The following is a 56,019-nucleotide window of genomic DNA, read 5'->3' as shown; positions in this document are numbered from 1 at the left end:
GACCAGGATCATCTCGAGGACTATCGGCCGCCGCGCCTCGAGCTGGCGCTGGCGCGCGACCTCATCGGCCAGGAATTCCTCACCCTCACGGGCTACGAGCCCGACTTCGCCTGGGATGCGTTCGTGGACGACGTTTTGGCGCTTGCGGCGGAGCTGCAGGTGGCCTCGGTCACCTGGGTGCACGCGATCGCGATGCCCGTGCCGCACACACGCCCGATCGGAACGACCGTCAGCGGCAATCGCGCGGAGCTCATCGAGGCTCATTCGGTCTGGCGGCCCCGCACCGAGGTGCCGGCCACGGTCGGTCACCTGCTCGAGATGAGGTTCGTGGAGCGCGGGACGCCCACGGCGAGCTTCGTGCTGCTCGTGCCGCACTACCTCGCCGACGCCGAGTATCCCGCCGCGGCCATCCGAGCGCTCGAGAGCATCACGATCGCGAGCGGTATCGCGCTGCCGAGCGAGACCCTGCGTGAGCAGAACCTGGGGTTCCTCGCGAAGGTGGAGGAGCAGATCGCCGCGAACGACGAGCTCGGCACCATGCTCGAAAACCTGGAGACGCGCTACGACCAGTACGTGCAGGGCTCATCGCTGCGGGCGACCTCCGATGACATCGACGAGTTCGATCTGCCGAGCGCCGACGAGCTCGCCGCGGAGCTGGAGCGCTACCTCGCCACGCGACCCGGAGACGACGACAAGCGGCCCGGTCGGGGCTGACGGGAATCCTCACGGGGCGGGCGACGTTGACAAGAGGTGTGTCGGTCCCGCCGACGCAGTGTGTCATAATGGATGATCCGACCCGTTGTCAACCACGAATGCCTTGTGCAGGACTTGACAAGGGTCTTACCTGTGTCCGAAAACCAACCAATCGCGCCACCGGGGTGACCCCCGAAGCGCGACGGTGAAAGGCTAACCGTGACCCCTTCCCGGACGACCACCAAGGAAGCCGTCGAAGAGACCGACGAGGCGACCACGCCCGTGCCCGCCGTGACGAAGCCCAAGGCGGCCGCCAAGAAGCCCGCCGCCAAGAAGGCCGCGCCGGCCAAGAAGACGGCGCCGAAGGATTCCGAGGAGGACGTCGAGGACGACGTCGACGGCGAAGAGATCTCGGTCGAGGAGTCGGCGGACGACTCCGACGACTCGCCCGCGACGCCGGCCGCCGACTCGGCCGACTCGGACGACGACGAAGAAGAGGACGCCGCGCCCAAGAAGGAGGCGACCGAGTCGCTGCCGACGGGCGCCATTGTCATCTCCTCGAGCGACGAGGACGACGTCCCCGTGTACTCGACCACGATCACCGGCGCGACCGCCGACCCCGTCAAGGACTACCTGAAGCAAATCGGCAAGGTCCCGCTGCTGAACGCGGCGGAAGAGGTTGAGCTCGCGATGCGCATCGAGGCGGGCCTGTTCGCCGAGGAGAAGCTGTCTCAGCTGAGCGACGCCGAGAAGCGCACCCAGCTGGGCCGCGACCTCACGTGGGTCGCGAAGGACGGCCAGCGAGCCAAGTCGCACCTGCTGGGGGCGAACCTGCGCCTCGTCGTCTCTCTCGCCAAGCGCTACACCGGGCGCGGCATGCAGTTCCTGGATCTGATCCAGGAGGGCAACCTCGGTCTCATCCGAGCGGTCGAGAAGTTCGACTACACGAAGGGCTTCAAGTTCTCCACGTACGCCACGTGGTGGATCCGTCAGGCGATCACGCGCGCCATGGCCGACCAGGCCCGCACGATCCGCATCCCCGTCCACATGGTCGAGGTGATCAACAAGCTCGCGCGCGTGCAGCGCCAGATGCTGCAGGATCTGGGCCGCGAGCCCACGCCCGAAGAGCTCAGCCGCGAGCTGGACATGACGCCCGAGAAGGTCATCGAGGTGCAGAAGTACGGCCGTGAGCCGATTTCGCTGCACACGCCCCTCGGCGAGGACGGCGACAGCGAGTTCGGCGACCTCATCGAGGACACCGAGGCGGTCGTGCCGGCGGATGCCGTGGGCTTCACGATGCTGCAGCGCCAGCTCGAGTCGCTCCTGGACTCGCTCAGCGAGCGCGAGGCGGGCGTCATCCGCATGCGCTTCGGCCTCGGCGACGGTCAGCCGAAGACGCTCGACCAGATCGGCGACACGTTCGGCGTGACGCGCGAGCGCATCCGCCAGATCGAGTCGAAGACGATGGCCAAGCTGCGGCACCCGTCGCGCTCCCAGTCGCTGCGCGACTACCTGGAGTAAGCGGTGCTCGACGCCATCGGCGTGGCCGCGGGCCGCGCCGTGCAAGCGGTGCTGCGCGCGCGGGGCGGCAAGGGCAGCGGCGGTCCGGGGCTGGTGACGAACCGGATCGCCCCCGGCCTGCTGCCGCGCGTGCTGGCCTCGTTCCCGGGCGGCCTCGTCGTCGTCAGCGGGACGGCGGGAAAGTCGACCACGACCAAGATGGTCACAGCCGTCCTGCGCGCGCACGGGTTGCGGGTCTTCACGAATTCGTCCACCGCCAACCTCCCGCAGGGAATCACGTCGGCCGTGCTCGACGAAGGCGACTGGCGCGGGCGCGTCGACGCCGACATCGCCGTGCTCGAGATGGACGAGGCGTTCGGTGCGAAGATCGCGGCCATGTACCGGGCCCGGGTCGTGACGCTCACGAACATCAACCTCGACGACATCGCGCGCTTCGAATCGTACGAGCGCGTCATCCGCCTGCTCACCACGATCGCGCAGCGCGCGGACGGGGCCGTCGTCCTCAACGCGGACGATGCGTCGCTGAGCAGGGTGGCCGTGAGCGTGCGCGATACGGGGCGGACGGTACGACGGTTCGGCGTGAGCAGCCAGGTGATGTCGGACCAGCCGTACGGGCTCGGGTACGTTCGCACCGAGCCGGGGCGGATGGCCCCGGCTGACGGCACCGTCGTCGAGAGCATCGATGGCCGCTCGGCGGTCCTGGCGGATGCCGCGGGGTCGTTCCCGCTCACGCTTCCCGCGCGCGGAGCACACTTCGCCGTCGACGCCGCCGCGGCGGTCGAGACGGCACGAGAGGTGCTCGGCGCCCGGTTCGACCGCGATCTGGCCGCCCGCACGCTCAGTGAGCTGAAGCCGGTGTTCGGGCGCGGCGAGACGGTGGAGATTCAGGGCCAGCGGATCGAGTGCGTGCTCGTGCAGAACACGGCGAGCTTTCAGCTCAACATCGACGCGCTCGGCAGCGCGAGGGAGCGGCTCTTCGTCGGCATCGGCGATGAGGAGGAGGACACCTCCTGGCTCTGGACGGTGCACACCGGTTCGCTCGGCCGCGTGGACATCGTGGGCGGCCCGAAGGCGGATGCGATGGCCAACCGGCTGGCGTACGACGGCGTCGTCTTCGACGCCGTCGACACCGACCTCATCCGCGCCTTCGAGGCGTTCCTCGCGCTTCCGGCCCCGGCGCACGGCGACAAGACGGTCGTCTTCACCTCGCGCAGCATGCGGAAGATCCGCGGACACTACGGACTGACGACGCAGGAAGTGAGGTCGGGGTCCCGATGAGCCCATTGACCGTCGTCTCGCTGTTCCCCGAGCGGCTGAACATCCACGGCGACGCCGAGAACGCTGCCGTCCTGGTGCGGCGCGCATCTTGGCGAGGCCTCGACGCATGGCTCAGGGTCATCGCCGACCCTTCGGACGCTGCGGATCTCGACGCCGACCTCGTGACGATCGGCGCGGGGTTCGATGCCGACGCGCCCGAGATCCTCGACGGGCTGCGCGGCATGGGTCCCGTGCTGCGGCGGTGGCGCGATGCCGGAGTGCCGCTTCTCGCCGTCGGGCTCGGGTGGGACATGCTCTCCACCTCCGTGGAACTGGAATCCGGCGCGGCACCCGGGATCGGGCTCTTCCCGGGGCGGTCGGTCGCCTCGGCGCGACGGGTGGGAACCATCGCGGTCGACAGCGACCTCGGCCCCCTGACCGGCTACGAATACCACCTCCGCGACTACATCCTCGCGGGCGACGAGCGTCCGCTCGGAACCGTCCGCCGAGGCACGGGCAACCTCGCGGGCGCGGGTGAGAACGGTGCGGAGGGCAGCACGATCGGCTCGCTCGTGGGCACGGGTCTGCGCGGCCCCGTCCTCGCCCGCAATCCCCGGCTCGCGGACGACCTGCTCGACAAGGCCCTCGTCCGCCGAGGCGAGTCCGTGGCCGAGGCAGGCGCTGCCGTGGATGCCGCGCAGGCCCTGGCGGATCTCCACGCGCTCCGAGCGAACGAGATCGTCCGGCGCAACCTCGGCCTGTAGGGCCGACGCGGTCAGGCGTCGATCCGCTCGACCTCCAGCCGCGCGGACGAGTCCACGATGAACTCCCGCCGCGGGGCGACCTCGTTGCCCATGAGCAGCTCGAAGACGCGGCCTGCCGCCTCGGCGTCCTCCAACCGCACGCGGCGCAGCATGCGGCCGCTGCGGTCCATCGTCGTCGTCGCCAGCTGATCGGCATCCATCTCGCCCAGGCCCTTGTACCGCTGGATCGGCTCGTGCCAGCTGCGCCCGGCCTTCGTCAGCCGCGACAGTAGCCCCTGGAGCTCCTTCTCGCTGTACGTGTAGATCGTGTCGTTCGGCTTCGATCCCCGGTTGGGGGCGATGACCCGGTGCAGCGGGGGCACCGCGGCGAAGACGCGGCCGTCCTCGATGAGGGGACGCATGTAGCGGAAGAAGAGCGTCAGCAGGAGTGTGCGGATGTGCGCGCCGTCGACATCGGCGTCGCTCATCAGGATGACCTTGCCGTAGCGAGCCTGGGTCAGGTCGAAGCTGCGGCCCGAGCCGGCGCCGATCACCTGGATGATCGACGCGCATTCGGCGTTGTTCAGCATGTCGCTGATGGATGCCTTCTGGACGTTGAGGATCTTCCCGCGGATCGGAAGCAGCGCCTGGTACTCGCTGTTGCGGGCGAGCTTCGCGGTCCCGAGGGCGGAATCTCCCTCGACGATGAAGAGCTCGGACTCCGCGACGTCGCTGGATCGGCAGTCCACCAGCTTGGCGGGCAGCGACGAGGACTCGAGGGCGTTCTTGCGACGCTGGGTCTCCTTGTGCGCGCGCGCCGAGAGGCGCGCCTTCATCTCGGCGACGACCTTCTCGAGCAGCTGAGACGTCTGGTTCTTGTCGTCCCGCTTGGTGGACGCGAAGCGCGCCGCGAGTTCCTTGCGCACGACCTGGGCCACGATCTGCCGCACGGCGGGCGTTCCCAGGACCTCCTTCGTCTGGCCCTCGAACTGCGGCTCCGGCACGCTGACGGTGAGGACGGCCGTGAGACCCGCCAGCACGTCGTCCTTCTCCAGCTTGTCGTTGCCGGCCTTCAGCCTCCGGGCGTTCTGCTCCACCTGGCCGCGCAGGAACCGCAGCAGCTCCTGCTCGAAGCCCTGCAGGTGGGTGCCGCCCTTGGGAGTGGCGATGATGTTGACGAACGACCGGGTGATCGTCTCGTAACCGGTGCCCCAGCGGACGGCGACATCCACCGTGCACTCGCGCTCCACCTCGGTCGCGGCCATCGACCCGTCGGGCTGGAGCACCGGCACGGTCTCGGTGAAGGTGCCCGCGCCCTGCAGGCGCCACGTGTCGGTGAGGGGGGCGTCCGCCGCGAGGTACTCGACGAACTCGGAGATGCCGCCGTCGTACCGGTAGGACGTCTCGACGGGTTCGTCCGCGCGCTCATCGCGCACGACGATCTCGAGTCCGGGGACGAGGAAAGCCGTCTGACGGGCGCGCGCTTCGAGCTCGGACAGTTGGAAGGCGGCATCCTTGGTGAAGATCTGCCGGTCGGCCCAGTAGCGCACCCGCGAACCGGTGACACCGCGGGGCGCCTTGCCGACGACGCGCAGTTCGCTCTGCTCCTCGAACGGGCGGAAAGCGGCGGAGGGCGACGCCTCACCGCGATCGTCGAAGATGCCCGGCTCACCGCGGTGGAACGACATGGCCCACGTCTTGCCACCACGGTCGACCTCGACGTCGAGACGCTCGGAGAGCGCGTTCACGACGGACGCGCCGACGCCGTGAAGCCCGCCGGATGCCGCGTAGGAGCCGCCCCCGAACTTTCCGCCCGCGTGCAGCTTCGTGAAGACGACCTCGACGCCGGACAGTCCCGTGCGAGGCTCGACGTCGACGGGGATGCCGCGGCCGCGGTCGCGGACCTCGACGCTGCCGTCGGCGTGCAGCACGACATCGATCCTCGAGCCGTTGCCCGCGAGGGCCTCGTCGACGGAGTTGTCGATGATCTCCCAGAGGCAGTGCATGAGGCCGGGGGAGCCGTTCGAGCCGATGTACATGCCCGGACGCTTGCGAACGGCCTCGAGGCCCTCGAGGACCTGCAGATGATGGGCGGAGTACTCGGAGGTCACAATCTCCCAGAGTACGCGCCGCCGGGGACACCGCCTGGGAGAAACGCACGGACCACCGCGAGAGCGTACGCGCTCAGCGAAATGTCAGGGGATCGCGGCATTCCTGGGCCATCCGCGTGGTTGTATGAGACGAATACCCCGCAGGAAACCACCCGAGGAGGCACTGAGATGACCACGCTTTCGACGCCGACCGATGTAGCCGTCGTCTACCGCCTGACGGCGATGGACCGTTGCGATTCCTGCGGCGCGCAGGCCTATATCGCCGCGGAGATCAACGGCAGCGAGCTGCTGTTCTGCGCGCACCACGGCCGCAAGTACGAAGAGAAGCTCCGCTCGATCGCCACGTCGTGGCACGACGAGACGGCCCGTCTGATCGACGCGGTGTAACCCCGGACCACACACACGACGAAGCCGCCCCGGATCATCCGGGGCGGCTTCGTCGTGCGATAGCGGTGGGTGGCTCGTCAGCCGATGGAGGCGCCCAGCGCGCCCACCACGGCGTCGAGCGGCACACCCGAGGCATCCCGCTTCGCACCCGGGTCGGGGAGCGGGCGGGCGGCGCCGTCGGGGCCGAGGGCCCGGGCGGGCCCCGCGCCCACCCACGCGAGCCTCAGCGAGTCCTCGCCGCGCAGCAGGCGCTGGGCGCGGACGCCGCCCGTCGCGCGTCCCTTGGCGGGGAACTCGGCGAGGGCGGTGACCTTCGCCGAACCCGTGTCGGCTCCCGCGATCGCCTCGCTGCTGCCCGCGATGGTGACGACGACCGCGTCGTCGCCGGTGTCCGTGACGACGCCGAAGTGGATGACCGCGGCGCCGGGGGACAGTCGGATGCCGGCCATGCCGCCGGCCGCGCGGCCCTGCGGCCGCACCGCGATGGCGTCGAAACGCAGCAGCTGCGCGTCGGAGGTGACGAAGACGAGCTGCGCGTCGTCGGGAGCGGGGGCGGCGCCCACGACGGCGTCGCCGGGCTTGAGCGAGATGAGCTCGACGTCGTGCTTGTTGCCGAGCTCCGTCGTGCTGACCCGCTTCACGATGCCCGAGCGCGTCCCGAGCGCGAGCATCGGGGTCTCCACGAGCGGCGCGATCGCCACGACGTGCTCGTCCGCCGCCATCTGCAGGTACTGGTCCGCCCGGGTCCCCGCGCCCAGCTGAACGGAGTTCGCGGGAACGCTCGGCAGATCGACGGGGGAGAAGCGCACACCCCGGCCCGCCGAGGTGATCGCGACGAGATCGCCGCGCACCGTCGTGTCGACGACGGAGCGCACGGCGTCGTGCTTGGCGCGGCGCGAGGGGGCCACGACCCCGCCCGCGGGGTCGTTCTCGACCGTCTCGACCCGCACCATGCGGCCCGAGGCGCTGAGGATGACCCGGCACGCGGCATCGGCGATCTCCAGCGCGGGAGCGTTGCGGGCGGTTCGGGCCGCGGACGGCGCGGCGTTGGTGAGCAGCGTGCGGCGGGGCGTGCCCAGCTCGTCCGCGACGGCCTCGAGCTCGGTCGCCACCTGCCGGCGCAGCAGCGCCGGCGATCCCAGCAGCTCCTCGAGCCGGGCGATCTCGGCGCGCAGCTCGTCCCGCTCCGCTTCGAGCTCGATGCGCGAGAACTTCGTCAGCCGGCGCAGGCGCAGCTCGAGGATGTACTCGGCCTGCACCTGGGTCAGCTCGAAGACGTCCATGAGGCGTGCGCGGGCCTGCTCGCCGTCGGCGGAGGAGCGGATGACCTGGATCACCTCGTCGATGTCGAGGATCGCGATCAGGAGACCGTCGACGAGGTGCAGGCGCTCCTTCCGGCGGGCCAGCCGGTAGCGGCTGCGGCGGGTGACCACCTCGAGGCGATGGCCGACGTACACCTGCAGGAGGTCGCGCAGCCCGAGCGTGCGGGGCTGGCCGTCGACGAGCGTGACGTTATTGATGCTGAACGAGTCCTCGAGCGGGGTCAGCCGGTAGAGCTGCTCCAGCACCGCCTTCGGGTCGAAGCCGGTCTTCACGCCGATCACGAGGCGCGTGCCCTTCGTGCGGTCGGTCAGGTCGGCCACGTCGCTGATGCCCTGCAGCTTCTTCGACTGCACGGCATCCTTGATCTTCTCGATCACGCGCTCGGGCCCGACCAGATACGGCAGCTCGGTCACGACGATGCCCGTCTTGCGCGGGCCCAGGCTCTCGATGCCCGCCTTCGCACGGGTCTTGAACGAGCCGCGGCCGTTCGCGTACGCGTCACGGACGCCGTCGAGCCCCACGATCACGCCGCCGGAGGGGAGGTCGGGGCCCGGTACGAACGCCATCAGGTCCTCGAGCGTCGCGTCCGGGTTCTCCAGGAGGTGGATGGCGGCCCCCACGACCTCGACGAGATTGTGGGGAGCCATGTTGGTGGCCATCCCGACGGCGATGCCGGAGGCGCCGTTAACGAGGAGGTTGGGGTAGGCAGCCGGGAGGACGGCGGGCTGCTGGAACTGATTGTCGTAGTTCGGGATGAAGTCGACGACGTCCTCGTCGAGGTCGGCCGCCATCGCCATCGCCGCGCGGGCGAGCCGCGCCTCGGTGTAGCGCGCCGCCGCAGGGCCGTCGTCGAGGGAGCCGAAGTTGCCGTGGCCGTCGACGAGGGGCACCCGCTGGGAGAACGGCTGCGCGAGCCGCACCAGCGCGTCGTAGATCGGGGCGTCGCCGTGCGGGTGCAGCTTCCCCATCACCTCCCCGACCACGCGGGCGCTCTTGACGTGCCCCCGGTCGGGACGCAGACCCATCTCAGCCATCTGATACACGATGCGCCGCTGCACCGGCTTGAGGCCGTCGCGGGCATCGGGGAGGGCACGAGAGTAGATCACCGAGTACGCGTACTCGAGGAACGAGCCTTGCATCTCGCTCGAGACGTCGACGTCTTCAATGCGCTCGGGAGGGGTCTCGGCGGGGGCGTGCGGCATGGGTTCCTTCGGGCGGAGCTGATCCGGATGCGAAACGGGGGCCGTCCGCACGCTGTGCGAGACTGACCCCGATGACCCTCATGCTACCGGCGGAGCCCGGCCACGCCCGGAGCCTCACCGCGCTGCTGCCGGGTCTCCGCGACGCCGTGACGCGCCCCGCGGGTCACGGCTGGCTCCCCGCCGCCCGCTCCGCCGTCATCGTGCTCGTCGACGGTCTCGGCAAGGCGACGCTCTCGTCGCGCGCGGGCCACGCGCGGTTCCTCACCTCGGCGATGTCCTCGAAGGACGTCGCGCGCTCGGTCTTCCCCACGACGACGGCGACGGCGCTGACGAGCCTCATGACCGGCGTGGACGCCGGCGCGCATGGCATCGTGGGATACCGCGTGCGGGTGCCGGGCACGCCTCACGCGGCCAACCAGCTCAGCGGGTGGGAGAGGGATGGGCTCGATCCCGAGAGCTGGCAGCGCGCGCGCACCCTCTTCGAGGACGCCGATGCGTCGGCGTTCATCGTCAGCCGTGAGGAGTACCGGGGCAGCGGCTTCACCCGGGCGTCCTTCCGCGGGGCGACGTTCCTCTCGGCGGCGGATGTCGCCGAACGGCTTCTGCTCGCGGCCGACACCGCCGCACGGCACGACGGTGCGATCGTGTACGCTTACGCGCCTGAGCTCGACGTGCTCGGGCATCGTCACGGCATCGAGTCGGGCGAGTGGACGGACGGCCTCGAGACGGTGGATGCCGCGGTGCGCGCGTTCGCCGCGGCGCTGCCGGAGGATGTCGGCGCGCTCGTCACGGCCGATCACGGCATGATCGACGTCCCGCGTCGGGGTCACGTCCTGCTCGAGCAAGGGAACCCCCTGCTCGACGGCGTCGAGGTCGTCGCGGGCGAGCCGCGGATGCTCCATTTGCACGCGCACCCGGGGGATGCCGATCGTCTGCTGTCCGCGTGGCGGACCGCGGAGTCCGCCCGGGCGTGGGTGATGAGCCGGAGCGAGGCGATCGATGCGGGATTGTTCGGCGACGTGACCCCGGACGTCGCGCCCCGCATCGGCGATGTTCTCGTGGCCGCCCGCGCCCGTGTCGCGTATTACGACGACCGGACGCGCGACAAGGCGGGGCAGTCCATGGTCGGGCAGCACGGCTCCCTGACCTCCGACGAGAGACTCGTCCCGCTCATCAGGCTCGGAGCCTTCTCGCGGCGGTGACCACGTGTGACCGTGTCACCGGCCCGAGGAGTGCCTCAGTCCGCGTCACCCCGCGCGCCGAAGACGATCTCGTCCCACGACGGCAGCGAGGAGCGGGCGCCGCGCCGGCGGGTGGCCGGCTCCGCCGCGGTGTCGTCGCCGCTCGCTTCCTCCGGGGCCGAGCCGTAGCCGGGCTCGAGGGCGTCGAACAGCGCGACGGGGGCGTGCGCGACGGGGGGAGCGGTCGTCTCCGGCGGGCTCTCGGGGGCCGGCTCGCGCTGGCCGCGTCGCCGCCGGAGCGCCTCCAGGAGATCCGCGGTCTCAGCGCTCGTGGCGACCGGCTCGGTCGCGCGCTTGACGGCGGCATCCGACGCCCCGGCCGGACGGCCCGGATCGGTGGGGCCGATGTCTTTCCGCGGTCCGAAGGCGCCGCTGTCGAATCGCGTCTCGTCCTTGATGCCGGGGGCGGCGTCGAGGGCGCGAAGGCGGGGGATGAGGCCGTCGGGAAGCGAACCCTGACGGGAGAGCTGCGTGGCGTCGGAGTTCTGCGGCGACAGGGCGCCGCGGCGGTGGTCGAAGCTCCAGCGGGCGTCGTGATCGATGTCCGCGACGCGGAACTCGAGCTTGATGACCCAGCCGCCGGCGTCCTTCCAGCTGGTCCACCGCTCGCCGGTCGCCCCGACCTCCTCGAGCTTCGCGCGGATGGCGGCGCCGAAGGTGGGTTGCGCATCGGCGTCGTCGACGGCGCCGAGCAGGACCGGGACCGCCAGCGCCAGGCCGACGATGTGCTCGCGCTCGGCGAGGACGGGCGCCTCGTAGCGCTCGACATCCTCGAGGCTGGCCCCCAGGAGCTGGGCGACCTCGCGGGCCGAGAGACCCGAGCGGATGTGGGCCTGGACCTCCCGGGGGCTCGGCCGGGCCGCCCGCGGGTCGTCGCCCGCGTCGGCCGCGCTCCGCGCTCGACGAACCTCGGCGCGCAGCACCTCGTCGATCACGAGGGCGAACGTCTGTCCCGCCTCGGTCGCGACGATCAGCCGATCGTCCTCCGTGCGGATCACCTTGAGCTCTTGCATCGAACACGTCCTCTTCCACTGGTTCCGTGTGGAGTCATGGTGTCACGCTCGCCTCGCACCGCCGGGAATATCGCGGGCGCGCCGCCGGTTTGAGCCCATCGCGACACGGCGACAACGACGCATTTGCTTATTGACCGCCTCTCGTGCAAACTAGCGCCGCCCATTTCGGCGCGCACCACCTGCATCAGACGGAAGAAGTGACTCTCACCCCATGGCAACGGACTACGACGCCCCCCGCAAGACCGAGGACGACAGCGAGTCGATCGAGGCCCTGAAGGAGCGCGTGCCCGACAAGCTCTCGGGCTCTGTCGACGTCGAGGACTCCGACAACCCCACGAGCTTCGACCTGCCCGGCGCCGACCTCTCCGACCTCGAGCTCGACGTCGTCGTGCTGCCCCCGCAGGAGGACGAGTTCACCTGCGTCAGCTGCTTCCTCGTGAAGCACCGTTCGCAGGTCGATCACGAGGACTCGATCGGCTTCGTCTGCAAGGACTGCGCCGCGTAACGCGCGCGTTCGATCGCGGCGGCCAGCCGATCGGGGGTCCGGGACGAGACGACCCACGCGCTGACAGGGTCGTCGGTATCCTCGACCGGGACGATGACGAGCCCGTCGATCCCGCCGCGGATGAGGTTCCAGGCCCGGGCATCCTGGCCCGGTCCCCGCGCGTGGCGGGCATCGTCACCGGACAGGGGGCTGGGCGTCCCGAGCCAGCTGGCGTCGATGTGCGCTCGCCCGGCGCGCAGGGTCGTTCCGCGTACCTCGATGCGCGGGGCGAGCCAGATCGCCCCGCACACCGCCGCGACGCCGACGATCACACCGCCCGCCAGCGACAGGGTGGGATCGAGCGGCACCAGGACGAGTGAGGCCATCGGCGCGAGCACCGCTGCGGAGACGAGCAACCACAGCGACGGGGCCAGGCGCTCGCGATAGGTCGGCTGTAGCTTCTGCATTACCCTCGATGAGTGACCGATTCCGTGGACGTATTCATTATCGCGCCCGAGACTCCGTCCTACGCCCACCCCGGTGACGCGGGCGCGGATCTGGTCGCTTCGGAAGCGGTGCGCCTCGAGCCCGGTCGCCGCGCGCTCGTCGGCACAGGCGTGCGGATCGCGCTCCCCGAGGGGTACGCCGCGTTCGTGGTCCCTCGCAGCGGCCTCGCCGCCAAGCACGGCATCACGGTCGTGAACTCCCCGGGCACCGTCGATGCGGGCTACCGCGGCGAGATCAAGGTCTCGCTCCTGAACACGGACGCCGAGCAGCCCTACGACATCGCCGTCGGGGACCGCATCGCGCAGTTGATCGTCATGCCCGTGGTGCGGGCGACCTTCGTCCCCGTCCAAGAGCTCCCCGAGAGCCTTCGCGGGGCAGGCGGATTCGGGTCGACGGGGTACCGTGCGGCCGATGAACGAGAGGACCTTCCGGCATGAGCGATGAGCAGACGACCGATCCTGGGAACGAGCAGGCCCCGAAGTCGGCGCCGGCCGATCGTGCGACCGCCGGGCCGTTCGACGAGGCCGAGGCCAATCCCGTGCGCCCCTACATCGACCTCGGCGGCATCAAGGTGCTTCCGCGGGAGGGGCTGAACCTCCGGCTCGAGATCGAGGAGCAGTCCAAGCGGATCGTCGCGGTCGGCCTCGACTACGCCGATTCCACGCTGCAGGTGCAGCCGTTCGCGGCTCCCCGCTCGGCGGGGCTCTGGCACGAGACACGCGCCCAGATCCGGGAGCAGGTGCGCACGCAGGGCGGCCGTGTGGAGGAGCGGGAAGGTCCGCTCGGTCCCGAGCTGCTGGCCGAGGTCCCCGTGATGGCGGGGGCCGAGGCGGCGTCGGGCAAGCGCCTCGCCCGCTTCGTGGGGGTGGACGGCCCTCGATGGTTCCTGCGCGGTGTCATCGGCGGTGCCGCCGCCTCAGACCTCGAGGCCGCCGCGAAGGTCGAGGACCTGTTCCGGTCGATCGTCGTCGTCCGCGGCGGATCGCCTATGCCGCCGCGCGAGTTCATCCCGCTGAAGATGCCCTCCACCCCCGGGGCGTCGTGAGCGCCGAGCCCGATCCTCCCCGCGATCCGCTGATCCCGCCCGAGCCGGCGCCGCAGGACGTGATTGGCGGAGCCCTCGCCGACGCGGCCCGTCGGGCAGGCCTCGATCCGGCGGATGCGACCACCACCAGGGACGTCGTCTGGCGCGGCATGGGCGGCTGGCGCGGCATCCTCGAGTCGGTCCTGCCGAGCCTCGTCTTCCTGCTCGTCTACACCGTGTGGCAGGACCTTCCGTGGGCCCTGGGTCTCTCGGTCGGTCTCGCCGTCGTGTTCACGGCGGCTCGTCTGATCGCACGCTCGCCGGTGCAGGCCGCGATCGGCGGGCTGGTCGCAACGGGTGCCGCGGCGGCGCTCGCGCTGTGGACGGGGCGCGCCGAGGACAACTTCGTCCCGGGCTTCATCACGAACGGGCTCTACGGATCGGCGCTGCTGATCTCCGCCCTCGTGGGCTGGTCTCTCATCGGGCTCGCCGCCGGCGCCCTCATGGGGGAGGGCACCGCGTGGCGCGCCGATCGCCGCAAGCGCCGGGTCTTCTTCTGGCTCACGATCGCGTGGGCCGCGCTGTTCGCCGCCCGGCTGGCCGTGCAGCTGCCTCTCTACTTCGCGGGTGACGTCACGGCGCTCGGCACGCTGAAGCTCGTCATGGGCCTTCCGCTGTTCGCGCCCATGCTCGCGGTGACGTGGCTCGCCGTCCGCGCTCTCTACCCCGCACCGCGCACCTGATACATTTATCTCGACATCGAGATAAATCTGCGCTCGCTACCGCCCCGGGGCAGGCGCCCGACCGGTAAGGCTCGCCTTGCTAGCCGCGGCGCAGGGCCCCGACGAAGATGGTCAGCGGCGAGTGGTCGCAGCGACTGGAGGAGACGGCATCGTGGCATCGGTCAACAGCTTCGGAGCACAGGACACACTGAGGGTCGGGGACACCGACTACGAGATCTTCCGGGTGGACACGGTCCCGGGCTACGACAAGCTCCCGTTCAGCCTCAAGGTCCTCCTCGAGAACCTCCTCCGCACGGAGGACGGCGCCAACGTCACCAAGGCGCAGATCGAGGCACTCGGGTCGTGGGATCCTGACGCGGAGCCCGACACCGAGATCCAGTTCACGCCCGCGCGCGTCGTGATGCAGGACTTCACCGGCGTGCCCTGCATCGTCGACCTGGCCACGATGCGCGAGGCCGTCACGAAGCTCGGCGGCGACCCCGACAAGATCAACCCGCTCTCGCCCGCCGAGATGGTCATCGACCACTCCGTCATCGCCGACCTCTTCGGCACCGAGAACGCCCTCGAGCGCAACGTCGAGATCGAATACGAACGCAACGGCGAGCGCTATCAGTTCCTGCGCTGGGGCCAGACGGCGTTCGACGACTTCAAGGTCGTCCCCCCGGGCACCGGCATCGTGCACCAGGTCAACATCGAGCACCTCGCGAAGGTGATCTACGATCGCAACGTCGACGGCGTGCTCCGCGCCTACCCCGACACCTGCGTCGGCACCGACTCGCACACGACGATGGTGAACGGCCTCGGCGTGCTGGGCTGGGGCGTCGGCGGCATCGAGGCCGAGGCGGCCATGCTCGGCCAGCCCGTCTCCATGCTCATCCCGCGCGTCGTGGGCTTCAAGCTGACCGGGGAGATCCCGGCCGGCGTGACGGCGACGGATGTCGTGCTGACGATCACCGACATGCTCCGCAAGCACGGCGTGGTCGGGAAGTTCGTGGAGTTCTACGGCGAGGGCGTCGGCTCCGTGCCGCTGGCCAACCGCGCCACGATCGGCAACATGAGCCCGGAGTTCGGATCCACGGCGGCGATGTTCCCCATCGACGACGTCACCATCGACTACCTCCGGCTCACCGGGCGCGACGAGCAGACCGTCGCGCTCGTCGAGGCGTACGCCAAGGCTCAATCGCTCTGGCACGACGCGCGCCGTGAGCCCTCGTTCAGCGAGTACATGGAGCTCGACCTCAGCACGGTCGTCCCCTCGATCGCCGGTCCGAAGCGCCCGCAGGACCGCATCCTGCTGTCGGAGTCGAAGGCCCAGTTCGAGAAGGACATCCTGAACTACGCCTCGGTCACGACGTCCGAGTCGATCGTCGACCTCGAGTCGCAGGGCTCGTTCCCCGCGTCCGACCCGGGCGGGGCGCCCGGCGAGGAGGAGATCGAGACGGGCGAGGTGCACATCTCCAGCGGTGGTCCCGCCGCGGCGTCCAAGCCCATCCGGATCACCCCGTCGGAGGGTGCGCCGTACACGATCGACAACGGCGCCGTCACCCTCGCCGCGATCACCTCGTGCACGAACACGTCCAACCCGTCGGTGATGATCGCCGCGGGCCTCCTGGCGAAGAAGGCCGTGGAGAAGGGCCTGCAGCGCAAGCCGTGGGTCAAGACGACGCTCGGCCCCGGGTCGAAGGTCGTCACCGACTACTACGAGAAGTCGGGCCTGGACAAGTCGCTGGAGGCGATCGGCTTCTACACGGTCGGCTACGGCTGCACGATCTGCATCGGCAACTCGGGACCCCTGATCGAGGAGGTCTCGGCAGCGGTCAACGACCACGACCTCGCGGTCACCGCCGTGCTGTCGGGCAACCGCAACTTCGAGGGTCGCATCAGCCCCGACGTGAAGATGAACTACCTCGCCTCACCGCCGCTGGTGGTGGCCTACGCCCTCGCAGGGTCGATGAACTTCGACTTCGAGACCGACCCGCTGGGCAAGGACTCCGAAGGTCGCGACGTCTTCCTCAAGGACATCTGGCCCGCACCCGACGAGGTGCAGGAGGTCATCGACTCCTCGATCTCCCGCGAACAGTTCATCAAGCAGTACGCGACGGTCTTCGACGGGGACGAGCGCTGGAAGAACCTGCCGACGCCGACCGGCCCTGTGTTCGAGTGGAACCAGGACTCGACGTACGTGCGCAAGGCGCCCTACTTCGACGACATGACGATGGAGCTGACGCCCGTCACCGACATCCGTGGCGCCCGCGTCATGGCCACGCTCGGCGACTCGGTCACGACCGACCACATCAGCCCCGCCGGCAACATCAAGATCGGCACCCCGGCCGCGAAGTATCTCGAGGAGCACGGCGTCCGTCAGAAGGACTTCAACTCCTACGGTTCGCGCCGCGGCAACCACGAGGTCATGATCCGCGGCACCTTCGCGAACATCCGCCTGAAGAACGCGCTCGTGAGCGCGGTCAACGACGGCGCCGTGGTCGAGGGCGGGTACACGCGCGACTTCACGCAGCCCGGCGGGCCGCAGTCGTTCATCTACGACGCGAGCCAGAACTACCAGGCGCAGGGCATCCCGCTGGTCATCTTCGGGGGCAAGGAGTACGGGTCGGGCTCGTCTCGCGACTGGGCCGCGAAGGGAACGAGCCTGCTGGGCGTCAAGGCGGTCATCACCGAGAGCTTCGAGCGCATCCACCGCTCGAACCTCATCGGCATGGGCGTCGTGCCGCTGCAGTTCCCCGCCGGCAAGAGCTGGGAGTCCCTCGGGCTCGACGGCACCGAGGTCGTCTCGATCACGGGCCTGGAGAAGCTCAACGAGGGCGTCACGCCGAAGACGGTGACGGTGACGGCGGAGCCCAGCGAGTTCTCCCCCGAGGGCAAGCAGACCGTCACGTTCGAGGCGGTCGTGCGCATCGACACCCCCGGTGAGGCCGATTACTACCGCAACGGCGGCATCCTGCAGTACGTGCTGCGCAGCCTGGTCTGACCGGAACGCAGGGGCCCCCGGCATCGCCTCGGCGGTGGCGGGGGCCCCCGCGTTACGGGGCGGGCGATCCGGCTCGCCGGGGCGGCGGCGGGCGGCCCCGCTCGAGCCCCGCCCCGTAGACTGATCCGATCGCCGGCGTCATCGCCGGTCGAAGGAGGGGCGCACATGGGCTTGCTGTCGTCGATCACCGGTCCTCGCGATCTGGACGCGCTGAGCGTCGACGAACTGGAGGACCTGGCCACCGAGATCCGCTCGTTCCTCGTCGAGAACGTCGCACGCACGGGCGGTCATCTGGGCCCGAATCTCGGCGTGGTGGAGCTGACGCTCGCGCTCCACCGGGTGTTCCAGTCGCCGGAGGATCCGATCATCTTCGACACGGGCCACCAGTCCTACGTCCACAAGCTGCTGACGGGACGCCAGGACTTCAGCGCTCTCCGCTCGCGCGGCGGCCTCGCCGGCTACCCGCAGCGCAGCGAGAGCGAGCACGACATCGTCGAGTCCTCGCACGCATCGAGTTCGCTGAGCTGGGCCGACGGCGTCTCCCGCGCCCTGACGCGCACGGGACGCCGCGACCGTCACGTGGTCGCCGTCGTCGGCGACGGTGCGCTGACGGGCGGGATGACGTGGGAGGCCCTCAACAACATCTCCGACGACAACGACCGCAACCTCGTGATCGTCGTCAACGACAACGGCCGCTCCTATGCGCCCACGATCGGCGGTATCGCCCGGCACCTCAACCGTGTGCGGACGACCGACACCTATCGCACGCTGCGCCGCAGCAGCGACTCGTTCTTCGACCGCTTCGGTCCCGTCGGACGCGCCGTCTACCGCGGCGTGCGCGGCGGCACTCACGGGTTCCTCTCCCGTTTCACGAACAACGCCGCGCTCTACTCGAACCTCGACATCAAGTATCTCGGGCCGATCGACGGCCACGACATGAAGACTCTGCTCGAGACGCTCACGCTCGCGAAGGACTACGGCGCTCCCGTCATCGTTCACACGATCACGGAGAAGGGGCGCGGCTACGAGCCGGCGCGCAACGACGAGGCGGACCAGTTCCACGCCGTGGGGCGCATCGACCCCACGACCGGTCGCACGCTCGGCTCCGGCGGTGCCACCGCCTGGACGGACGTCTTCGCCGACGAGCTCGTCTCCATCGGCGAGGACCGCCCCGACGTGATCGCGATGACGGCCGCCATGCTGCGGCCGACCGGCCTGCTGCCCTTCGCGCAGCGCTTCCCCGACCGCGTGTACGACGTCGGCATCGCCGAGCAGCACGCCGCGGCATCAGCGGCGGGGCTCGCCTTCGGAGGACTGCATCCGGTCGTCGCCATCTACGCGACGTTCATGAACCGCGCGTTCGACCAGGTGCTCATGGACGTGGGGCTGCACCGTGCCGGTGTGACCTTCGTGCTCGACCGCGCGGGGGTCACCGGGCCGGACGGCCCGAGCCACCACGGCATCTGGGATCTCGCGATGCTGCAGCTCGTGCCCGGAATCCGCATCGCGGCCCCCCGCGACGAGACCCGACTTCGCGAGAGCCTGCGGGAGGCCGTCGCGGTAGACGACGCGCCCACGGTCGTTCGGTACCCGAAGGGCTCCGTCGGAGCCGACATCCCCGCCCTCGAGCGGCTGGACGACGGCGTCGACGTCCTCGCGCGCCGCGACGCGGAGGACGTGCTCCTCGTCGCGATCGGTCCGTTCGCGGGCCTGGCGCTGGATGTCGCGGACCGGCTGTCCGCGCAGGGGATCGGGGCCACGGTCGTCGACCCCCGCTGGGTCGTGCCCGTCGCCGGGTCGATCGTCGACTTCGCCGCCCGCCACCGTCTCGTGATCACGATCGAGGACGGCATCCGAGTCGGGGGAGTGGGCACGCGCATCCGCCAGGTCCTCCGGGAGGCGGGGATCGACACCGCCGTGGACGAGCTCGGCCTGCCCGACGCCTTCATCGACCACGCGTCGCGGGAGCAGATCCTGGCGGACGCGGGTCTGTCCGCAGCCAAGATCGCCCAGGACGTCGTGGCCCAGGTGCTGGGCACCCGTGTGCCCGTCGCCCGTCAGAACGCGGGTGAGCCCGGGTGGCTCGCCGAGATCCACTCGGACGCCGCGGGATCGTAGGCCCGCGGCGTCCGGGCTCAGCGCTCGACGCCGCGGATGGGCGGGTGGTGGAAGGTGTCGCCGAACGCGCGTTCCGAGGCGCCCTCGCGGTCGAGGTAGGGCGATGCGCCGCCATCGATGAACGGCCACCCCGCGCCGAGGATGAGGCAGAGGTCGATGTCCTCGACCTCGGGCACGACGCCCTCGTCGAGCATGACGTGCATCTCTTCGGCGAGCCCGTCCTGCACGCGTGCGAGGATCGTGGCCGCCGACGCCGGGGAGCGACCGATGTGCCCCTTCAGCACCTTCTCCGCCGCCTTCGTGAAGCCCGTCACGCGGCCGCCCTTGTCCTTCTCGACGACCTCGGCGAGCTCGGCCAGCGCGTGGAAGTTCTCGTTGGCGTAGAAGCGCTCGGGGAAGGCGGATGCCATCGTGTCCTGAACGTGCGCGGCCACCTTCCAGCCGACGAGGTCGATGAGCTGGAACGGTCCCATCGGCAGGCCGAGCGGGGCGAAGGCCTTCTCGACCTCGCCGACCGGGGTGCCCTCGTAGACGGCGCGAGCGGCCTCGCCCATCACCTTCGCGAGGAGCCTGTTGACGACGAAGCCCGGGGCGTCGGCGGTGAGAACGGCCTTCTTGCCCAGTGCTCGCGCGACGACGAACGCGGTCGACAGCGCGGCATCCGTCGTCTTCTCCGTGCGCACGACCTCGATGAGCGGCATGACGGCGACAGGGTTGAAGAAGTGGAAGCCGACGAGGCGCTCGGGATGGGCGAGTTTCGCGCCGATCTCGGCGACCGAGAGCGAGGAGGTGTTGGTCGCGAGGATGGCGTCCTCGGAGACGACCGCCTCGATGCCGGCGAAAACCTGCTGCTTGACGCCGACCTCCTCGAAGACCGCCTCGATGACGAAGTCGCAGTCGGCGTACTCGGACGTGTCGGTCGTGCCCCGCACGAGCCCGCGGAGCCTGTTGGCGGTGTCGCCGTCCAGGCGGCCCTTGGCCTCGAGCGCGCCGATCTCGTCATGGATGTGCGCCACGCCCTTGTCGACGCGGGCCTGGTCGATGTCGGTGATGAGCACCGGCACCTGCAGCTTGCGCACGAAGAGGAGCGCGAACTGGCTGGCCATGAGTCCCGCACCGATGATGCCGACCTTGGTGACCTTCTTCGCCAGCGCCTTGTCGGGCGCGCCGACGGGTCGCTTCGCGCGCTTCTGGACCAGGTCGAACGCGTACATGGATGCCGCGAACTGGTCGCCCACGACGAGGTCTGCGAGGGCTTCGTCCTCGCGCGCGAATCCCTCGGCCTTCGTCCCCGACCGTGCCTGCTCGAGCAGGTCGAGGGCGACGTAGGGGGAGCGCGGCACGGACCCGATCCGGGACTCGAGCATCCCCCGCGCCATCTTGATCGCGACGGGCCACTTCACGGTGCGCTCGATCCGGCCGGGAGCGTTCCTGCGCTCGACCTTCTGGTCTCCGCCGAGCACGCGATCGGCCCACCGCAGGGAGTCCTCGAGATAGGACGCCGCGGGGAAGATCGCATCCATGATGCCGAGGTCGAAGGCCTGCTGTGGTTTGAGCATCCGGTTCTGCTTCAGCGGGTTCGAGATGACGACCTCGAGCGCGTTCTCGATCCCGATGAGGTTCGGCAGCAGGTAGGCGCCGCCCCACCCCGGGATGAGCCCCAGGAAGACCTCGGGCAGCGCGATCGCGGCGGCGGACGCGTCGACCGTGCGGTACGTCGCGTTCAGCGCGATTTCGAGCCCGCCGCCGAGCGCGAGCCCGTTGACGAACGCGAACGAGGGCACGCCCAGCTCGCTCAGGGAGCCCAGGACCTTGTGGCCCAGCTGCGCGACCAGTCGCGCGTCGTCCTTCGAGCCGACCTTCGTGATGTCGGAGAGGTCGGCGCCCGCGGCGAGGATGTACTGCTTGCCGGTGATCCCGACCGCGTCGATCTCGCCCGCCGCGGCGCGGGCCGCCAACGCCGAGAGCACCTCGCCGAGCTGCGTCAGGGTCGCGGGGCCGAGCGTGTTGGGTCGGGTGTGATCGCGGCCGTTGTCGAGGGTGATCAGGGCCAGCACGCGACCGGAGGGGAGTCTCACGTCCCGCACGCGCGAGTGCGTGACGACCTCGTCATCCGTCGCCTTCTGGATGGGCGAGAAGTCGACGTGCTCGTACTGTGCGATGGCGCTGTCGGTCATCGGCGTCCTCACTTCTTCCTCTTCTTGCCGTCGTAGTGCGGGTTCTCCCAGATGACGGAGCCGCCCTGCCCGAGGCCGACGCACATCGCGGTCAGCCCGTAGCGCACGTCGGGGCGTTCTGCGAACTGCGCGGCGAGCTGGATCATCAGGCGCACACCGGATGCCGCGAGCGGGTGTCCCACGGCGATGGCTCCGCCCCACTGGTTCACCCGGGGGTCGTCGTCGGCGATGCCGAAGTGGTCGAGCAGCGAGAGCACCTGGACGGCGAAGGCCTCGTTCAGCTCGAACAGACCGATGTCGTCGATCGTGAGCCCCGCCTTGCGCAGGGCCTTCTCCGTCGAGGGGACGGGCCCGATGCCCATGATCTCGGGCGCGACGCCCGCGAAGGCGTAGGAGACCAGGCGCATCTTCGGCGCGAGTCCCAGTTCCTTCGCCGCGGCTCCGCCGGCGAGCAGGCTCACGGTCGCGCCGTCCGTGAGGGGCGAGGAGGTCCCGGCCGTCACACGCCCGTGGGGGCGGAAGGGAGTCTTGAGGGAGCGCAGGCCCTCCATCGTGGTCTCGGGGCGCCGGCCCTCGTCCTCGGTCGCGAGCCCCCAGGCGCCGTCGGCCGCCTTCACGGCGACCGGGACGAGGTCGGGCTGGATCTTGCCCGCGTCGTAGGCAGCCTGCGCCTTGTGCTGGCTCAGCATGCCGAACCGGTCGGCGCGCTCCTTGGTGAGGTGCGGAAAGCGGTCGTGGATGCGCTCGGCCGTGACACCCATGTTCAGCGCGTCGGCGCTGACCAGCTTCTCGGTGAGGAATCGGGGGTTGGGGTCGGCGTCGCCGCCCAGCGGGTGCCTGCCCATGTGCTCGACGCCGCCCGCGATGGCCAGGTCGTACATCCCGAGACCGATCGAGCCCGCCATGGTCGTCACGGACGTCATGGCGCCGGCGCACATGCGATCGATGGCGAAGCCGGGGACCGACTGGGGCAGTCCCGCCAGAATCGCGGCCGTGCGGCCGAGGGTGAGACCCTGGTCGCCTTGCTGCGTCGTCGCGGCGATGGCGACGTCGTCGACGCGGTCGGCCGGGACGCCGCCGTTGCGTTCCATCAGACCGATCATCGCCTTCACGACGAGGTCGTCGGCCCGGGTGTTCCAATACATGCCTTTTTCGCCGGCGCGCCCGAAGGGCGTACGCACACCATCGACGAAGAAGACGTCCGAGATCTCGGCCACTCTGCCTCCAAACATAGGGGTGAAGTCAGCCTAGGAGCGGGATCGGAGTCGCCCGGAATCGCTTGGGTCGAACCTACGAGGCCTCTTCAGGGGCGCTCGGAGGCTCTTGTGTGGAATCGACAAAGGCTTCGACGATCGTCTGTGCAGTCCGCTCAATCTGCCAGCGGCGCGCGCCGAGGGTCGCGAGTGCAGCCCCGACGGAGGCGGCGTCGAGCGGCTCGGGTGGGTTCCAGGAGAGGCGCCGGAGCGAGTCGGGAGTGAGCAGATTCTCCACCGGCATCCCGAGCTCGGCGGCCACGGCATCCACGGCCGGCTTGGCGGCCTTGAGCCTCGCGTCGGCGGCGGGATTGCGGTCGCGCCAGACCCGCGGCGGGGGCGGTCCGTCGCCGGAGACCCGCTCGATGGGAAGCTCCGAGCTCGCGCGACCCCTCTCGATGGCCTGCCACCAGCGGTCGAGCTGGCTGCGGCTCGCCCTCCCCGTGAACTCCTTGACCGAGGCGAGCGCCTGCTTGGTGGCCGGATCTGCGAGCACCGCCGCGACGAGAGCGCGGTCGGGGACGAGACGGCCGGGGGACGTATCGACCTCGCGCGCATAGTCCTCGCGGGCCGTCCACAGCTCGCGGGCGACGGCGAGCGCTCGTCGTCCTCGCACCGTGTGGAGCCCGCTCAGCCGTCGCCACGGGTCCTCCCGGGGAGGCCGCGCGGGCCGTTCCAGCACGGCCCGGAACTCCTCCTCCGCGATCTCCGTCTTGCCCTGCTCTGCGAGCGCCGCGGCGAGCCGGTCGCGCACGTCGACCAGGTGGAGCACATCGAGCACGGCGTATTCGAGCCACGAGTCGGGCAGCGGGCGTGTGGACCAGTCGGCCGCCGAATGCGCCTTGGCCAGGGCGATGCCGAGCTCCTCCTCGACGACCGCGCCCAGCCCGACGCGCTCCCGGCCGAGCAGCCGCGCCGCCAGCTCGGTGTCGAAGATGGCCGCCGGTTCCAGCCCCGCCTCGCGCAGCGAGGGCAGATCCTGGCTCGCTGCGTGCAGCACCCACTCCGCGTCGCCGATCGCCGCCTGCAGGGGGGCGAAGTCGCCGAGCGCCGGCGGGTCGAAGAGGAAGGCGCCCGCGCCCCGGCGGAAGACCTGGATGAGATAGGCCCGCTGCGAGTACCGGAAACCGGATGCGCGCTCGACGTCGACGGCGACGGGCCCGTGGCCCGCAGCCAGTGCGGTGCACGCGCGGGCGAATCCGGCGGCCTCGTCGATCACGGGATGCCGCGTCTCCACGGCGGGGGAATCAGTCACGTGGGCTCCTGAAAGGGGTGAGCAGAGTGATGCCCTCGGACCCCGGAGGGAGGCCGGCGAGCATGCAGAGCAGTTCGGCCCAGGCCTCGACGTGAGCGTCGATCGGGCCCGGGCCGGGGGACCACGAGGCGCGCAGCTCTATCTGCGCTCCGTCTCCTTCCGCGGCGAGGCCGCCGAAGCCGGTGGAGATCGTCTTGGTCGCCGTGCCGGATGCCGAATGATACGACGCGCCGCGGGATTCCAGGGCGTCGATGAGCCAGGACCACGCCACGTCGGCCAGGAGGGGATCGGTGCCGATCTCCGGCTCCAAGGGGGCCTGCGCGAACGACACGATGCGCCACGGACCGTTCCAGGGCTCCGGCTGCGCGGGGTCGTGCAGGAGGACGATGCGCCCGGTGCCGTACGGGGAGTCCTCGTGGGCTTCGGGGGGACGGACGTCGCCGGCGAGCGCGAACGCCTCGGGCGCGAGCCCGGGGGGCGCCCCGATCTCCCGCACGACGAGATCGCCGCGGAAGGAGAGCTCGCGAACGGCGGACACCGCGAGCGCGAACTCCGCGGACGGGTCCGGGCCGGGGCGGTCTTCGGTCACGCCCACAGACTAAAGTGAGGCCACGATGATGGACCCCAGGCGCGCCGCGGGCAGCACTCCCGCCCTCGTCGGCGCACTCCGGCTGACGATCACCGCTCTCAGCGCCTCGCTCGCGATCCTTCTGACCGCGATGGCAGTCGTGGCGGGACGCCTCGCGCGCCGGGTGGTGACGCCCGCGGCGCGTGTGGCGGACACGACGGTGACGGCGCTCGACACGGCGGCGCAGACGATCACGCTGGTGCGCAGCGACGACACCCGCCTGCCCGGCCGGTACGGGCTCTTCACGACGGGGACCGAGCCCTATCTCAAGCTCGGCACCGTGCTCTCCGAGGGCGAGCGCACGGTGACCCGCAAGCTGCTGACGCACATCCCGCACTCCGGTCACGTCGGTGCGGACGCGGCCTTCAGCGGGTGGTACTACGACCGTCCGGAGCAGCTTCATCTGCCCTTCGCCGCGGAGCTGATCGGCGCTCCCCTCGGGCCGTGTCCGGCGTGGCTGTTCCCCGCGGCCGAGCCGAGCTCGCGGTGGGTCGTCCAGATCCACGGGCGGGGGACGACGCGAGCGGAGGCGCTGCGGGCGGTGCCGGTCTTCCGCGACCTCGGCTACACGAGCCTCCTGGTGTCGTACCGCAACGACGGCGAGGCCCCCCGCACCCGGCAGGGCACGTACACGCTCGGCGCGACCGAGTGGCGCGACATCGACGCGGCGATCTCCTTCGCCCGGCGACGCGGTGCGCGACGTATCGTGCTGATGGGGTGGTCGATGGGCGGTGCGATCGCGCTCCAGGCCGCCCTCAACTCCGCGCACCGCGAGCACATCGACGGCATCGTGCTGGATTCGCCCGCCATCGACTGGGCCGACGTGCTCCGTCATCAGGCCGGACTGCGCCGCCTTCCGCGCCCGCTCGTGGGGCTCGCCCTCGGGGCGCTCGGCGCGCCCTGGGCCGGACCGATGCGCGGCGGCGGTGCGGCGATACCCTTCGAACGGCTCGACGTCGTGCGACGATCGGCCGAGCTGCGGCATCCGATGCTCATCCTGCACAGCGACGACGACGGATTCGTGCCCTCCGACGCGTCGCACGCGCTGGCCATCGCGCGTCCCGACCTCGTCGAGCTCGAGGTCTTCACCGAGGCGAGACACACGAAACTGTGGAACTACGACCCCGAGCGGTGGACCCGGGCGATCAGGCGCTGGGTGACGGAGCGCGGCCTGGATTCCGACCCAGCCGAAGATAGCTGAAGCCCGCCTCGTCGACGAGCATCCCCGTCACGACCAACTCGGCGCGTTCGGAGAGGTCGACGAAGGGACCGCTCGAGGGCGTCAGTGCGGGGGCGACGCTGACGCAGGCCTCATCGATCGCTCCCGCGCCGAGGAACGCCGAGGCGAGCGAGGTGCCGCCCTCGCACACGACCGAGCGCAGCCCGCGCTCCGCGAGGGCGCCGAGGATCTCGTCGGGCGTCAGGTGCGCGCCGGCGCTGTCGACGCCGACGACGGGGGCGCCGAGGGCGGCGGTGCGCCGCGCGACCTCGCTCTCGCGGCCCCGAGGGCACACGATGAGCGCGCGCCGCGAGGCATCCGGGCCTAGTCTGTGACCGCTCAGGTCGCCGGACGCCGTGACGATCGCGAGCGTCGCGGACCGCGGAAGGACGTAGCCCTCCGCCCGCACGGTCTGGGCGCCGACGACCACGGCATCCGCGGCGGATCGGATGGTCTTCAGGATGGCGCGGTCCGTGGGGCTGGTCAGGGTGTCGCTCGTGCCGTCCTCGCCCACGGCGGATCCCGTCAGGCCGGTCACCATGTTCATCCGGACGCGCACCCCGGCAGCGGGGCGGTAGATCTCGGCGATCGCCTCGAGCCCCTCGTCGGACTCGGGGTCCAGGGTGCGGAGGGTGCGGGGGAGCACCTCGGTGACGAGCATGTGTCAGGCCGCGGAGCGCTCGCGCACCTGGCGCTTGACTCGGCGCAGCATCCCCGACATGCCCGCGATGCGCAGGGGCGAGACGGCGCGGGTGAGGCCGATGCTCTGAGGGAAGTCGTCGGGGATCGCGAGCACCTCTGCGGCGCCGAGCCCGGAGATGCCCTGCACCAGGATGCTCGCGAAGCCGCGCGTGGTCGGTGCTTCGGCGGGCGCCGTCGCGTGCATGCGCACCACGCCCTCGGGAGTGACGTCGACGATGATGTACACCGGCGACTGACACTCGGCGACCCGCTCGCGCAGCTCGGGGCGATCGGCGTACTCGCCGGGAACCTCGGGTAGCTCGCCGGAGAACTCGAGCAGGAGCTGGAGCCGGTCGGGCTCGTCGAGCTCGAGGAACTCGTCGCGGATCTGCGCCAGGGAGTCGGGAAGCGAGTCGGTCACCGTCCCCATCCTGCCACCGTGAGCGCGCCGCGGGTCAGCGCGATGCCGGGTCGCCCGGCTCCGTGCCCGTCGCGATCGGCACGCGCACCGCGCTGCCCCACTCGGTCCACGATCCGTCGTAGTTGCGGACGTCGTCGAAGCCGAGCAGGTGCGTCAGCACGAACCACGTGTGGCTCGAGCGCTCTCCGATCCGGCAGTACGCCACGACGGAGTCGCCGGGGGCGAGCCCCGCACCGTCGAGGTAGACGCCCTCGAGGGCCTCGCGGGAGGCGAACGTGCCGTCCTCCGCGACGGCCTTCGCCCACGGCACGCTCTGCGCGCCGGGGATGTGGCCGGCGCGCAGAGCGCCCTCCTCGGGGTACGCGGGCGCCGACGTGCGCTCGCCCGAGTACTCCTCGGGGGAACGGACATCCACGAGGGGCTTGCCCAGGTGCGCGAGCACGTCGTCCTTGTAGGCGCGCAGCACCGAGTCGTCGCGCTCGACGACCGGGTAGTCGGTGGTCTCGACGGCGGAGTGCTCCGTCGTCATCGGGCGGCCCTCGGCGATCCACAGGTCCCGTCCGCCGTCCAGCAGGCGCACGTCCTCGTGGCCGAAGAGCGAGAACACCCACAGCGCGTACGCCGCCCACCAGTTGTTCTTGTCGCCGTAGATGACGATGGTGTCCTCGCGCGAGATGCCCTTGCGGGACATGAGCGCGGCGAAGCCCTCCCCGTCGACGTAATCCCGGACGACGGGGTCGTTCAGCTCGGTGTGCCAGTCGACCTTGACGGCGCCGGGGATGTGTCCCGTCTCGTAGAGCAGCACGTCCTCGTCGGATTCGACCACCACGAGGCCCGGGGTGCCGAGGCGCTGCTGCAGCCACTCGCCCGTGACGAGGCGCTCGGGATGGGCGTAGCCGGCGAACTTCGGGTCGGATGCGTCGGTGTCGACGGTCATGGATGCCTCCGAGGGTCTCGCCCGATCGCTGTGCGCGGAGGGGCCTGAGCGGAACGGCGTAGGGTTGATGCCGTCGGAGAAACCCTAGATCGCGAGGCGGGCGCACGCACGTCCGCCATCGTCATGTGACGAGAAGGACGGCATGGCCCCCACCACATCCACCGGCACCGTCCACCTCACCGATCTGCAGCCGCAGGTGACGGGGGCCGAGATGATCGCTCATCTGGTGCCGCCGCCGCAGTTCGCCGAGGCAACGTTCGACACGTATCGCGCCGATCCGGCCTATCCGTCGCAGCAGGAGGCGAAGGAGACGCTCCTGGCGTTCTCCGGCGGGGGCGCGCCCGCGAAGAAGGGCGGATTCTTCTCCCGTGCGAAGAAGGGTCCGGACACCAAGCCGGGAATCTACCTCGACGGCGGATTCGGGGTGGGCAAGACCCACCTGCTCGCCGCGATCTACCACGCGATGCCCGCGCGCAGGAAGTACTTCGGCTCGTTCATCGAGTACACGGCGCTCGTCGGTGCGCTCGGGTACAAGAGCGCCGTCGAGCAGTTCCGCGGCGCCGACCTGCTCTGCATCGACGAGTTCGAGCTGGACGATCCCGGCGACACGATGGTGATGACGCGCCTGCTCGGCGAGCTGGTCGCGTCGGGCACCAAGCTGGCCGCCACGAGCAACACCCCGCCGAACGCGCTGGGGGAGGGGAGGTTCGCCGCGCAGGACTTCCTGCGCGAGATCCACGCCATGTCGGCCCACTTCCAGACCCTGCGGATCGACGGCGTGGACTACCGGCAGCGCTCCCTCGACGGGCACGCCGAGGTGCAGACCGATGACGCCTACGCGTCGGCGATCGCGGATGCCGCGGCATCCGGTGTCGCCTCCGACGACGCCTTCGACGACCTCATCGCCCACCTCGCCCGCGTGCACCCCTCGCGGTACGTCCGCATGATCGAGGGCGTGGACGTCGTGGGCCTGCGGGATGTCACCCAGCTCACCGATCAGTCGGCGGCCCTGCGATTCGTCGCGTTCGTCGACCGCGTGTACGACGCGCAGGTGCCCATCCGGGCGACGGGCCTGTCGCTGGACCAGGTGTTCTCCGAGGAGATGCTCGCGGGGGGCTACCGGAAGAAGTATCTGCGCGCGACATCACGCCTGATCGCCTCCACCGCAGCCTGATTCGGCGATCGCAAGCGGATTTCCCGGCCCGTTCCGGGTGCGCCGAAACGCGATGTTTACCGGGCGGCACCTCGTGTAACACGAGCGAAACATGGGTCCCACACCGACCGTAACCAACCCTCGCCAGACTGGGACGCGTCGCGGGCCCTCACCTACCCGAATGCCCGCGCGTCTCGTAACACCAACACATGGATGAGGAACTTCATGGATAGCGGAAATCTCGCGTGGTCCGTCACGGCAACGGCGCTCGTGCTTCTCATGACGCCCGGCGTCGCTTTCTTCTACGGCGGTCTGGTGAAGGCCAAGAGCGTCGTCAGCATGATGATGATGAGCTTCGGCGCGCTCGGGCTCGTCAGCGTCCTGTGGATCCTCTACGGATTCAACATGAGCGCCGTCGAGAGCCCCTGGGCGTTCGCCGGCAACCCCTTCGTGGACTTCGGTCTGTCGTCGCTGGATGACAACGGCCTGGTGGGCGCCGCGTTCGGCGCCACCTTCGCGATCATCACGGTCGCCCTGATCTCCGGCGCCATCGCCGACCGCGCCAAGTTCGGCGCGTGGATGATCTTCGCCGGCGTGTGGGTCACGCTCGTCTACTTCCCCGTCGCGGCGTGGGTCTGGGGCGGCGGCTGGGTCTACAGCCTCGGCGAGACCTTCGGCTTCGCCACCAACGTCATCGACTACGCCGGAGGCACCGCGGTGCACATCAACGCCGGTGCGGCGGCACTCGCGCTCGCGCTCGTGCTCGGAAAGCGCGTCGGCTTCCAGAAGGGCATCCACAAGCCCCACAACGTGCCGCTCGTCCTTCTGGGCGCCGCGCTCCTGTGGTTCGGCTGGTTCGGCTTCAACGGCGGTGCGGAGGGCACCTTCGGCCTGCTGGGCACGGAGGACTCGCTGGTCGGCCTCATCACGATCAACACCCTCGGTTCGACCGCTGCGGCCGTCATCGGCTGGCTGATCGTCGAGAAGCTCAAGGACGGCAAGGCCACGTCGGTCGGCGCGGCGTCCGGTGCCGTCGCCGGTCTGGTCGCGATCACCCCCGCCTGTGCCAACCTCACGCCCGGCTGGGCCCTGCTGCTCGGTATCGTCACCGGTGCCGTCTGCGCCCTCGCGATCGAGCTGAAGTGGAAGCTCGGCTACGACGACTCGCTCGACGTCGTCGGCATCCACCTCGTCGGTGGTCTCATCGGAACGATCTACCTCGGCTTCTTCGCCACCGAGACCGGCCTCTTCCTGGGCGGCGGCGTGGAGCAGCTCGTGCTGCAGGTCATCGCCGCGGTGGGTGTCCTGGTCTACTCCTTCGTGCTGGCCTGGATCATCGGGTTCGCGATCGAGAAGACCATCGGCTTCCGGATCAAGAACGAGGACGAGCTGGCCGGTGTCGACACCGTCGTGCACGGCGAAGAGGGCTACGCCCTCGCCGAGCGCGAGTGATCTCGACTCACTGAACGCAAGGAGGGGCGTCGCGCATCGCGCGGCGCCCCTCCTTGCGTGTTCGGGGGCGAGACGGGGCACGGCTAGGGTGATCGCGTGAGAGGACCCCGCGGCATCCTGCGCTCGCTGCTCGGCGCGCTGACCCGTTCCGGTCGGATTGCCGACCCCGTCCGGCAACCCGATGCGGGTTCGCGCGCGGACGCGATGCAGACCCGCGAGATCGCGCCGCCGGCGGCGTCGGCGCTGACGATCAGCTACGCGCCCGATCGCGATGGCGACCCCGACGGGGGAGAGATCGTCTGGACGTGGGTGCCCTACGTCGAGCAGGACGGCCGGGGGAAGGACCGCCCCGTGCTGGTGCTCGGTCCCGCCCCGGGCGGCCGTGTCTACGCGGTCAAGCTGACGAGCAAGCCGCGCGAGGGCGATGCCGACGCGGTCGCGCTCGGCGCCGGCCCCTGGGATGCGCGGGGACGGCCCTCGTGGGTCGATCTCGATCAGGTCTACGTCGTGCACCCCGCGGGCATGCGTCGCGAGGCGGCGGCCCTGGACCGCGAGCGATTCGCGCGGGTGGCGGAGATCCTGCGTCGTCGCTACGGCTGGCGCAGCGACGTCTCCTAGGGCGTCGCGCCCGCGAGCTCTTCCCGGACGATGGCCGCGCCCGCGCTGAGCGCGCTCAGCTTGCCGAGGGCCACGTCCCGGGGCAGCGGGGCCATTCCGCAGTTCGTGCTCGGGACGAGCTTGTCCGCATCGACGAACCTCAACGCGCTCCGGAGGGTGTCGGCGACGTCCTCCGGGCTCTCGATCATCTCGCTCGCCACATCGATGGCCCCGAGCATGACCTTCTTGCCACGGATGAGCTCGACGAGCTCCATCGGGACGTGCGAGTGGTGGCACTCCAGGGAGACCATGTCGATCGTCGACCTCTGCAGGAGCGGGAACGTCTCCTCGTACTGCCGCCACTGCGCCCCGAGCGTCGCCTTCCAGTCGTTGTTCGCTTTGATCCCGTACCCGTAGCAGATGTGCACGGCGGTCTCGGCGCGCAGTCCCTCGGTCGCCCTCTCCAGCGTCGCCACCCCCCAATCCCGGACCTCGTCGAAGAACACGTTGAACGCGGGTTCGTCGAACTGGATGATGTCGACGCCGGCCGCCTCGAGCTCCCTCGCCTCCTGATTGAGGATCGTCGCGAACTCCCACGCCAGCTTCTCGCGGCTCTTGTAGTGGCGGTCGTAGAGCGTGTCGATCATGGTCATCGGGCCAGGCAGCGCCCACTTGATCGGCCGGTCGGTCTGCCGGCGGAGGAAGCGCGCGTCGTCGACGAAGACGGGTCTTTCGCGGCTCACGGCGCCGACGACGGTCGGCACGCTCGCGTCGTACCGGTTGCGGATTCGAACGGTCTCGCGCCGCTCGAAGTCGACCCCGGTGAGATGCTCGATGAACGTCGTGACGAAGTGCTGGCGGGTCTGCTCACCGTCGCTGACGATGTGGATGCCGCGCCGGCCCTGTTCCTGGACGGCGATTCGAAGCGCATCCTGCTTTCCCTCGATCAGTTCGTCGCCGGCCAGCTTCCAGGGAGACCAGAGGGTTTCCGGCTGCGCGAGCCATGCCGGCTTCGGCAGGCTGCCGACGATCGCGGTGGGAAGAAGCGTGTTCATGGTCGATGATTCTCCGCTCGTCATCCGACCGGAGTGGGGTAGCCGGCGGCCCACTGCTGCAGCAGCTTCCTGTGGGGCTTCACGAAATGCTCCTCCGTGTACTTGCCCTGCTTTGCCGCGAGCTGACTGCGCTCGACCCGGTCGTAGGCGATCTGCGTCCGGGAGTAGTCCTGCCGATCCAGGCTCGGCCGGTAGACGCCGGCAGCGGCCGAGTTCGCGTTGTAGATCTCGGGCCGATAGATCTTCTGGAACGTCTCCATCGTGCTGACCGTGCCGATCAGCTGCAGGCTGGAGTAGTGGTTGAGCAGGTCGTCGCGGGAGTAGAACGCGAGCGGCGCGACGCTCCCGGTCGGCATGAAGTACCGGGCCGTGAGCCCCATTCTCGCGAAATAGTCGTCGGTCAGGGACGGCTTGTCCTGCTGATATTCGACTCCGAGGATCGGGTGGTGGTTCGCGGTCTGTCGATAGGTCCTGCTCGTCGAGACGCTGATGCAGATCACGGGCGGCGCCGGGAATCGTTCCCGGTACGCGGCGGAGGCGAGGAAGTGCTGGAAGAGCTTGCCGTGCAGATCGCCGAAGTCGTCGGGAACGGTGAACCCGGTCGCGCCCTCGTTGACGGAGGGCAGCAGCACGCTGAAGTCGAAATCGCGGACGTACGACGAGAAGTTGTTCCCCACGATCCCGGGGATGCGTTCGCCGGTCTTCAGGTCGACGATCCGGACGTCCAGCATCTCGAGCAGCGGGAAACTTCGGTCGTCGCCGTCTGGTGAGAGCTGCAGCTCTGCAGAGACGATCTCGAGTTCGACGGTGTACCGGTCCCTGTCCGGGTTGTCCCAGTGCGCGAGGTCGTTGAATCGGCGGTCGATCATCGTCAGGGCGTTGCGGAGATTCTGCTGACGGTGCTCGCCTCGCGCGAGATTGGCGAAGTTCGTCGTGATCCGCGAGCTGTCCGACGGCGAGTAGGCCTCGTCGAAGCGGGTGGTGGTGATGCTGAAGGTGAAGTCGTTCGTCATGAGAGGCCAATCCGGTGGGTGATCGGCCGGGCTCGGCCTTGCGGAAGTCGCTAGAGCCATGGTGCAGGCGTGGGGCATCCATCGACAAAGTTGAGGAAACTATGCATCCCTATAGGCTCTACCTATGGTTCGGGGATCGGGCTCCATCACGCTGCAGCAGCTCCATTACTTCATTGAGGTCGCCGCGGAGGGGTCGATCAGTGCCGCGGCCGACCTGCTCTACGTCTCCCAGCCGACGATGTCCGCGGCGATGAAGGACCTCGAGAGCCGGGTGGGCCGCTCCCTCCTCGTCCGCTCCGCCCGCGGCGTGACGCTCACCGCCGACGGGGCGGAGTTCCTCGGATACGCGAGGCAGGTCACCGAACAGGTAGAGCTGCTCGAGCAGCGCTACCTTGGCCGGCCGCCGTCGCGTCGCCTGCTGGGGGTGTCGGCACAGCACTACTCCTTCGTGGTTGAGGCGTTCGTCCGGATGGTGAAGGGCAGCGACGCGGCCGAGTACGAGTTCTCGCTGCGGGAGACGCGCACGTGGGACATCATCGAGGACGTCCGGACGCTGCGCAGCGAGCTCGGCATCCTCTATCGCAACGACTTCAACCGGAACGTCATCGACAAACTCCTCCGGGACTCCGGGCTCGCCTTCCGCCCGCTCTTCTTCGCCGCGCCGCACATCTTCATCTCCCGCAAGAACCCCCTCGCCTCTCGGGATCGCGTCACCCTTGCCGATCTTGCCGACCTGCCGCGCCTCACCTTCGACCAGGGGGCAAACAACTCGTTCTACTTCGCCGAGGAGATCCTCTCCACCCTGTCGGGCAAGCAGGAGATCCGCGTCTCCGACCGCGCGACGATCTTCAACCTCATGATCGGGCTCGACGGCTACACGATCTCGACGGGCATCATCAGCGACGACCTCGACCCGGAGATCGCCGCCGTCCCGCTCGACGTCGACGAGCGCATCGAGATCGGCTGGATCGGCCACTCTGCGATCCCGCTCACCGAGCAGGCCCAGCGCTATCTCGCAGAACTGCGGCTCGTCGCGGCCGAGTTCGGTGTGGCGCTGCTCGACGAGTTGTGAACCGCTGGCCCGGGAACGGAAGAACCCCCGGAAATCCGGGGGTTTCGCGGTGGGCCTTCGCAAGCGATTCTCAAACACGAGGCCTGGCTCACCCATCCTTCTGGGCTTTCTCATCACCCTGGTGATGGAGTTCTTCCCGGTTGCCTTTCCGGTGATCGCTGTCGAACAACTCGGCGCGCCGGCCTGGTTGCCGAGCCTCGCAAACGCCGGCCTGGCCGTGCTGTCGAGCACCCTCACAGGAGTCGCGGTGGCGCTGACGAGCTCACGTTCTCGGGCATTCGCTGTGCGACTCGGAGCAGTGCTGCTCTTGGCGTGGATCGCCTCAATGGCGGCCGTCTACGCGGTTCCTTCAGCGTGGCTTGCGGTGGCCCTGTTCGGATCGGCGCTGATCTTCGGAGTCGGCACGGTCGTGCTCAGCACGAGGATGAACGCGGCCGCGAGTGAGGTCGCCCCACCGGAACAGGCTGGACGCTACCTCGCTGCGTTCCAGTACTCATTCAGCGTCGCCAGCCTCACGCGCCTCTTCTGATGTCGGCTTTCGCGTGGTCGGGTTGGTTGCCGTGGGTGCTACTCGCATTGGGGCCTGAGGGGGCGCTCGTACTGCTTCCGTGGCTACGTCGCGCGCTGCCGCCCCGTGTGCTCGCTCTCGCTCCCGACGAGACTGAAGCCGGAGCCTCACCCGTCCGCATCCGACCGGTGAGGACGACGCCACCACCTGTTACAAGAGATGCACGATCCCTGTGTCACCCCAGGCGGACGCGAGATACTCCGCGGCGAGACGCCGATGACAACGATCAGGAGAGGCCTCTGAGCAGAGGAGCACTGCCTCGTTGAAGTCAGCAGGACTGAGCACCGCTTCGACCTGGCGACCTGCTTACCACGAGACCCGCTTGGTACAGTTCCGAAATGGATCACCTTTCCTCAGTGTCCACCCACGTCCAGCCCGATGTCCGGGTGCGTGGTGCCCGCGAACACAACCTCAAGGACGTCGATCTCACGGTTCCGCGTGACGCGATGGTTGTGTTCACGGGCGTGTCCGGATCCGGGAAGTCCTCCTTGGCTTTCGGCACGTTGTACGCGGAGTCGCAGCGGCGCTACTTGGAGTCAGTTGCCCCGTACGCGCGGCGACTGATCGACCAGGCGGGTGTCCCCGACGTCGACTCCATCACCGGGATGCCGCCCGCAGTCGCCTTGCAGCAGCAGCGCGGAGGGCGCAGCGCGCGCTCCTCTGTAGGCAGCATCACCACGCTGTCGAGTGTGGTTCGGATGCTCTATTCGCGAGCCGGTGAATACCCAGATGGTCAGCCGATGCTCTACGCCGAGGACTTCTCCGCGAACACCGTGCAGGGCGCGTGCCCCGAGTGCCACGGCATCGGCAGAGTGTACGCGGTGACCGAGGAGCGGATGGTGCCCGATCCCTCACTCACCATCCGGGAGCGCGCCATCGCATCGTGGCCGACCGCCTGGCACGGCCACCAGTTGCGGGACGTGCTGGTCGCGCTCGGCTACGACGTCGACGTACCGTGGAAGGATCTGTCGAAGAAGGATCGGGACTGGATCCTCTATACCGACGAGACCCCCTTCGTTCCCGTCCACTCTCGACTCACACTCGCCGAGGCGCGCCGGGCAATCCGAGCAGGAATCGAACCGAGCTACTCGGGCACCTTCGTCGGCGCGCGGCGGTACGTGCTCGACACTTTCGCGAACACGAAGAGCGCGTCGATGAAGCGCCGCGTAGCCCAGTTCATGAGCGCGGCGGTCTGCCCGGTGTGCCATGGGAAGCGGCTCAAACCCGAAGCACTGACGGTGACGTTCGAAGGACTCGATATCGCGGACTTCTCAGCCTTGCCACTGCGTGAATTGGCTGAGCTCCTCGAGTCCGTCGTCGCCGAGTCTGACCGCGAGGGCGAGACCTCCGGCGCCGTGGTAGACGTCGCGACTAGACGTGAAGCCGTCGAGCAGCGCGTTGCTGCTGGCGGCTCCGCGCACTCCGCTGCGCCGGATGTCCGTCGCACACCGAATCAGTCTGTCGAGAAGCGCGCCGCGGCAGCCCGCCTGGGCTCAGAATTGCTGGACCGCCTGCGCCCCATCATCGATCTCGGACTCGGTTACCTCTCGCTAGGTCGCACTACGCCGACACTGTCCGGAGGGGAGCTACAACGACTTCGACTCGCCACGCAGCTCACGTCGGAACTGTTCGGTGTTGTCTACGTCCTCGACGAACCGTCAGCCGGTCTCCATCCGCACGACGTCACCGCGCTGCTGGGTATCCTCGACGGGCTGAAGCAGCGCGGCAACAGCCTCTTCGTCGTGGAGCATTCCGTCGACGTCATGCGGCACGCGGACTGGCTGGTCGACATCGGCCCCGGAGCCGGGGAACACGGCGGGCGCGTGATCTACAGCGGACCCACGGACGGGCTCGCGGAGGTCGACGAGTCGGTGACGCGCGGATACATCTTCGGGGGCAGCGGCCTTCCACCGCACCAGCCCCGTGCCGCCCACGACTGGTTGCAGCTGGAGCACGTCACCCGCAACAACCTGCGGGACGTATCTGTGGCGCTACCGCTCGGAACGCTCACGGCTGTCACTGGCGTGTCAGGGTCGGGGAAGTCCAGCCTTGTCAGTCAAGTCCTGCCTGCCCTCATCGGCGCCAGGCAAGGAGACGCCCCTCGCGTCGAGGAGGAAAGCGCTGAGGCCGACGCCCTGCTCCTCACTGACGAGTCCGATGAACTCGGAGGGTCGGTCGAGGGCGATCTCACGACCGTCCGGCGTGTGGTGAGCATCGACCAGAAACCCATCGGCCGCACGCCCCGCTCCAACGTCGCGACCTACACAGGACTCTTCGATCATGTGCGGCGCCGGTTCGCCGAGACGCCGGAAGCTCGGACACGCGGATACAAGCCCGGTCGGTTCTCCTTCAATGTCGCAGGCGGCCGTTGCCCGACCTGTGAGGGTGAAGGCTCCGTGATGGTCGAGCTGCTCTTCCTGCCCTCGGTCTACACCGTGTGTCCCGACTGCCATGGCACCCGCTATCAATCGAGCACCCTGGAGATCACCTGGCGAGGGCGCAACATCGCGGAAATCCTCGCGATGAGCGTCGAAGAGGCTCAAGAGTTCTTCGCCGGCGAGTACGACGTGATGCGCTCCCTCACCTCGCTGGTCGATGTCGGGCTCGGTTATCTGCGCTTGGGACAGCCGGCCACAGAGCTCTCCGGTGGGGAGGCGCAGCGTGTGAAGCTGGCCACCGAACTGCAACGAGCGCAGCGCGGCGACACTCTGTACGTGCTCGATGAGCCGACCTCCGGATTGCACTGTGCCGACGCAGACCGTCTAGTTACCCACCTTCAGACTCTCGTCGATGCGGGCAACACGGTCGTCATGGTGGAACTTGACATGCGAGTGGTCGGCGCAGCCGACTACGTCATCGATCTCGGGCCGGGAGCCGGTGACAACGGCGGCACAGTGGTCGCGTCCGGAACGCCAGCAGAGGTCGCTGCGTCGAGAAACAGCGCTTCAGCACCGTATCTCGCCGCCGCCCTCGCCGAGGCCGCGACGCTGACGTCAGGGGCATAACCGGCTCTTCGCCGTTGAGTGTGGGTATCGGGTGACGCGCCGGTAGCCGGGGCTGCTCGGGAGATGGGTCGAGGTCCCCGAGGATCAGAGGACTTCTACCTCATCTGATCGCGAGAACCTCGACGATGACCGAGCCTACGACGTGCTGCCGTGCCGACGGCAACTACTGCGACCGCTGCGACCTGCTGGTCGGTCTCGACGGGCTGCGGGTGATCGCGGTCGAGCGCCGCGGGCGCGACGCGCTGACCGTGACGGTCGAGTCGCCGCCGGGCCCGATCGGCTGCCCGGGTTGCGGCGTGCTCGCGATCGGTCACGGCCGTGCGCCGGTGCCGCTGGTGGATGCGCCGGCGAGGGGGTCGACCGGTCCGGCTGCTCTGGCGCAAGCGCGGCTGGCGCTGCCTAGAGCCGGCGTGCCCGGTGGAGCACATCTGGCACCACGTCTCCACGAGGCCGATCGGCTCCGGCCGGCGCGGGCCGAAGGAGCTCACCGGGATGGTCGACCTCACCCGCGACGTCCACGGCCGCACGCGGGCGAGGCTGCTCGATCTCGTCCCTGGCCGGTCCGGTGAGGCGTACCGGTCGTGGCTGCACGATCGCTGCCCGGCGTTCCGCGACCGGGAGGAGATCGCGACGCTCGACCCGTTCCGCGGCTACAAGAACGCCATCGATGACCAGCTCGAAGACGCCCGCGCGGTCCTCGACGCGTTCCACATCGTGAAGATTGGCACCAAGGTCGTCGATGACGTGCGACGTCGCGTGCAGCAGCAGATGCACGGGCGCCGCGGCCGCATGGGCGACCCGCTCTACGGGATCCGCAACCTGTTGCGCGCCGGCGAGGAACACCTCACTGACCGGCAGCGGGCACGGCTCGAGCGGGCATGGCAGCCGACGAACGCCACGTCACGGTCGAGGTCGCCTGGCACTGCGCGCAGCAGTTGCGCGCCTGCTACCACCAGGCCAGTCATCGCGAGGGCCGCGCACTCGCCGAACGGGTCCTCGCCTCGTTCTCGAGCTGTCCGATCCCGGAAGTCGCGCGCCTCGGACGGACATTGCGGACCTGGCGGCGTGAGTTCGTCGGCTACTTCGACACCGAAAGCCGCCACCGGCGGCACCGTCGGCCGCGCACCCAACTCGACCTCGATGCTGCACAGCGAACTGATCGACCGCGGCCTCACGAGTGTTCCGACGCCGAAGCGGCCAGCGAAAGCGCCGGGGCTGTCCACGATCCAGCAGATGCTCTCCAACCCGTACTACAAGGGTGACGTGATCTTCCGTGGCGCCCGCTACGACGGCCTCCACGAACCGCTCGTGAGCGCGGAACTCTGGTACAGGGTGCAGAACGTCCTCACCGCGCACCAGGTGTCCGGGGAGAAGACCCAAACCCACGAGCACTACCTGAAAGGCTCCGCGTACTGCGGCGACTGCGGCTCCCGACTTATAGTCACCCACGCGAAGAACGGCAAGGGCATCGTCTACCCGTACTTCATCTGCGCTGGTCGTTACTCCAAGCGCACGAACTGTGTCCGTCAGGCGATGCCGATCGAGCACATCGAACGACAGGTAGAGGACTACTACCGGCGTGTGCAGATTCCCGAGCACATCATCACCGCGCTCAGGCAGATGCTCGTGCGCCAGTTCGATGACCTCCATGTAGCGAACAAAGCAGCACGGCACACCCTCGCGGTCGAGCGTGACAAGCTCCGCGATGAACGCCGCAGCCTGCTCCACGCCCACCACGCCGGAGCGGTCCCGCTCGATCTCCTCAAAGAAGAACAAGACCGCATCGCCAGACGGCTGCTGTTTCTCGACGCGCAGATCGACGCGGGGCAGATCGAGTATGACCAGGCCAAGGCGCATCTCGAAGACTGCCTCGCTCTGGCGGGTGACATGCACGCGATCTACATGAGCATTGACGGCTCACTCCGACGCATCTGCAACCAAGCGTTCTTCGAGCGCATTCACGTCTATGAGATCGAGAACACCGACATTGTGACGGCTGACCCGGGTGAGCCGTTCGATGCGCTGCTCGACCCGAATTTCCACGCGGCAGCGCTGGCCTATCAAACCAGCGTGCGCGCGGGGAAAGACGTCAAACCTGCGGACGTCGCAAGTTTGGACATCGACTATTGGGTGGGCGATACCAGACTCGAACTGATGACCTCTTCCGTGTGAAGGAAGCGCGCTACCAACTGCGCCAATCGCCCATGGCCCGAAGGCCGGATACAGATGTTACCGGATGCCGGACCCGCCGACGAACCGCGAGCTCTCGACACGCGCGGACCGGCGCTGGTTTGGCGGGTGCCCCGGGATCGGCTAAAGTCTTCAAAGCGCCCCGATGAAACGGGGAGCACGCGGATGTAGCGCAGTTGGTAGCGCATCACCTTGCCAAGGTGAGGGTCGCGAGTTCGAGTCTCGTCATCCGCTCGAGTGCGGGGATCCCTTTTCGGAGGGATCACGTCACGTGGGTCGAACCACACACGGTGGCGTGGCCGAGCGGCTAGGCACCGGCCTGCAAAGCCGTTTACACGGGTTCGAATCCCGTCGCCACCTCCACTTGTAACTGAACAGCCTTTTGGGCGCGATTGGCGCAGCGGTAGCGCGCTTCCCTGACACGGAAGAGGTCACTGGTTCGATCCCAGTATCGCGCACGAGAAAACCCCCGGTAATGCGGGGGTTTTTGCGTTTCGCGGGAGCGTGCGCATGGGGGTTAGCGGCAAGAATGTGTGGACTGTTCGCGGCGGTTGCGGGGTTGGGTGTTGCGGTGCGCGTGCTCAAGGGGGGACTTCGTGCAGGAGGAGGAACCATTCGACAGCGCGGCGGCGGTGCTCGAGGGTCATTCCGCGGTGATGGCGCAGCAGGTGCCGGATTTGCGCGTTGATGCCGCCCCCGAGGGGGCTCGTGGTGCGGGGGTTGCCGTGCTCGAGGAATGTGAACACGTGACCGGCTTCGGCGGCGCGGTGAAGGATGCTCCAGGCCTTGCGGAGCCGGTCGTGAGTGAAACCGAATTGTCCGTCTCGGTAGACGGTGCGTTCCTTTGTGAGATGCCCGAAGCGCTGCCACCAGCCCTCTAACGCGAGCCGCCATCGGATCGCGGAGTCAACGTCGGCGACGTTGCTGAGGTTCATCGCCAGGGCCCGCAGCGCGCGCCCGGCCTTCAGACGTGGTTGTCGTGTCAGCTCGCTGGTGACGTTCATCTGCAGATGGAAGATGCAGCGCTGCACGGCGGTGTCGGGCCAGGTGTTCGCGAGGGCAGAGCGGATGCCGGAGCCGCCGTCGGTGACGACGACGTCCGGAGGTGGGACCTGCCCGAACAGGGCGGTCCAGGCGGCGGTGGATTCACGGGCGGCCCTTTGCCAGGCGATCACATGCCCGGTGTCCGACAGAGCGATCAGCAGACACCAGGTGCCGATCCAGATCCCGTCGACGAGGACGGCTTCGTGGACCTCTCCGGTGACGGGCATGCGGGGCTCCAGATCCCAGCACCAGGCTGTCTGATCGCGGAACGAGCGCCCCGTCCCGCCGTCAATCTCGGCCTGCGTGTGCTTCCCGACGAGCCAGGTCAGGAACCTGCGCAACTGCTCCCGACGGGCGACATCGGGACGACGCCGCGTCGAGGAAGCGCCGCACTGCGGGCAACGCCAACGCTGTGTTCCCGCTGTCGTGCGGCCGTTCTTCACCAACCGTGAGCCGCATACCAGACAGGTGGTCGTGTTCGACGGAAGGTCCACGAGTAAGCCTCGCAGACCATAACGATCCCCGATTCACCACGTGAACACGCGGCAGGATCAGTTACCCATCCACACTTTCCTGCCTATAACCCGCGCATGGAACGCTGCACGTGTCTCGCAGCCGCTCTGCCGACTCCTGCATCCGTCGAGCGCGCTCGAGGTGATTCGAGTCGGCGGCGGCTGGGCGCGAAACGACATACTGAGGGAATGTCCTACACCGACCAACGCACCTCCAACCCGGCCGCCTGGGCCGCGTTCTGGCTCGGCCTCGCCGGCCTCGTGCTCATGCCCATTCCGCTGTTCATCGGATTCTTCCTGGGGGGCGGTCTGTCGATCATCGCCGCCGTCTTCGCCGTCATCGGCCTTCTGAAGGGCCTCGCCCGCAGCGGGAAGGGCATCGGACCCGTCGTCTTCGCGGCGATCTTCATCGCGCTGACGTGGGGCGGGATATCGGTGGGCGGCGGAATCATCTGGTGACCTCGGGAGGCTGATCGTCCGTCAGCGGCGCGCCTCCGGCCGCTACGTTGTGGGCATGACCTCACCGCACGTCGCCTCGCTCGCTGGGGCGGAACCCGTCTTCGCCAGCGAGCTCGGTCAGATCCGTGAGCTCACCGCCGCATCGTTTCCGATCCTGCGGCGCATGTCCATCCGGCACACCGTGCTGGAGCCCGGCGCGATCCGCGAGCCGCAGTGGAACGTGAACGCGAACCAGCTGGCGTACGTCACCCGGGGCCGGGTGCTTGTGTCGCTGCTGGGCAACGCGGACGACTTCGCGAGCTTCGTCGTGGAGGCGGGGCAGATGTTCCATGTCGAGTCGGGCAGCGTCTTCCACATCGAGAACATCGCGGAGGAGGCCTCCGAGATCGTCGCCGCCCTGCGGTCGGGTGCGCCGGAGCACTTCTCCTTCGCCGCAGGCGTCAACGCCATGACGGATGCGGTACTGGGCAACACGTTCGATCAGCCGGCGGCGGCGTTCGAGAGGTTCGCGCGCGGGCGAGAGCCCGATCGTGCGTCGCGAGGGGCCCGCGCGCATCCCGGACGGCGCGCGGCTGCCCAACGCCCGGCTGTTCGATGCGGAGGGACAGGTCGCGCCCCTTTCCCACGCCTACGGGTCGGCCAAGCTGGCGCGCAAGCAGTACTGGGCGGCGCTCCAGGATCTGTCGATGTACCACCTGCGCATCGGCGGCCAGGGCATGCGTGAGCCGCACTGGCACCCCATCACGGCCGAGCTCGGCTACGTGTGGCGGGGGCGCGGGCGGATGCGCGTGCTCCGTCCCGACGGTGTGCTCGACGAGTACGAGCTGGCGCCGGGGCAGGCGTACTTCATCCCGCGCGCCTACCCCCACCACATCGAGGCGTTGACGGACGAGGGGATCGATTTCCTCATCTTCTTCGACCGGCCGACGCCCGGCGACATCGGGTACCGCGCGACGGCGTCGGCGTTCTCCCGCGAAGTGCTTGCCGCAGCGTTCTCGGTGCCCGAGCGCGAACTGCCTTCGCTGCCCTACACTCCGGTCGACCCCCTGATCGTGGAGCGCATCAACCCGCGCGACCCCCCGGCATCCGGCAGCTAGAAGAGGGGCTTCGCGGCTCGGCTCAGCGCCACGTGAGGGGCACGACGGCGGCGGCGATCGTCAGCGGCGCCGCCACCGCGCCGAGCAGCGCGAACCGAGACCACGCGATGTGCACGCCGTCGGCCACCAACCGCTGATGCCAGAGCAGGGTCGCGAGCGACGCCCACGGCGTGATGAGCGGCCCCGCGTTCACCCCGATGAGCAGCGCCGCCATCCGCACGGGGGTGTCGGCCGTGGCCTCGAGGGCCAGGTAGGCGGGCAGATTGTTCAGCAGGTTCGCGGATGCCGCACCCGCGCCCGCGAGGCGCCACAGGTCGGCGAGGTCGTCGCCGCCCCCCGCGACGGCGGTCGTGAAGGCGGCCGCGCCCCAGGCCTCGACGGCGCCGACCACGAGGAACAGCCCGCCGGCGAACACGACCAGCTGCCAGGGGACGAGCGAGGGGCGCAACGAGCGTCGCGCTCGCACCGCGAAGCAGGCCGAGAGGACGGCCGCGGCCCCGAGCGTCGGGATCCAGGGCTCGATGCCCGCGAGCAGGAGCGGCAGCAGCGCGCCGACGACGAGGGCGGAGGCGATCAGCAGAGGTCGGTCCTGCACGCGCGGCGGGGCCGCGGGCGTGTAGCGCGTGCCGATCGAGCGCCGGAAGACGAGGGCGAGGATGACCGCCGGCACGACGAGCGCGGCGGCGGCCGACGGCCCCAGGAGCGCGGCGAACTGCCACGGATCGATTCCGCCGAGACGCTCGCGCGCCAGCAGGTTGGTGAGGTTGGAGACCGGGAGCAGGAGCGAGCCCGTGTTCGCCACCCAGACGGTCGTGAGCGCGAAGGGGAGCGGCGGGAGCCCGTTCGCCCGTGCGACGGCGATGACGACGGGCGTCAGCAGCACGGCGGTCGTGTCGAGCGAGAGGAACGCCGTCGTGACCGCGGCGAGGGCGAACACCAGCCCCCACAGGAGCCAGCCGTGGCCCCGCGAGACGCGGGCGAGCCATGCGGCGCACACGCCGAAGAGCCCCGCCGCGGCCGCCAGCTCCGCCACGACCGTCATGGCGACGACGAACAGCAGGATCGGCCACACCCGCTCCCCGATCGCGAGCGCGTCGCCGGGAGGGAGCACGCCGAAAACGAGCGCCGCGGCGCCGGCGGCCCACAGCATCCCGCCGATGATCGCCAGACGCACGGCATCCATCATCGCCCCTCCGGGCCCGCGATAGCCTAGAACCCTGCCACCCCAGGAGAGTTCCCTTGACTGATCTGCGCCCCGCGGAGGACGTGTCGTTCCCCGCCGACGGTTTCGCCCTGTTCCCCGACCGCTCCGTCGTCGCGCTCCGCGTCAACGGCGAGCTGAAGGACCTGGCGACGACGGTGACCGCGGCCGACGAGGTGGAGGCCGTCACGATCGACAGCCCCGACGGCCTGTCGATCCTGCGCCACTCCACCGCCCACGTGCTCGCGCAGGCGGTGCAGCGCATCAGCCCGCAGGCGAACCTCGGCATCGGCCCCCCGATCACCGACGGCTTCTACTACGACTTCGGCGTCGATGAGCCCTTCACCCCCGAGGATCTGAAGGCCATCAAGAAGGAGATGGAGCGCATCGTCCGCGAGGGGCAGCGCTTCGTCCGCCGCGTCGTCTCGGACGACGAGGCCCGCGCCGAACTCGCCGACGAGCCCTTCAAGCTCGAGCTCATCGGGCTCAAGGGCGGATCGAAGGATGCCGCGGAGGGCGCCTCCGTCGAGGTCGGAGGCGGCGAGCTGACGATCTACGACAACGTCGACCGCGAGGGCACGACCGTCTGGAAGGACCTGTGCCGCGGTCCCCACGTGCCGAGCACGCGCATGGTCGGCAACGGCTGGGCGCTCACCCGCATCGCGGGTGCGTACTGGCGTGGCAGCGAGAAGAACCCGCAGCTGCAGCGCATCTACGGAACCGCGTGGCCCACGAAGGACGAGCTGCGCGCCTATCAGGAGCGCCTTGAGGAAGCTGCGAAGCGGGATCACCGCAAGCTCGGCAAGGAACTGGACCTCTTCTCCTTCCCCGACGAGATCGGCTCCGGGCTGTCGGTGTGGCACCCCAAGGGCGGGATCATCCGCGGCGAGATGGAGCAGCACGCGCGTCGCCGCCACGTCGAGGGCGGCTACACCTACGTGTACACGCCGCACATCTCGAAGGAGGACCTCTTCCTCCAGTCGAACCACCTCGTGACCTACCGCGAGGGCATGTTCCCGCCGATCCGGATGGACGAGGAGGTGGATGCCGAGGGCCGCGTCACCAAGCACGGCACGGACTACTACCTCAAGCCCATGAACTGCCCGATGCACATCCTGATCTTCAAGGAGCGCGGTCGCAGCTATCGCGACCTGCCGATGCGGCTGGCGGAGAACGGCACCGTCTACCGCAACGAGCTCTCGGGCGCGCTTCACGGGCTCACCCGCGTGCGCGGCTTCACGCAGGACGATTCGCACCTGTTCGTGACCCCTGAGCAGCTGGAGTCCGAGGCGACCCGCGTGCTGGAGTTCGTCATCTCGATGCTGCGCGAGTTCGGCCTCGACGACTTCGAGCTCGAGCTGTCGATGCGCGACGACGAGAAGTCCAAGTGGATCGGCTCGGAGGAGTTCTGGGAGTACTCCACGAACGCGCTGCGCAACGTGGCGGTCGCGAGCGGGCTCAAGCTCACCGAGGTGCCGGGCGAGGCGGCGTTCTACGGCCCCAAGATCGACCTGAAGACCAAGGACGCGATCGGGCGCACCTGGCAGCTGTCCACGGTGCAGGTCGACCCGAACCTCCCCGAGCGCTTCGGCCTCGAGTACACCGACCGCGATGGCCAGAAGAAGCGTCCCATCATGATCCACCGAGCCCTGTTCGGCTCCATCGAGCGGTTCTTCGCGATCCTGCTCGAGCACTACGCGGGGGCGTTCCCGCTGTGGCTGGCGCCCGTACAGGTGGTCGGCATCCCCGTGGCGGAGGAGTACGCCGACTACCTCGACGACGTGATCACGCGGCTCCGTCAGGCGGGAGTGCGCGCCGAGCTCGACCGATCCGATGACCGGATGCAGAAGAAGATCCGCACCCACACGACGATGAAGGTCCCGGTGCAGCTCATCGCGGGGGAGGCCGACCGCTCGGCGGGCACCGTGTCGTTCCGCTTCCGCGACGGGTCGCAGACGAACGGCGTGCCGATCGACGAGGCGATTTCAACGATCGAGCGGGCGATCGCGTCCCACATCCAGGTGTCCACGGCCGAGGACCTCGTGTGATCGAGCCCGGCGACGGACTCGTGGATGCCGCGCACCTCGCGGGCGTGCCCGACGAGTTCCAGCGCCTGTGGACGCCCCACCGGATGGCCTACATCCAGGCAGGCCCCGATGCGCTGAACGACGACTGCCCCTTCTGCGCCGCGCCGGGCATGAGCGACGAGGACGCCCTCATCGTCGCCCGCGGGCGCACGGCGTACGTGCTGCTGAACCTCTTCCCGTACAACTCGGGGCACCTCCTGGTGTGCCCCTATCGCCACATCCCGATGTACGACGACGCGACGCCCGAAGAGGTCGCCGAGATCGGCGCCCTCACGCAGACCGGCATGCGCGTGCTGCGGGAGGTGTCGCGGTGCCACGGCTTCAACCTCGGCATGAATCAGGGCCAGGTGGCCGGCGCCGGCATCGCGGGCCACCTGCACCAGCACATCGTGCCCCGCTGGGCGACCGATGCGAACTTCTTCCCGATCATCGCGAAGACCAAGGCGCTGCCGCAGCTGCTCGGCGAGGTGCGCAGCGCGGTCGCCGGGGCCTGGCCCGCGGCATCCTGACCCGCGGCGCGACGCCGGGGGCCGGCCGGCGCGGCGACGGCTCGCGCAGACGGGCGCAGGAGTTCGCCCCGGAACAGGAGAATTCGCCCAGGATCCTCCTGTCCTCGGGCGTTCGCCTGCCTCGGGCCGGAGTCAGCGCACCCGCGTGACGGCGAACTGCATCCGGGGGCTCGCGTACGACTCCTGCGACTCCACCAGCGCCAGCTCGCGGGCGCCGGAATCGTGGGTGCGCTCGAGCAGGTCGAAGACGCTCGACGTCGTGCGGGCCAGCGCGTCCGCGGCATCCCCCGTGCGCGTCAGGTGAGCCGTGAACAGCGCCGCGGTGACATCGCCCGAGCCGTTCGCCTTCATGGGGATGCGCGGGGTCTGCGCGATCCACGCGCCGTCGTCGGTCACGGCGAGCATCTCGATCGTGCCCTCCGGGCGGTCGGGTCGTTCCACGCTGGTCACGAGCACCGTGCGGGGGCCCATGACGCGCGCGGCGTCGACGGCCTCGAGGGTCGAGTCGAGGTCGGCGGGCTTCGTGCCCGTGAGGAACCCCAGCTCGAACTGGTTCGGCGTGATGATGTCGGCTGCCGGCACGACGCGATCGCGCAGGAGCACGGGGATGGCGGGCGCGACGAAGCAGCCCGAGACGGCGTTTCCCATGACGGGGTCGCACGCGTAGACGGCGTCTGGGTTGGCCGCCTTGACCCGGGCGACCGCGTCGAGGACGACATCCGCGATGCCCTCGCCGCCCTGGTATCCCGAGAGCACGACGTCGATCTGCGGCAGCACGCCGCGTTCCTCGATGCCCGTGATGACGTCGCGGACGTCGTCGGGGGAGATGAGCGGGCCGCGCCACTGGCCGTAGCCGGTGTGGTTGGAGAAGTTGACCGTGTACACCGGCAGCACCTCCACTCCGATGCGCTGGAGGGGGAACACGGCGGCGGAGTTGCCGACGTGGCCGTACGCCACGGCGGACTGGATGGAGAGCACCTTCACCGAACGATCATCCCACCCTCGTCGGCGCACCCGCCGCGCCGAGGGCCTCGTCGCTCGCGTCGGAGAGGTCGGCCGCGAGGCGGTCCGCGTCGTCGTCCGAGAGGCCGTGCACCGTCAGTCGGACATGGGATGCCGCGGCCCCGTCGGCGAGTACGAACTCGTCTCCCGTGCGCACGAGCCACCCTCGGCGGCGCAGGTGCGGCGACACCGCCGCGGCGTCGACGGGGAGGCGGACCCAGAGGTTGAGGCCGTCGCCCAGGGTGGCGGTGATCCTGTGCCGCGCGAGCCGCCGCACGAACGAGGCGTTGCGATCGGTGTAGTGCCGGGCCGCGGCGCGGATGCGCGATCGGGCGCCGTCGTCGGTGACGAGATGCCCGACGATCCGCTGCAGCAGGTGGCTCACCCACGTCGTCCCGGGGCTCAGGCGCAGCGCGAGCCTCTCCGCCGTGTGCGGGTCGGACGCGACGAGGGCCAGGCACATGTCGGGGCCGAGGAACTTCGACACCGAGCGCACCAGCGCCCACCGGCGGTGATCGGGCCCGACGAGGGAGTGATAGGGCCGCTGCGAGAGGAGGGAGAAGTGATCGTCCTCGATCACGAGCACGTACGGGTACTCGGCGAGCACGGCGCGCAGCTGCGCGGCCCGCTCGGCGGAGACGCTCGCTCCCGTCGGGTTCTGCGCCCGCGGGGTGCAGACGACGGCGCGCACGCCCTGGGCGAGAGCGGCGCGGAGTCCGTCGACCGTCATGCCCTCGGCATCCACCGGCACCGGCACGGCGCGGTAGCCGCCGAGGCGCACGGTCTGGATGCTCGCGAGGAAGCACGGGTCCTCGAGGGCGACGGCGTCGTCGCGGGCCAGCGCCTGCGCGAGCAGACGTTCGACCGCGTCGACCGCGCCGCTGGTGACCGTCAGCCGCAGGGGGCGGTCGCCCACGTCCGCGCGCATCCAGTCGCCGGCCCAGCTCTCGAGGCCCTCGTCGATGACCGGCTCTCCGTAGAGCACGGGGCGCCCGGCCGCGGCGGCGAGCGCGATCGAGGGGTCGGGGATGAGCCGGGGATCCGGATTGCCGGTGCCGACGTCGTGCAGCGAGCTCGGTGCCGAGAAGCCCTCCTGGGCGACGGGGGAGCGGTCTGCGACCCGCGTGCCCGCACGGCCTCTCGTGACGATCAGTCCGGCGGCCGCGAGCTGTCGGTACGCGGCCACGACGGTGTTGCGGTTGACGCCCAGCTCGTCGGCCAGCGCGCGCACGGGCGGCAGGGGTTCGCCCGGGGCGAGTCGAGCGCGCTCCAGAAGGCCTCTCACGCTGTCGGCGATCTCGACCGCGGAGGTCCCGGTGATCCGTGACGTCATGTGTGCGCCCCCTCTCCCTCCGACGGTACCAAGCCCGTGCTACTTTTGGCCTATGCCAAACCGGGAAGTACTCCGAGCCCGGTGATTCAGCGAAAGGACCCCCGGCCATGACCTCCTCCACCACGGGCTCATCCCGCGTCAAGCGCGGCCTCGCCGAGATGCTCAAGGGCGGCGTCATCATGGACGTCGTCACGGCCGACCAGGCGAAGATCGCCGAGGATGCCGGGGCCGTCGCCGTCATGGCGCTGGAGCGCGTCCCCGCCGACATCCGCGCCCAGGGCGGCGTGTCGCGCATGAGCGATCCCGACATGATCGAGAGCATCATCGAGGCGGTGTCGATCCCCGTCATGGCGAAGGCGCGCATCGGCCACTTCGTCGAGGCGCAGGTGCTGCAGGAGCTGGGCGTGGACTACATCGACGAGTCCGAGGTGCTCTCGCCCGCCGACTACGTGAACCACATCGACAAGTGGGGCTTCACGGTCCCCTTCGTCTGCGGCGCCACGAATCTCGGGGAGGCGCTGCGGCGGATCACCGAGGGGGCCGCGATGATCCGCTCGAAGGGCGAGGCCGGCACCGGCGACGTCTCGGAGGCGACGAAGCACATCCGCACGATCACGGCGGAGATCAACCGCCTGCGATCCATGACCAAGGACGAGCTGTACGTCGCCGCGAAGGATCTGCAGGCGCCCTACGAGCTCGTCGCCGAGGTCGCCGAGACGGGCACGCTGCCCGTCGTGCTCTTCACCGCGGGCGGTGTCGCCACTCCCGCGGATGCCGCGATGATGATGCAGCTCGGCGCCGACGGTGTGTTCGTCGGCTCGGGGATCTTCAAGTCGGGCAACCCGGCGCAGCGCGCGGCCGCCGTCGTGAAGGCGACGACCTTCTTCGACGACCCGAAGGTCATCGCCGACGTCTCGCGCGGGCTCGGCGAGGCGATGGTCGGCATCAACGTGGCCGACCTGCCGGCGCCGCACCGGCTCGCCGAGCGCGGCTGGTAGGCCGTGGCGTCGTCCCCGCGCGTGGGGGTACTCGCCCTCCAGGGTGACGTGCGCGAGCATGCGCGTGTGCTCGCCGACCTCGGTGCGGACGTCGTGCTCGTGCGCCGGCCCGCGGAACTCGCGGGAGTGGACGGCCTCGTGCTCCCTGGCGGCGAGTCGAGCGTCATCGACAAACTGTCGCGGGCGTTCGGCATGCGGGATCCGATCCGCGACGCAATCGCCGGGGGGATGCCGGTGTTCGGCACCTGCGCGGGCCTGATCCTGCTCGCCGATCGCATCCTCGACGGCATCCCGGGCCAGGAGAGCTTCGGGGGACTCGACATCACCGTGCGGCGCAACGCCTTCGGCGGACAGGTGGAGTCGTTCGAGACCGACCTGGATGTCCCCGTGTTGGGGGCTCCCGCCGTGCGGGCCGCGTTCATCCGCGCCCCCGTCGTGGAGGAGAGCGGGCCGGATGTCGAGGTGCTCGCAACCCTCGCCGACGACCGCATCGTCGCCGTGCGCCGCGGACCGGTCATGGGCACGAGCTTCCACCCCGAGACCGCCGGCGAGACCCGCTTCCACGCCCTGTTCCTGGAGTCGGTGCGCACGCGCGCGTGAGGGCTAGCCTGGCGGCATGACCGAGTGGGTGGTGCTGCTTCGCGGCGTGAACGTCGGCGGCGTCACGGTGCGCTCCGCCGAGCTGCGCGACCTGCTCGCCGGCCTCGGGTTCGCCGCAGCGAGAACGTACCTGGCCAGCGGCAATGCGAGGGTCGCGAGCGATCTCGACGCGGCCGCCCTCCGCGGTCTCCTCGAGCCGGCCCTCTCCGAGCGCTTCGGCTACGACGCGACGGTGCTCGTCGCTCCGCTCGCGCACGTCGACCGCGTCGTGCGCGAGTTCCCGTTCGACGAGACCGACGGGACGCGTCAGCCATGGGTCCTCTTCTGCGCGGACGAAGGGACACGGGACGAGCTGACGGGTGCTGCGGCATCCCTCGACCCGGATGTGGATCCCGTGCGCGCCGGGCAGGGCGTCGTGTACTGGCATCCCGAGAAGGGGCGCTCCACCGACACGCCCTTCGCGAAGGTCGTCGCCCGCGCGACGTACCGCGCACGCACGACGAACCGGAACCTCCGCACGCTCCGGCGCATCCTCGACTGACCCGCCGCCCACCGCGGCTCGGAGGCGCGGCGGGGATGATGCCCGCCTGGGGAGAAGAAACGCCGCGAGGGTGCCCCACGCGGCCGCGGGCCTAGAATCTACCGAGACTTTCCGGCCGAACGACACACACAGGAGTTACATGTCCGGGCATTCCAAGTGGGCGACGACGAAGCACAAGAAGGCCGTCATCGACGCGCGCCGCGCGAAGTCGTTCGCCAAGCTCATCAAGAACATCGAGGTCGCGGCCAAGCTGGGCGGCGCCGACCTGTCGGGCAATCCGACTCTGTACGACGCCGTGCAGAAGGCCAAGAAGACCTCGGTCCCCAACGACAACATCGATCGCGCCATCAAGCGCGGCGCGGGCATCTCCGGCGAGTCGGTCGAGTACCAGACGATCATGTACGAGGGCTACGGCCCGAACGGCGTCGCGCTGCTCATCGAGTGCCTCACCGACAACAAGAACCGCGCGGCCGCGGAGGTGCGCACGGCGCTCACGCGCAACGGCGGCACCCTCGCCGACCCCGGCTCGGTGTCCTACAACTTCTCTCGCAAGGGCGTCATCGTCGTCTCGGGCGAGGGCACCTCCGAGGACGACGTCATGCTCGCGGCGCTCGAGGCGGGAGCCGAGGAGGTCGAGCCCCACTCGCAGGGATTCGAGGTCGTCACGGACGCGTCCCACCTCGTGGCCGTGCGCACCGCGCTGCAGGACGCGGGCCTCGACTACGAGTCCGCCGACGTCGAGTTCGTGCCGAGCCTGAAGGTCGAGGTGGACGCCGACACCGCCCGCAAGGTCTTCCGCCTCATCGACGCGCTCGAGGACAGCGACGACGTGCAGAACGTGTTCAGCAACTTCGACCTCACCGCCGAGGTGCAGGCGGAGCTCGAAAGCGACGGCGACGAGGACTGACCCCGGGCGCGCCGTTCGCGGACGCGGCCGCGGGGCGACGTAGCGTAGGGGAGTGGCCACCCCCCTGCGCGTCCTGGGCATCGACCCGGGCCTGACCCGGTGCGGCGTCGGCGTCGTGGATGTCGCGCCGAACCGCACGGCGACGCTCGTGCACGTCGGGGTGATCCGCTCGTCGCCGGATGCCCCGGCATCCGTTCGGCTCGCCGCGATCGCCGCGGGGCTGCGCGAAGTGCTCGACGAGCACCGCCCGCACGTCGTCGCGGTGGAGCGCGTGTTCGCGCAGCACAACACCCGCACGGTCATGGGCACGGCGCAGGCGAGCGGGGTGGCGCTGCTGCTGGCAGCCGAGCGCGGGCTGCCCGCCGAGACACACACCCCGACCGAGGTGAAGGCGGCCATCACCGGGTACGGGGCGGCCGACAAGCGCCAGGTGCAGACGATGGTGGCGCGCGTGCTGCGGCTGGACGCCCTGCCGCGCCCCGCGGATGCCGCGGACGCCCTCGCCCTGGCGCTGTGCCACGCCTGGCGCGGCGGTGCCCCGTCGGCGGCGTCGCCGGCCGGTGCCGCGACGCCCGCGCAGAAGGCGTGGGCGGATGCCGAGCGCCTCGCCCGCAGCGTCCGCTGAGCGTGTCGCTCGAACATACCTACGATCGCTCCCGTAGGCTTCGGGGATGATCTCCTCCCTGCGCGGCACCGTGCTGCACGCCGCCGTCGATGCGGTCATCGTCGAGGTCGGCGGCGTCGGCTTCCACGTCGCCGTCCCCGTCGATCTCGCCCGCGGCGCCCGGTCCGGCGAGACCCTCGCGCTCCACACGCACCTCGTCGTGCGTGAAGACGCCCTTGCGCTGTTCGGCTTCGCCACGCGCGAGGAGCTCGAGGTGTTCGTGCAGCTGCTGCAGGTCACCGGCGTGGGTCCGAAGTCCGCGCTCGGGGTGCTGTCGCACCTGAGCGTCGACCAGATCGCGGCCGCCGTCGGCGACGACGACGACGCCCCCTTCCGCAAGGTGTCGGGGATCGGCCCCAAGACCGCCAAGCTCATCGTCGTGCAGCTCGCCGGAAAGCTCGCGCCGCCGGCCCGTGCCGCCGCGGCCGCCCCCACGAGGGATGCTGCCGCGGACGTCCTCGCTCAGGTCACGCAGGCCCTCGTCGGGCTCGGCTACCCGGAGAAGGTGGCGGCGGAGACCGTCACGACGACCGCAGAGTCCGCCGACGACGCGACACGCGCGCACACGCAGGCGCTCCTGCGGCTGACGCTCGCCGCGCTCGGCCCCGCGCGCCAGGGAGGCACTCGTGGCTGAGCACGACGACCGCCCCGAGGTCTCGCCCGACGCCCAGGAGTCCGAGCTCGCGATCGAGGGCGCGCTGCGACCGACATCGCTCGCGGACTTCGTCGGCCAGCCCAAGGTCCGCAGTCAGCTGCAGCTGTTGCTGGATGCCGCGGGGATGCAGCAGCGGCCCGCCGACCACATCCTGCTGTCCGGCCCGCCCGGGCTCGGCAAGACCACCCTGGCGATGATCGTGGCCCATGAGAGCGGGCGCCCCCTGCGCCTGTCGAGCGGCCCGGCCATCCAGCACGCGGGCGATCTCGCGGCGCTGCTGTCGAGCCTGACCCCGGGGGAGGTACTCTTCATCGACGAGGTGCACCGGATGGCGCGCTCGGCGGAGGAGATGCTGTACCTCGCGATGGAGGACTTCCGCATCGACATCATGGTCGGCAAGGGCGCGGGGGCGACGAGCATCCCGCTCGACCTCGCTCCCTTCACCCTGGTGGGCGCGACGACCCGCGCGGGCCTGCTCCCGAACCCCCTCCGCGACCGATTCGGGTTCACGGGGCACCTCGAGTACTACGACCCCGCCGACCTCGAGCGCGTCATCTCGCGCTCGGCCGACATGCTCGGCGTCGCCCTGCCGCCCGTGGCGCGGGGGGAGATCGCCCGTCGTTCGCGGGGGACCCCCCGCATCGCGAACCGGCTCCTGCGACGCGTGCGGGACTTCGTGCTCGTGCACGACCGCCCGGCCGACCTCGACGCCGTGAGCGCCGCTCTCGAGCTCTACGACGTCGACGAGATCGGCCTGGACCGCCTCGACCGCGCGGTGCTCGATGCTCTCGTCCGACGCTTCGGGGGAGGACCGGTCGGCCTGTCGACGCTCGCGGTAGCGGTCGGCGAGGAGGCGGAGACGGTGGAGAGCGTGGTCGAGCCCTACCTCGTGCGGATCGGCTTCCTCGGGCGCACCCCCCGCGGCAGGATCGCCACGCCCGCTGCCTACGCGCACCTGGGAGCCCCCCATGCCGAGAATGCGCTCAGATTCGATGACCTATAATCGCTGAAGGCTTCTCGGCCCCGATCGCGCGCGTATCTCGCGCGCCTGGAAAGGCGTTCCCCCGCATGGACATCCTGCTCATCGTCGTCCTCGTCGCCCTCCTGGGCTTCATGTTCTGGAATTCGCGCAAGCGCATGCAGAAGATGAAGGCCGAGCAGGAGGCGAAGAACCGCCAGACCGTCCCCGGAGCCGAGGTGCTCCTGCAGGGCGGTCTCTACGGCACGATCCTCGAGTTCGACCCGGAGGATCTCGACAAGCCCGCTCTCATCGAGATCGCGCCCGGAACGGCCATCAGGGTGCACAGCCAGGCGATCATCCGAGTCGTGACCCCGATCGAGGGCGACGAAGCCGACGCCGACGACGAGCTCGTCGACGCGGAGGAGCACGAGGACGCCGAGTTCGACCGCGCCGATGCCCCCGCGATCGAGTCCATCGATCCCGAGGTCGACGGCAAGCGCAAGCCCGAAGCCTGATCCGCCGCGCTCGTTTCATCGGAGAACACTGACCCGTGGCCACCTCCCCACCCGTCCGCCATGCCTGGCGTGCGCTGACGGGTCTTCTCGCCCTGATCGCCGTGCTGTTCGGCATCAACGCCCTCGGCGTGCATGTCTTCCAGCAGAGCACGTGGGCGCCCGAGCTCGCCCTGGATCTTCAGGGCGGCACGCAGATCATCCTCGAGGCGCAGAGCGAGGGCGGCGCCGCGCCGTCGACCGAACAGCTCGAGCAGGCGGTCTCGATCATCCGCCAGCGCGTCGACGCGTCGGGCGTCAGCGAAGCCGACGTCGCGACCGAGGGTGGACGCAACATCGTCGTCCAGATCCCGGGGCAGGCCGATGACGAGACGCGCCAGCGGATCCAGGCCAGTGCGCAGCTGCAGCTGCGTCCGGTGCTCTTCGTCGGCAGCCCCGCGACGGAGTTCGTGGGCGAGGACGGCAACTCCACGCCATACCCGTCGCCCGATCCCTCGCTCGCCGCGACCCCCTCGGCGGAGCCCACGGGGCCCAGCGACCTGAACTGGATCACGCCGGCGCTCGAGGCGCAGTTCCTCGCATACGACTGCGCGGATCCCGCCAACGACGCCTCGCAGGCGCCGGCCGATCAGCCGGTCATCACGTGCGACGCCGACGGCACGACGAAGTTCATCCTCGGCCCTGTCGAGATCGACGGGTCCGCGATCGACGACGCCACCTCGGGTCTGAACACGACGACGAACCAGTGGACGGTCAACATCACCTTCAACGGTGAGGGAACGGACATCTTCGGCGAGGTGTCGCAGCGCCTGTACGGCCAGACGGCGCCGCTGAACCAGTTCGCCTTCGTCCTCGACGGCGACGTGCTGTCGGCGCCGTCGATGAACGGCCTCATCCTCGACGGACGC

52 protein-coding genes, 4 tRNA genes and 3 pseudogenes (2 of these 59 only partly in view) are annotated in these 56,019 nt (G+C 69.7%); 39 read left to right on the top strand and 20 right to left on the bottom strand.

All coding sequences use genetic code 11. The annotated features are described in order from the left end of the window. The 4 genes from ACIGCK_RS08025 to ACIGCK_RS08010 all read left to right on the top strand — a co-directional run. On the top strand, window positions 1–714 hold the 3' portion of the coding sequence (locus ACIGCK_RS08025; protein ID WP_396665195.1) for a proteasome assembly chaperone family protein. The gene continues 219 nt to the left of window position 1, outside the view; only the last 714 of its 933 coding nucleotides appear in the window; the start codon falls outside the window, past its left edge; it ends in the stop codon at window positions 712–714. 198 nt (window positions 715–912) lie between these two features. After that, window positions 913–2,214: an RNA polymerase sigma factor gene (locus ACIGCK_RS08020; protein WP_396665193.1), complete on the top strand. Its 1,302-nt coding sequence runs from the start codon at window positions 913–915 to the stop codon at window positions 2,212–2,214. Window positions 2,215–2,217: 3 nt separating this feature from the next. After that, complete coding sequence (locus ACIGCK_RS08015) at window positions 2,218–3,492, top strand: Mur ligase family protein (protein WP_396665191.1); 1,275 nt, start codon at window positions 2,218–2,220, stop codon at window positions 3,490–3,492. Beyond that, a complete protein-coding gene (locus ACIGCK_RS08010; RefSeq protein ID WP_396665189.1) occupies window positions 3,489–4,235 on the top strand; it encodes a hypothetical protein in 747 nt (248 codons plus the stop codon). Before ACIGCK_RS08015 ends, ACIGCK_RS08010 begins: the two co-directional genes overlap by 4 nt. 11 nt (window positions 4,236–4,246) lie before the next feature. Here the strand turns inward: ACIGCK_RS08010 and ACIGCK_RS08005 are convergent, their stop codons facing one another. Further along, window positions 4,247–6,328 (bottom strand): type IIA DNA topoisomerase subunit B, encoded by a 2,082-nt coding sequence (locus ACIGCK_RS08005; protein ID WP_396665312.1) that lies wholly within the window; start codon window positions 6,326–6,328, stop codon window positions 4,247–4,249. 165 nt (window positions 6,329–6,493) lie between these two features. On the opposite strand from ACIGCK_RS08005, the gene ACIGCK_RS08000 reads away from it, so the two are divergent. After that, complete coding sequence (locus tag ACIGCK_RS08000; RefSeq protein WP_396665187.1) at window positions 6,494–6,712, top strand: hypothetical protein; 219 nt, start codon at window positions 6,494–6,496, stop codon at window positions 6,710–6,712. A 77-nt stretch (window positions 6,713–6,789) separates the two neighbouring features. Here ACIGCK_RS08000 and ACIGCK_RS07995 read toward each other — a convergent pair whose 3' ends face one another. Continuing rightward, window positions 6,790–9,237 (bottom strand): DNA topoisomerase (ATP-hydrolyzing) subunit A, encoded by a 2,448-nt coding sequence (locus ACIGCK_RS07995; RefSeq protein WP_396665185.1) that lies wholly within the window; start codon window positions 9,235–9,237, stop codon window positions 6,790–6,792. A 71-nt stretch (window positions 9,238–9,308) separates the two neighbouring features. Here ACIGCK_RS07995 and ACIGCK_RS07990 point away from each other — a divergent pair, with 71 nt between their 5' ends. Beyond that, window positions 9,309–10,439, top strand: coding sequence for an alkaline phosphatase family protein (locus ACIGCK_RS07990; RefSeq protein ID WP_396665184.1), 1,131 nt, complete (start codon window positions 9,309–9,311; stop codon window positions 10,437–10,439). Between the two features lie 35 nt (window positions 10,440–10,474). Here ACIGCK_RS07990 and sepH read toward each other — a convergent pair whose 3' ends face one another. Then, window positions 10,475–11,491, bottom strand: coding sequence for a septation protein SepH (gene sepH, locus ACIGCK_RS07985; protein ID WP_396665182.1), 1,017 nt, complete (start codon window positions 11,489–11,491; stop codon window positions 10,475–10,477). Window positions 11,492–11,702: 211 nt separating this feature from the next. Between sepH and ACIGCK_RS07980 the strand changes: the two genes are divergently transcribed. Then, on the top strand, window positions 11,703–11,996 hold the full coding sequence (locus ACIGCK_RS07980) for a DUF4193 domain-containing protein (protein ID WP_330171836.1): 294 nt from the start codon (window positions 11,703–11,705) through the stop codon (window positions 11,994–11,996). Here the strand turns inward: ACIGCK_RS07980 and ACIGCK_RS07975 are convergent. Further along, window positions 11,951–12,442, bottom strand: a complete 492-nt coding sequence (locus ACIGCK_RS07975) for a DUF3093 domain-containing protein (RefSeq protein WP_396665180.1) — start codon at window positions 12,440–12,442, stop codon at window positions 11,951–11,953. The genes ACIGCK_RS07980 and ACIGCK_RS07975 overlap by 46 nt on opposite strands. A 12-nt stretch (window positions 12,443–12,454) precedes the next feature. On the opposite strand from ACIGCK_RS07975, the gene dut reads away from it, so the two are divergent. The 5 genes from dut to dxs all read left to right on the top strand — a co-directional run bounded on the left by dut (window position 12,455) and on the right by dxs (window position 19,353). Then, the gene (gene dut / locus ACIGCK_RS07970) at window positions 12,455–12,919 is read left to right on the top strand and encodes a dUTP diphosphatase (RefSeq protein ID WP_396665178.1); all 465 of its coding nucleotides are present in this window, start codon (window positions 12,455–12,457) and stop codon (window positions 12,917–12,919) included. Next, on the top strand, window positions 12,916–13,527 hold the full coding sequence (locus ACIGCK_RS07965; RefSeq protein WP_330171839.1) for a DUF3710 domain-containing protein: 612 nt from the start codon (window positions 12,916–12,918) through the stop codon (window positions 13,525–13,527). Before dut ends, ACIGCK_RS07965 begins: the two co-directional genes overlap by 4 nt. Continuing rightward, window positions 13,524–14,249: a DUF3159 domain-containing protein gene (locus ACIGCK_RS07960; protein WP_396665176.1), complete on the top strand. Its 726-nt coding sequence runs from the start codon at window positions 13,524–13,526 to the stop codon at window positions 14,247–14,249. The genes ACIGCK_RS07965 and ACIGCK_RS07960 overlap by 4 nt, the downstream gene beginning before the upstream one ends. Window positions 14,250–14,400: 151 nt before the next feature. Next, on the top strand, window positions 14,401–17,235 hold the full coding sequence (locus tag ACIGCK_RS07955; RefSeq protein ID WP_396665174.1) for an aconitate hydratase: 2,835 nt from the start codon (window positions 14,401–14,403) through the stop codon (window positions 17,233–17,235). 165 nt (window positions 17,236–17,400) lie between these two features. Next, entirely contained in the window at window positions 17,401–19,353 is a 1,953-nt protein-coding gene (gene dxs / locus ACIGCK_RS07950) for a 1-deoxy-D-xylulose-5-phosphate synthase (RefSeq protein ID WP_396665173.1), read from the top strand. Between the two features lie 17 nt (window positions 19,354–19,370). On the opposite strand, the gene ACIGCK_RS07945 is transcribed toward dxs, so the two are convergent. From ACIGCK_RS07945 to ACIGCK_RS07930, 4 genes are all read right to left on the bottom strand, one after another. Next, on the bottom strand, window positions 19,371–21,530 hold the full coding sequence (locus tag ACIGCK_RS07945) for a 3-hydroxyacyl-CoA dehydrogenase NAD-binding domain-containing protein (RefSeq protein ID WP_396665172.1): 2,160 nt from the start codon (window positions 21,528–21,530) through the stop codon (window positions 19,371–19,373). Between the two features lie 8 nt (window positions 21,531–21,538). Then, window positions 21,539–22,747, bottom strand: coding sequence for a thiolase family protein (locus ACIGCK_RS07940; protein ID WP_396665170.1), 1,209 nt, complete (start codon window positions 22,745–22,747; stop codon window positions 21,539–21,541). 73 nt (window positions 22,748–22,820) lie between these two features. Continuing rightward, on the bottom strand, window positions 22,821–24,038 hold the full coding sequence (locus tag ACIGCK_RS07935) for a ribonuclease D (RefSeq protein ID WP_396665168.1): 1,218 nt from the start codon (window positions 24,036–24,038) through the stop codon (window positions 22,821–22,823). Then, window positions 24,031–24,627, bottom strand: a complete 597-nt coding sequence (locus tag ACIGCK_RS07930) for a DUF3000 domain-containing protein (protein WP_396665167.1) — start codon at window positions 24,625–24,627, stop codon at window positions 24,031–24,033. The genes ACIGCK_RS07935 and ACIGCK_RS07930 overlap by 8 nt, the downstream gene beginning before the upstream one ends. Before the next feature lie 25 nt (window positions 24,628–24,652). Between ACIGCK_RS07930 and ACIGCK_RS07925 the strand changes: the two genes are divergently transcribed. After that, on the top strand, window positions 24,653–25,867 hold the full coding sequence (locus ACIGCK_RS07925; protein ID WP_396665166.1) for an alpha/beta hydrolase family protein: 1,215 nt from the start codon (window positions 24,653–24,655) through the stop codon (window positions 25,865–25,867). On the opposite strand, the gene ACIGCK_RS07920 is transcribed toward ACIGCK_RS07925, so the two are convergent. From ACIGCK_RS07920 to ACIGCK_RS07910, 3 genes are read right to left on the bottom strand one after another with little or no spacing between them, the layout of a single operon-like run. After that, window positions 25,812–26,546: a dihydrofolate reductase family protein gene (locus ACIGCK_RS07920; protein WP_330171846.1), complete on the bottom strand. Its 735-nt coding sequence runs from the start codon at window positions 26,544–26,546 to the stop codon at window positions 25,812–25,814. The genes ACIGCK_RS07925 and ACIGCK_RS07920 overlap by 56 nt on opposite strands. Before the next feature lie 3 nt (window positions 26,547–26,549). Then, window positions 26,550–26,996 (bottom strand): SufE family protein, encoded by a 447-nt coding sequence (locus tag ACIGCK_RS07915; protein WP_396665165.1) that lies wholly within the window; start codon window positions 26,994–26,996, stop codon window positions 26,550–26,552. A gap of 25 nt (window positions 26,997–27,021) precedes the next feature. After that, window positions 27,022–27,924: a sulfurtransferase gene (locus ACIGCK_RS07910; RefSeq protein WP_396665164.1), complete on the bottom strand. Its 903-nt coding sequence runs from the start codon at window positions 27,922–27,924 to the stop codon at window positions 27,022–27,024. A 142-nt stretch (window positions 27,925–28,066) separates the two neighbouring features. Here ACIGCK_RS07910 and zapE point away from each other — a divergent pair, with 142 nt between their 5' ends. The 3 genes from zapE (at window position 28,067) to ACIGCK_RS07895 (ending at window position 31,147) form a co-directional block, all read left to right on the top strand. Next, on the top strand, window positions 28,067–29,098 hold the full coding sequence (gene zapE / locus ACIGCK_RS07905) for a cell division protein ZapE (RefSeq protein WP_396665163.1): 1,032 nt from the start codon (window positions 28,067–28,069) through the stop codon (window positions 29,096–29,098). 204 nt (window positions 29,099–29,302) lie between these two features. Next, on the top strand, window positions 29,303–30,529 hold the full coding sequence (locus tag ACIGCK_RS07900; protein WP_396665161.1) for an ammonium transporter: 1,227 nt from the start codon (window positions 29,303–29,305) through the stop codon (window positions 30,527–30,529). 96 nt (window positions 30,530–30,625) lie between these two features. Continuing rightward, the gene (locus tag ACIGCK_RS07895) at window positions 30,626–31,147 is read left to right on the top strand and encodes a type II toxin-antitoxin system PemK/MazF family toxin (protein ID WP_396665159.1); all 522 of its coding nucleotides are present in this window, start codon (window positions 30,626–30,628) and stop codon (window positions 31,145–31,147) included. Here ACIGCK_RS07895 and ACIGCK_RS07890 read toward each other — a convergent pair. Together ACIGCK_RS07890 and ACIGCK_RS07885 are read right to left on the bottom strand one after the other, a co-directional pair. Then, window positions 31,144–32,181, bottom strand: a complete 1,038-nt coding sequence (locus tag ACIGCK_RS07890; protein WP_396665158.1) for a methionine synthase — start codon at window positions 32,179–32,181, stop codon at window positions 31,144–31,146. The two genes, ACIGCK_RS07895 and ACIGCK_RS07890, sit on opposite strands and share 4 nt — an antisense overlap. A 20-nt stretch (window positions 32,182–32,201) precedes the next feature. Beyond that, window positions 32,202–33,194: a DUF1852 domain-containing protein gene (locus ACIGCK_RS07885; RefSeq protein WP_396665156.1), complete on the bottom strand. Its 993-nt coding sequence runs from the start codon at window positions 33,192–33,194 to the stop codon at window positions 32,202–32,204. A gap of 124 nt (window positions 33,195–33,318) precedes the next feature. Here ACIGCK_RS07885 and ACIGCK_RS07880 point away from each other — a divergent pair, with 124 nt between their 5' ends. Continuing rightward, window positions 33,319–34,266: a LysR family transcriptional regulator gene (locus ACIGCK_RS07880; RefSeq protein WP_396665154.1), complete on the top strand. Its 948-nt coding sequence runs from the start codon at window positions 33,319–33,321 to the stop codon at window positions 34,264–34,266. Beyond that, window positions 34,241–34,795 carry an MFS transporter gene (locus tag ACIGCK_RS07875; RefSeq protein ID WP_396665153.1) on the top strand — a complete coding sequence of 185 codons (555 nt, stop codon included), beginning with the start codon at window positions 34,241–34,243 and terminating at the stop codon, window positions 34,793–34,795. The genes ACIGCK_RS07880 and ACIGCK_RS07875 overlap by 26 nt, the downstream gene beginning before the upstream one ends. A 189-nt stretch (window positions 34,796–34,984) precedes the next feature. Here ACIGCK_RS07875 and ACIGCK_RS07870 read toward each other — a convergent pair whose 3' ends face one another. Next, window positions 34,985–35,119, bottom strand: a complete 135-nt coding sequence (locus ACIGCK_RS07870; RefSeq protein ID WP_396665152.1) for a DUF488 family protein — start codon at window positions 35,117–35,119, stop codon at window positions 34,985–34,987. 53 nt (window positions 35,120–35,172) lie between these two features. Here ACIGCK_RS07870 and ACIGCK_RS07865 point away from each other — a divergent pair, with 53 nt between their 5' ends. The 4 genes and pseudogenes from ACIGCK_RS07865 to ACIGCK_RS07850 all read left to right on the top strand — a co-directional run. Further along, complete coding sequence (locus tag ACIGCK_RS07865; RefSeq protein ID WP_396665150.1) at window positions 35,173–37,839, top strand: excinuclease ABC subunit A; 2,667 nt, start codon at window positions 35,173–35,175, stop codon at window positions 37,837–37,839. A gap of 339 nt (window positions 37,840–38,178) precedes the next feature. Further along, window positions 38,179–38,661: pseudogene (locus ACIGCK_RS07860) on the top strand (transposase); the annotation flags it as partial. 56 nt (window positions 38,662–38,717) lie between these two features. Further along, window positions 38,718–39,101 carry a transposase gene (locus ACIGCK_RS07855; protein ID WP_396665149.1) on the top strand — a complete coding sequence of 128 codons (384 nt, stop codon included), beginning with the start codon at window positions 38,718–38,720 and terminating at the stop codon, window positions 39,099–39,101. Further along, window positions 39,073–39,405: pseudogene (locus ACIGCK_RS07850) on the top strand (recombinase zinc beta ribbon domain-containing protein); the annotation flags it as partial. The gene ACIGCK_RS07855 and the pseudogene ACIGCK_RS07850, both read left to right, overlap by 29 nt. Before the next feature lie 351 nt (window positions 39,406–39,756). Here the strand turns inward: ACIGCK_RS07850 and ACIGCK_RS07845 are convergent. Then, entirely contained in the window at window positions 39,757–39,882 is a 126-nt protein-coding gene (locus ACIGCK_RS07845) for a hypothetical protein (RefSeq protein WP_396665147.1), read from the bottom strand. 88 nt (window positions 39,883–39,970) lie between these two features. Further along, window positions 39,971–40,043 (bottom strand) — tRNA-Val (locus tag ACIGCK_RS07840). A 147-nt stretch (window positions 40,044–40,190) separates the two neighbouring features. Here ACIGCK_RS07840 and ACIGCK_RS07835 point away from each other — a divergent pair. From ACIGCK_RS07835 to ACIGCK_RS07825, 3 genes are all read left to right on the top strand, one after another. After that, a tRNA-Gly gene (locus ACIGCK_RS07835) sits at window positions 40,191–40,263 on the top strand. Between the two features lie 55 nt (window positions 40,264–40,318). Further along, window positions 40,319–40,392: transfer RNA gene (locus ACIGCK_RS07830), tRNA-Cys, on the top strand. A gap of 23 nt (window positions 40,393–40,415) precedes the next feature. Beyond that, a tRNA-Val gene (locus ACIGCK_RS07825) sits at window positions 40,416–40,487 on the top strand. 123 nt (window positions 40,488–40,610) lie between these two features. Here the strand turns inward: ACIGCK_RS07825 and ACIGCK_RS07820 are convergent. Then, window positions 40,611–41,567 carry an IS1249 family transposase gene (locus ACIGCK_RS07820; protein WP_396665146.1) on the bottom strand — a complete coding sequence of 319 codons (957 nt, stop codon included), beginning with the start codon at window positions 41,565–41,567 and terminating at the stop codon, window positions 40,611–40,613. A 207-nt stretch (window positions 41,568–41,774) separates the two neighbouring features. Here ACIGCK_RS07820 and ACIGCK_RS07815 point away from each other — a divergent pair, with 207 nt between their 5' ends. The 3 genes and pseudogenes from ACIGCK_RS07815 (at window position 41,775) to ACIGCK_RS07805 (ending at window position 43,141) form a co-directional block, all read left to right on the top strand. Continuing rightward, complete coding sequence (locus ACIGCK_RS07815) at window positions 41,775–42,044, top strand: hypothetical protein (RefSeq protein ID WP_396665144.1); 270 nt, start codon at window positions 41,775–41,777, stop codon at window positions 42,042–42,044. Window positions 42,045–42,099: 55 nt separating this feature from the next. Next, window positions 42,100–42,462: pseudogene (locus ACIGCK_RS07810) on the top strand (cupin domain-containing protein); the annotation flags it as partial. A 112-nt stretch (window positions 42,463–42,574) separates the two neighbouring features. After that, window positions 42,575–43,141, top strand: coding sequence for a cupin domain-containing protein (locus ACIGCK_RS07805; protein ID WP_396665142.1), 567 nt, complete (start codon window positions 42,575–42,577; stop codon window positions 43,139–43,141). 22 nt (window positions 43,142–43,163) lie between these two features. Here the strand turns inward: ACIGCK_RS07805 and ACIGCK_RS07800 are convergent, their stop codons facing one another. Beyond that, the gene (locus tag ACIGCK_RS07800; RefSeq protein WP_396665140.1) at window positions 43,164–44,327 is read right to left on the bottom strand and encodes an SLC13 family permease; all 1,164 of its coding nucleotides are present in this window, start codon (window positions 44,325–44,327) and stop codon (window positions 43,164–43,166) included. A 53-nt stretch (window positions 44,328–44,380) separates the two neighbouring features. Here ACIGCK_RS07800 and thrS point away from each other — a divergent pair, with 53 nt between their 5' ends. Both thrS and ACIGCK_RS07790 read left to right on the top strand, forming a co-directional pair. Beyond that, on the top strand, window positions 44,381–46,390 hold the full coding sequence (gene thrS, locus ACIGCK_RS07795) for a threonine--tRNA ligase (protein WP_396665138.1): 2,010 nt from the start codon (window positions 44,381–44,383) through the stop codon (window positions 46,388–46,390). Continuing rightward, window positions 46,387–46,938: an HIT family protein gene (locus ACIGCK_RS07790; RefSeq protein ID WP_396665137.1), complete on the top strand. Its 552-nt coding sequence runs from the start codon at window positions 46,387–46,389 to the stop codon at window positions 46,936–46,938. The genes thrS and ACIGCK_RS07790 overlap by 4 nt, the downstream gene beginning before the upstream one ends. Window positions 46,939–47,070: 132 nt before the next feature. Here ACIGCK_RS07790 and pdxY read toward each other — a convergent pair whose 3' ends face one another. Together pdxY and ACIGCK_RS07780 are read right to left on the bottom strand one after the other, a co-directional pair. Continuing rightward, complete coding sequence (gene pdxY / locus ACIGCK_RS07785) at window positions 47,071–47,922, bottom strand: pyridoxal kinase PdxY (RefSeq protein WP_396665135.1); 852 nt, start codon at window positions 47,920–47,922, stop codon at window positions 47,071–47,073. Window positions 47,923–47,929: 7 nt separating this feature from the next. After that, on the bottom strand, window positions 47,930–49,273 hold the full coding sequence (locus tag ACIGCK_RS07780) for an aminotransferase class I/II-fold pyridoxal phosphate-dependent enzyme (RefSeq protein ID WP_396665133.1): 1,344 nt from the start codon (window positions 49,271–49,273) through the stop codon (window positions 47,930–47,932). Window positions 49,274–49,380: 107 nt separating this feature from the next. On the opposite strand from ACIGCK_RS07780, the gene pdxS reads away from it, so the two are divergent. From pdxS to secD, 9 genes are all read left to right on the top strand, one after another. Then, window positions 49,381–50,271, top strand: a complete 891-nt coding sequence (pdxS, locus tag ACIGCK_RS07775; RefSeq protein ID WP_330171863.1) for a pyridoxal 5'-phosphate synthase lyase subunit PdxS — start codon at window positions 49,381–49,383, stop codon at window positions 50,269–50,271. 3 nt (window positions 50,272–50,274) lie between these two features. After that, window positions 50,275–50,871 carry a pyridoxal 5'-phosphate synthase glutaminase subunit PdxT gene (pdxT, locus tag ACIGCK_RS07770; RefSeq protein WP_396665131.1) on the top strand — a complete coding sequence of 199 codons (597 nt, stop codon included), beginning with the start codon at window positions 50,275–50,277 and terminating at the stop codon, window positions 50,869–50,871. Window positions 50,872–50,887: 16 nt separating this feature from the next. After that, window positions 50,888–51,412: a DUF1697 domain-containing protein gene (locus ACIGCK_RS07765; protein ID WP_396665129.1), complete on the top strand. Its 525-nt coding sequence runs from the start codon at window positions 50,888–50,890 to the stop codon at window positions 51,410–51,412. 139 nt (window positions 51,413–51,551) lie between these two features. Next, window positions 51,552–52,319, top strand: coding sequence for a YebC/PmpR family DNA-binding transcriptional regulator (locus ACIGCK_RS07760; RefSeq protein ID WP_396665127.1), 768 nt, complete (start codon window positions 51,552–51,554; stop codon window positions 52,317–52,319). A gap of 52 nt (window positions 52,320–52,371) precedes the next feature. Further along, window positions 52,372–52,944, top strand: a complete 573-nt coding sequence (gene ruvC / locus ACIGCK_RS07755; protein WP_396665125.1) for a crossover junction endodeoxyribonuclease RuvC — start codon at window positions 52,372–52,374, stop codon at window positions 52,942–52,944. Window positions 52,945–52,990: 46 nt separating this feature from the next. Further along, entirely contained in the window at window positions 52,991–53,617 is a 627-nt protein-coding gene (ruvA, locus tag ACIGCK_RS07750; RefSeq protein WP_396665123.1) for a Holliday junction branch migration protein RuvA, read from the top strand. Then, on the top strand, window positions 53,610–54,641 hold the full coding sequence (gene ruvB, locus ACIGCK_RS07745) for a Holliday junction branch migration DNA helicase RuvB (RefSeq protein ID WP_330171869.1): 1,032 nt from the start codon (window positions 53,610–53,612) through the stop codon (window positions 54,639–54,641). Before ruvA ends, ruvB begins: the two co-directional genes overlap by 8 nt. A 65-nt stretch (window positions 54,642–54,706) precedes the next feature. Continuing rightward, window positions 54,707–55,114: a preprotein translocase subunit YajC gene (gene yajC / locus ACIGCK_RS07740; RefSeq protein WP_396665121.1), complete on the top strand. Its 408-nt coding sequence runs from the start codon at window positions 54,707–54,709 to the stop codon at window positions 55,112–55,114. A 35-nt stretch (window positions 55,115–55,149) separates the two neighbouring features. Next, window positions 55,150–56,019, top strand: the 5' portion of a protein-coding gene (gene secD / locus ACIGCK_RS07735) for a protein translocase subunit SecD (protein WP_396665119.1). It continues 852 nt past the right edge of the window; only the first 870 of its 1,722 coding nucleotides appear in the window; its start codon is at window positions 55,150–55,152; its stop codon lies off the right edge, out of view.

The sequence above is a fragment of the Microbacterium sp. NPDC078428 genome (assembly GCF_044542535.1).
Lineage (GTDB): Bacteria > Actinomycetota > Actinomycetes > Actinomycetales > Microbacteriaceae > Microbacterium > Microbacterium limosum.
This window is presented reverse-complemented; position numbering and strand designations above follow the sequence as displayed.

Excerpts from the sequence above, each read along its gene's own strand:
- ACIGCK_RS08010 (WP_396665189.1), top strand. The coding sequence starts at position 3,489 with ATGAGCCCATTGACCGTCGTCTCGCTGTTCCCCGAGCGGCTGAACATC.
- ACIGCK_RS08000 (WP_396665187.1), top strand. The coding sequence starts at position 6,494 with ATGACCACGCTTTCGACGCCGACCGATGTAGCCGTCGTCTACCGCCTG.
- ACIGCK_RS07995 (WP_396665185.1), bottom strand. The coding sequence starts at position 9,237 with ATGCCGCACGCCCCCGCCGAGACCCCTCCCGAGCGCATTGAAGACGTC.
- ACIGCK_RS07990 (WP_396665184.1), top strand. The coding sequence starts at position 9,309 with ATGACCCTCATGCTACCGGCGGAGCCCGGCCACGCCCGGAGCCTCACC.
- sepH (WP_396665182.1), bottom strand. The coding sequence starts at position 11,491 with ATGCAAGAGCTCAAGGTGATCCGCACGGAGGACGATCGGCTGATCGTC.
- ACIGCK_RS07980 (WP_330171836.1), top strand. The coding sequence starts at position 11,703 with ATGGCAACGGACTACGACGCCCCCCGCAAGACCGAGGACGACAGCGAG.
- ACIGCK_RS07975 (WP_396665180.1), bottom strand. The coding sequence starts at position 12,442 with ATGCAGAAGCTACAGCCGACCTATCGCGAGCGCCTGGCCCCGTCGCTG.
- ACIGCK_RS07965 (WP_330171839.1), top strand. The coding sequence starts at position 12,916 with ATGAGCGATGAGCAGACGACCGATCCTGGGAACGAGCAGGCCCCGAAG.
- dxs (WP_396665173.1), top strand. The coding sequence starts at position 17,401 with ATGGGCTTGCTGTCGTCGATCACCGGTCCTCGCGATCTGGACGCGCTG.
- ACIGCK_RS07945 (WP_396665172.1), bottom strand. The coding sequence starts at position 21,530 with ATGACCGACAGCGCCATCGCACAGTACGAGCACGTCGACTTCTCGCCC.
- ACIGCK_RS07925 (WP_396665166.1), top strand. The coding sequence starts at position 24,653 with ATGATGGACCCCAGGCGCGCCGCGGGCAGCACTCCCGCCCTCGTCGGC.
- ACIGCK_RS07920 (WP_330171846.1), bottom strand. The coding sequence starts at position 26,546 with ATGCTCGTCACCGAGGTGCTCCCCCGCACCCTCCGCACCCTGGACCCC.
- ACIGCK_RS07915 (WP_396665165.1), bottom strand. The coding sequence starts at position 26,996 with ATGGGGACGGTGACCGACTCGCTTCCCGACTCCCTGGCGCAGATCCGC.
- ACIGCK_RS07910 (WP_396665164.1), bottom strand. The coding sequence starts at position 27,924 with ATGACCGTCGACACCGACGCATCCGACCCGAAGTTCGCCGGCTACGCC.
- zapE (WP_396665163.1), top strand. The coding sequence starts at position 28,067 with ATGGCCCCCACCACATCCACCGGCACCGTCCACCTCACCGATCTGCAG.
- ACIGCK_RS07900 (WP_396665161.1), top strand. The coding sequence starts at position 29,303 with ATGGATAGCGGAAATCTCGCGTGGTCCGTCACGGCAACGGCGCTCGTG.
- ACIGCK_RS07890 (WP_396665158.1), bottom strand. The coding sequence starts at position 32,181 with ATGAACACGCTTCTTCCCACCGCGATCGTCGGCAGCCTGCCGAAGCCG.
- ACIGCK_RS07885 (WP_396665156.1), bottom strand. The coding sequence starts at position 33,194 with ATGACGAACGACTTCACCTTCAGCATCACCACCACCCGCTTCGACGAG.
- ACIGCK_RS07880 (WP_396665154.1), top strand. The coding sequence starts at position 33,319 with ATGGTTCGGGGATCGGGCTCCATCACGCTGCAGCAGCTCCATTACTTC.
- ACIGCK_RS07865 (WP_396665150.1), top strand. The coding sequence starts at position 35,173 with ATGGATCACCTTTCCTCAGTGTCCACCCACGTCCAGCCCGATGTCCGG.
- ACIGCK_RS07855 (WP_396665149.1), top strand. The coding sequence starts at position 38,718 with ATGGCAGCCGACGAACGCCACGTCACGGTCGAGGTCGCCTGGCACTGC.
- ACIGCK_RS07815 (WP_396665144.1), top strand. The coding sequence starts at position 41,775 with ATGTCCTACACCGACCAACGCACCTCCAACCCGGCCGCCTGGGCCGCG.
- ACIGCK_RS07800 (WP_396665140.1), bottom strand. The coding sequence starts at position 44,327 with ATGATGGATGCCGTGCGTCTGGCGATCATCGGCGGGATGCTGTGGGCC.
- ACIGCK_RS07780 (WP_396665133.1), bottom strand. The coding sequence starts at position 49,273 with ATGACGTCACGGATCACCGGGACCTCCGCGGTCGAGATCGCCGACAGC.
- pdxS (WP_330171863.1), top strand. The coding sequence starts at position 49,381 with ATGACCTCCTCCACCACGGGCTCATCCCGCGTCAAGCGCGGCCTCGCC.
- ACIGCK_RS07765 (WP_396665129.1), top strand. The coding sequence starts at position 50,888 with ATGACCGAGTGGGTGGTGCTGCTTCGCGGCGTGAACGTCGGCGGCGTC.
- ACIGCK_RS07760 (WP_396665127.1), top strand. The coding sequence starts at position 51,552 with ATGTCCGGGCATTCCAAGTGGGCGACGACGAAGCACAAGAAGGCCGTC.
- ruvA (WP_396665123.1), top strand. The coding sequence starts at position 52,991 with ATGATCTCCTCCCTGCGCGGCACCGTGCTGCACGCCGCCGTCGATGCG.
- yajC (WP_396665121.1), top strand. The coding sequence starts at position 54,707 with ATGGACATCCTGCTCATCGTCGTCCTCGTCGCCCTCCTGGGCTTCATG.